Source organism: Enterobacter sp. CFEC122 (genome assembly GCF_052983755.1).
On record NZ_JBRIQR010000037.1, the window covers coordinates 1 to 45340 of the forward strand.

Annotated in this window: 46 protein-coding genes, 9 pseudogenes and 1 riboswitch; of the genes and pseudogenes, 23 read left to right on the forward strand and 32 right to left on the reverse strand. The window is 52.2% G+C overall.

The annotated features are described in order from the left end of the window. Positions 1-216 (forward strand): hypothetical protein (locus ACVCAM_RS20670; protein ID WP_447093656.1); only part of this gene is annotated, 216 nt, incomplete at its 5' end. A 10-nt stretch (positions 217-226) separates the two neighbouring features. Here ACVCAM_RS20670 and ACVCAM_RS20675 read toward each other — a convergent pair. The 21 genes and pseudogenes from ACVCAM_RS20675 to ACVCAM_RS20775 form a co-directional block, all read right to left on the reverse strand. Then, entirely contained in the window at positions 227-463 is a 237-nt protein-coding gene (locus ACVCAM_RS20675) for a hypothetical protein (RefSeq protein WP_016154458.1), read from the reverse strand. 11 nt (positions 464-474) lie between these two features. Continuing rightward, positions 475-1320, reverse strand: a pseudogene (locus ACVCAM_RS20680) (DUF4942 domain-containing protein). An 80-nt stretch (positions 1321-1400) separates the two neighbouring features. Further along, positions 1401-1604 (reverse strand): DUF957 domain-containing protein, encoded by a 204-nt coding sequence (locus ACVCAM_RS20685; RefSeq protein ID WP_009652505.1) that lies wholly within the window; start codon positions 1602-1604, stop codon positions 1401-1403. A 29-nt stretch (positions 1605-1633) separates the two neighbouring features. Then, positions 1634-2125, reverse strand: coding sequence for a DUF5983 family protein (locus ACVCAM_RS20690; protein WP_009652438.1), 492 nt, complete (start codon positions 2123-2125; stop codon positions 1634-1636). Continuing rightward, positions 2122-2499 carry a TA system toxin CbtA family protein gene (locus ACVCAM_RS20695; protein WP_016154457.1) on the reverse strand — a complete coding sequence of 126 codons (378 nt, stop codon included), beginning with the start codon at positions 2497-2499 and terminating at the stop codon, positions 2122-2124. Before ACVCAM_RS20695 ends, ACVCAM_RS20690 begins: the two co-directional genes overlap by 4 nt. A 49-nt stretch (positions 2500-2548) precedes the next feature. Further along, positions 2549-2908, reverse strand: a complete 360-nt coding sequence (locus ACVCAM_RS20700) for a type IV toxin-antitoxin system YeeU family antitoxin (protein ID WP_009652436.1) — start codon at positions 2906-2908, stop codon at positions 2549-2551. Between the two features lie 23 nt (positions 2909-2931). Continuing rightward, a complete protein-coding gene (locus ACVCAM_RS20705; RefSeq protein ID WP_009652392.1) occupies positions 2932-3153 on the reverse strand; it encodes a DUF987 domain-containing protein in 222 nt (73 codons plus the stop codon). A 13-nt stretch (positions 3154-3166) separates the two neighbouring features. After that, positions 3167-3649 carry a RadC family protein gene (gene radC, locus ACVCAM_RS20710; RefSeq protein ID WP_016154455.1) on the reverse strand — a complete coding sequence of 161 codons (483 nt, stop codon included), beginning with the start codon at positions 3647-3649 and terminating at the stop codon, positions 3167-3169. Between the two features lie 11 nt (positions 3650-3660). Next, complete coding sequence (locus ACVCAM_RS20715; RefSeq protein WP_009652503.1) at positions 3661-3879, reverse strand: hypothetical protein; 219 nt, start codon at positions 3877-3879, stop codon at positions 3661-3663. Between the two features lie 10 nt (positions 3880-3889). Next, positions 3890-4363, reverse strand: a complete 474-nt coding sequence (locus tag ACVCAM_RS20720; protein WP_009652453.1) for an antirestriction protein — start codon at positions 4361-4363, stop codon at positions 3890-3892. Positions 4364-4379: 16 nt separating this feature from the next. Beyond that, positions 4380-4634, reverse strand: a complete 255-nt coding sequence (locus tag ACVCAM_RS20725) for a hypothetical protein (protein WP_009652519.1) — start codon at positions 4632-4634, stop codon at positions 4380-4382. Then, on the reverse strand, positions 4634-5452 hold the full coding sequence (locus tag ACVCAM_RS20730) for a DUF932 domain-containing protein (protein ID WP_447093657.1): 819 nt from the start codon (positions 5450-5452) through the stop codon (positions 4634-4636). Before ACVCAM_RS20730 ends, ACVCAM_RS20725 begins: the two co-directional genes overlap by 1 nt. 103 nt (positions 5453-5555) lie before the next feature. Next, a complete protein-coding gene (locus tag ACVCAM_RS20735) occupies positions 5556-5789 on the reverse strand; it encodes a DUF905 domain-containing protein (RefSeq protein ID WP_009652474.1) in 234 nt (77 codons plus the stop codon). Positions 5790-5844: 55 nt separating this feature from the next. Further along, entirely contained in the window at positions 5845-6066 is a 222-nt protein-coding gene (locus ACVCAM_RS20740; RefSeq protein ID WP_032950095.1) for a hypothetical protein, read from the reverse strand. A gap of 81 nt (positions 6067-6147) precedes the next feature. Further along, entirely contained in the window at positions 6148-6660 is a 513-nt protein-coding gene (locus ACVCAM_RS20745; RefSeq protein WP_032950094.1) for a DUF4234 domain-containing protein, read from the reverse strand. A gap of 48 nt (positions 6661-6708) precedes the next feature. Continuing rightward, a complete protein-coding gene (locus ACVCAM_RS20750; protein WP_009652431.1) occupies positions 6709-7179 on the reverse strand; it encodes a hypothetical protein in 471 nt (156 codons plus the stop codon). Positions 7180-7225: 46 nt separating this feature from the next. Beyond that, complete coding sequence (locus ACVCAM_RS20755) at positions 7226-7537, reverse strand: hypothetical protein (protein ID WP_009652410.1); 312 nt, start codon at positions 7535-7537, stop codon at positions 7226-7228. A 12-nt stretch (positions 7538-7549) separates the two neighbouring features. Further along, positions 7550-7816, reverse strand: a complete 267-nt coding sequence (locus tag ACVCAM_RS20760; protein WP_032950091.1) for a hypothetical protein — start codon at positions 7814-7816, stop codon at positions 7550-7552. Then, positions 7813-8541, reverse strand: coding sequence for a helix-turn-helix transcriptional regulator (locus tag ACVCAM_RS20765; protein ID WP_009652433.1), 729 nt, complete (start codon positions 8539-8541; stop codon positions 7813-7815). Before ACVCAM_RS20765 ends, ACVCAM_RS20760 begins: the two co-directional genes overlap by 4 nt. Before the next feature lie 261 nt (positions 8542-8802). Next, positions 8803-9099 carry a membrane protein gene (locus tag ACVCAM_RS20770; protein ID WP_009652512.1) on the reverse strand — a complete coding sequence of 99 codons (297 nt, stop codon included), beginning with the start codon at positions 9097-9099 and terminating at the stop codon, positions 8803-8805. Positions 9100-9448: 349 nt separating this feature from the next. Then, positions 9449-10417 (reverse strand): hypothetical protein, encoded by a 969-nt coding sequence (locus ACVCAM_RS20775; RefSeq protein ID WP_032950089.1) that lies wholly within the window; start codon positions 10415-10417, stop codon positions 9449-9451. A gap of 2146 nt (positions 10418-12563) precedes the next feature. Between ACVCAM_RS20775 and ACVCAM_RS20780 the strand changes: the two genes are divergently transcribed. The 7 genes and pseudogenes from ACVCAM_RS20780 to tssB all read left to right on the forward strand — a co-directional run. Next, a complete protein-coding gene (locus ACVCAM_RS20780) occupies positions 12564-13133 on the forward strand; it encodes an inovirus Gp2 family protein (protein ID WP_016154452.1) in 570 nt (189 codons plus the stop codon). Between the two features lie 152 nt (positions 13134-13285). Further along, a complete protein-coding gene (locus ACVCAM_RS20785) occupies positions 13286-13525 on the forward strand; it encodes a helix-turn-helix transcriptional regulator (protein ID WP_009652493.1) in 240 nt (79 codons plus the stop codon). Between the two features lie 289 nt (positions 13526-13814). Continuing rightward, positions 13815-14234 (forward strand): putative zinc ribbon protein, encoded by a 420-nt coding sequence (locus ACVCAM_RS20790; protein WP_016154451.1) that lies wholly within the window; start codon positions 13815-13817, stop codon positions 14232-14234. Beyond that, complete coding sequence (locus ACVCAM_RS20795; protein WP_009652429.1) at positions 14222-14638, forward strand: putative zinc ribbon protein; 417 nt, start codon at positions 14222-14224, stop codon at positions 14636-14638. The genes ACVCAM_RS20790 and ACVCAM_RS20795 overlap by 13 nt, the downstream gene beginning before the upstream one ends. A 75-nt stretch (positions 14639-14713) precedes the next feature. Continuing rightward, complete coding sequence (locus ACVCAM_RS20800; protein WP_009652434.1) at positions 14714-15280, forward strand: YagK/YfjJ domain-containing protein; 567 nt, start codon at positions 14714-14716, stop codon at positions 15278-15280. Positions 15281-15356: 76 nt separating this feature from the next. Further along, complete coding sequence (locus ACVCAM_RS20805; RefSeq protein ID WP_023336638.1) at positions 15357-15962, forward strand: DUF2913 family protein; 606 nt, start codon at positions 15357-15359, stop codon at positions 15960-15962. 734 nt (positions 15963-16696) lie between these two features. After that, positions 16697-17001, forward strand: a pseudogene (gene tssB / locus ACVCAM_RS20810) (type VI secretion system contractile sheath small subunit); the annotation flags it as partial. Here tssB and ACVCAM_RS20815 read toward each other — a convergent pair. Then, positions 16999-17385 (reverse strand): annotated as a pseudogene (locus ACVCAM_RS20815) (transposase); the annotation flags it as partial. The pseudogenes tssB and ACVCAM_RS20815 sit on opposite strands and share 3 nt — an antisense overlap. A 272-nt stretch (positions 17386-17657) precedes the next feature. On the opposite strand from ACVCAM_RS20815, the pseudogene ACVCAM_RS20820 reads away from it, so the two are divergent. The 5 genes and pseudogenes from ACVCAM_RS20820 to ACVCAM_RS20840 form a co-directional block, all read left to right on the forward strand. After that, positions 17658-17783: pseudogene (locus ACVCAM_RS20820) on the forward strand (hypothetical protein); the annotation flags it as partial. Between the two features lie 546 nt (positions 17784-18329). Beyond that, positions 18330-19544, forward strand: coding sequence for an efflux RND transporter periplasmic adaptor subunit (locus ACVCAM_RS20825; RefSeq protein WP_009652401.1), 1215 nt, complete (start codon positions 18330-18332; stop codon positions 19542-19544). After that, positions 19544-22717, forward strand: a complete 3174-nt coding sequence (locus ACVCAM_RS20830) for an efflux RND transporter permease subunit (protein ID WP_009652455.1) — start codon at positions 19544-19546, stop codon at positions 22715-22717. Before ACVCAM_RS20825 ends, ACVCAM_RS20830 begins: the two co-directional genes overlap by 1 nt. Positions 22718-22734: 17 nt before the next feature. Further along, positions 22735-24204, forward strand: coding sequence for an efflux transporter outer membrane subunit (locus ACVCAM_RS20835; RefSeq protein ID WP_032950086.1), 1470 nt, complete (start codon positions 22735-22737; stop codon positions 24202-24204). 345 nt (positions 24205-24549) lie between these two features. Beyond that, the gene (locus ACVCAM_RS20840; RefSeq protein WP_016154448.1) at positions 24550-24741 is read left to right on the forward strand and encodes a heavy-metal-associated domain-containing protein; all 192 of its coding nucleotides are present in this window, start codon (positions 24550-24552) and stop codon (positions 24739-24741) included. A gap of 1619 nt (positions 24742-26360) precedes the next feature. Here ACVCAM_RS20840 and ACVCAM_RS20845 read toward each other — a convergent pair. Beyond that, entirely contained in the window at positions 26361-27146 is a 786-nt protein-coding gene (locus ACVCAM_RS20845) for a MipA/OmpV family protein (protein ID WP_016154445.1), read from the reverse strand. Positions 27147-27273: 127 nt separating this feature from the next. Between ACVCAM_RS20845 and ACVCAM_RS20850 the strand changes: the two genes are divergently transcribed. The 4 genes from ACVCAM_RS20850 to ACVCAM_RS20865 all read left to right on the forward strand — a co-directional run bounded on the left by ACVCAM_RS20850 (position 27274) and on the right by ACVCAM_RS20865 (position 33405). Further along, positions 27274-27969, forward strand: a complete 696-nt coding sequence (locus ACVCAM_RS20850) for a response regulator (protein WP_447093658.1) — start codon at positions 27274-27276, stop codon at positions 27967-27969. Then, complete coding sequence (locus tag ACVCAM_RS20855; RefSeq protein ID WP_009652412.1) at positions 27966-29132, forward strand: sensor histidine kinase; 1167 nt, start codon at positions 27966-27968, stop codon at positions 29130-29132. The genes ACVCAM_RS20850 and ACVCAM_RS20855 overlap by 4 nt, the downstream gene beginning before the upstream one ends. A 101-nt stretch (positions 29133-29233) precedes the next feature. After that, a complete protein-coding gene (locus tag ACVCAM_RS20860; protein ID WP_032950079.1) occupies positions 29234-30349 on the forward strand; it encodes an efflux RND transporter periplasmic adaptor subunit in 1116 nt (371 codons plus the stop codon). Continuing rightward, the gene (locus ACVCAM_RS20865; protein ID WP_080685893.1) at positions 30346-33405 is read left to right on the forward strand and encodes an efflux RND transporter permease subunit; all 3060 of its coding nucleotides are present in this window, start codon (positions 30346-30348) and stop codon (positions 33403-33405) included. The genes ACVCAM_RS20860 and ACVCAM_RS20865 overlap by 4 nt, the downstream gene beginning before the upstream one ends. Before the next feature lie 168 nt (positions 33406-33573). Here the strand turns inward: ACVCAM_RS20865 and ACVCAM_RS20870 are convergent, their stop codons facing one another. From ACVCAM_RS20870 to ACVCAM_RS20895, 6 genes are all read right to left on the reverse strand, one after another. Further along, positions 33574-33834: a cation-transporting P-type ATPase gene (locus ACVCAM_RS20870; protein WP_016154443.1), complete on the reverse strand. Its 261-nt coding sequence runs from the start codon at positions 33832-33834 to the stop codon at positions 33574-33576. Positions 33835-33943: 109 nt separating this feature from the next. Next, positions 33944-34318, reverse strand: a complete 375-nt coding sequence (crcB, locus tag ACVCAM_RS20875) for a fluoride efflux transporter CrcB (protein ID WP_016154442.1) — start codon at positions 34316-34318, stop codon at positions 33944-33946. Positions 34319-34352: 34 nt separating this feature from the next. Continuing rightward, a complete protein-coding gene (locus ACVCAM_RS20880; RefSeq protein ID WP_223175621.1) occupies positions 34353-34988 on the reverse strand; it encodes a 2,3-bisphosphoglycerate-dependent phosphoglycerate mutase in 636 nt (211 codons plus the stop codon). A 377-nt stretch (positions 34989-35365) separates the two neighbouring features. Next, positions 35366-36652, reverse strand: a complete 1287-nt coding sequence (gene eno, locus ACVCAM_RS20885; RefSeq protein WP_023336652.1) for a phosphopyruvate hydratase — start codon at positions 36650-36652, stop codon at positions 35366-35368. Between the two features lie 15 nt (positions 36653-36667). Beyond that, the gene (locus ACVCAM_RS20890) at positions 36668-37096 is read right to left on the reverse strand and encodes a universal stress protein (RefSeq protein ID WP_009652460.1); all 429 of its coding nucleotides are present in this window, start codon (positions 37094-37096) and stop codon (positions 36668-36670) included. A 3-nt stretch (positions 37097-37099) separates the two neighbouring features. Then, positions 37100-38062, reverse strand: a complete 963-nt coding sequence (locus ACVCAM_RS20895; RefSeq protein WP_009652407.1) for a DHHA2 domain-containing protein — start codon at positions 38060-38062, stop codon at positions 37100-37102. A gap of 42 nt (positions 38063-38104) precedes the next feature. Then, positions 38105-38179, reverse strand: a riboswitch (Fluoride riboswitch). Positions 38180-38295: 116 nt separating this feature from the next. Here ACVCAM_RS20895 and ACVCAM_RS20900 point away from each other — a divergent pair. Next, a pseudogene (locus ACVCAM_RS20900) lies at positions 38296-38439 on the forward strand (Tn3 family transposase); the annotation flags it as partial. 120 nt (positions 38440-38559) lie between these two features. On the opposite strand, the gene ACVCAM_RS20905 reads toward ACVCAM_RS20900, so the two are convergent. Further along, entirely contained in the window at positions 38560-38772 is a 213-nt protein-coding gene (locus ACVCAM_RS20905) for a YdgH/BhsA/McbA-like domain containing protein (protein WP_009652456.1), read from the reverse strand. A 290-nt stretch (positions 38773-39062) separates the two neighbouring features. On the opposite strand from ACVCAM_RS20905, the gene ACVCAM_RS20910 reads away from it, so the two are divergent. Further along, on the forward strand, positions 39063-39413 hold the full coding sequence (locus ACVCAM_RS20910) for a DUF3147 family protein (RefSeq protein WP_016154441.1): 351 nt from the start codon (positions 39063-39065) through the stop codon (positions 39411-39413). Between the two features lie 284 nt (positions 39414-39697). On the opposite strand, the pseudogene ACVCAM_RS20915 reads toward ACVCAM_RS20910, so the two are convergent. Beyond that, positions 39698-40336: pseudogene (locus tag ACVCAM_RS20915) on the reverse strand (ISNCY family transposase); the annotation flags it as partial. Positions 40337-40394: 58 nt separating this feature from the next. On the opposite strand from ACVCAM_RS20915, the pseudogene ACVCAM_RS20920 reads away from it, so the two are divergent. Beyond that, positions 40395-41725 (forward strand): annotated as a pseudogene (locus ACVCAM_RS20920) (IS3 family transposase). Positions 41726-42162: 437 nt separating this feature from the next. After that, positions 42163-42372 carry a YdgH/BhsA/McbA-like domain containing protein gene (locus tag ACVCAM_RS20925; protein ID WP_032443218.1) on the forward strand — a complete coding sequence of 70 codons (210 nt, stop codon included), beginning with the start codon at positions 42163-42165 and terminating at the stop codon, positions 42370-42372. A 240-nt stretch (positions 42373-42612) separates the two neighbouring features. On the opposite strand, the pseudogene ACVCAM_RS20930 reads toward ACVCAM_RS20925, so the two are convergent. Continuing rightward, positions 42613-43812: pseudogene (locus ACVCAM_RS20930) on the reverse strand (IS3 family transposase). A 489-nt stretch (positions 43813-44301) separates the two neighbouring features. Between ACVCAM_RS20930 and ACVCAM_RS20935 the strand changes: the two are divergent. Next, positions 44302-44619, forward strand: a pseudogene (locus ACVCAM_RS20935) (NIPSNAP family protein); the annotation flags it as partial. Positions 44620-44938: 319 nt separating this feature from the next. Further along, on the forward strand, positions 44939-45340 hold a 402-nt coding region (locus ACVCAM_RS20940; RefSeq protein WP_447093659.1), incomplete at its 3' end, for an IS110 family transposase.

Below are 45340 nucleotides of genomic sequence, written 5' to 3' on the forward strand. Positions count from 1 at the left end.
TTAGAAGAACCCCGTACCGAAAGGTGCGGGGTTTTTTGCTTTGTGCGTCAGAAATCATGCCGGATGGCGGCTTCGCCTTATCCGGCCTACAAAACCTGTAGGCCCGGTAAGCGCAGCGCCACCGGGCATGGCAGACCGCACGATCCCACGGTAAAAAGAAGCAAGAATACTAAAGAAGGGATTTATAAACGCAGAAAAGCAAAAACCCAGCCATAGGCTGGGTTCTTTAAATAGTGGTGCCCGGACTCGGAATGGATTTTGTTTTGTAATTGCATTGATTAGAATGGTTTTTATCTTGTTCCATAAACGTTGAGGCCCCCATTAAGGCCCCCTTCTGCAAAGGGTCAAAATTTGATGGTTGAACAGGAACTTTTACATCCATCTGAATACTATTTGATGGCAAGGTATAGTGATCTACTACGGAATCGCAGTGAGCACCATCCATGTTTGAAAATGATACCATAATTTGGTTCCTTACTGTTTAGTGGGCAACGCCCCTGGATAGTGTTTCGCGATAATGTCGTTCAGCTTATCGACCAGCTCCGATCGCCTGAACGTGATATGGACAGTTCCCTTCTGAAAATACTTAATCACAGACATCTCATCCTCATAACGGGTGCTATGCCTGTTCTCATGGATATGGTCGCTTAACCGGCGCGTGACGTCGGCGCGATTGTCGGGGATGGCCTTCCCATCCAGCAGCATCAGCATGCGCTCAAGGTCCGTTAACCGGTCACGCTGCCAGCCCCAGTTCAGACCAAATCCCCACCGGTCATATTTGACAAGCCCCGTCACGATGATTTTCCCGCCAAACCTACAGGGGCTGTTTGTCTTAAAATTCCAGCTCAGACCTTTAAACACGTTAATCACACCTCGTTCAAACACCTCACCTTTATTCAGATGCAGTTGTTCGAATGTGTTGAGAATATTCTCTTCACTGATAGCCGGAATATCGTCTTTCTCCAGGCTGTTGTACCACTCGTCGCGGACCTGTGCGTCCATGAGCGCCAGCATTCCCGAGCGTTGCATCAGATCCCGCCATATACCACGATCGATATTGCGAGTAATGGCTTTCATGGCCGTATCAGTATCCTCCATCAGCCAGCAGTCGTAGCTGTATTGCCGCATTCCCTATTCATTCGCTTTACCACCGCCGATGCTGCGGGTCAGCGTCGAGATATCGTCAAGTTGTTGTATCAGCGTTTCAATCTGTGCAATCGCGAAATTACGTCCGGTGATGATGCGCTCAATACTGGTAGAACAAATCACATCGGTATGGCCGGTTAACACTTCAGGTTCGGTGAGGGTAAGATCTGACATTTTAATTTCCTTTATATAAAGCAAAGCGCCAGCCGGTAAGGGCTGGGGCTTATAGGTGTGTGGTGAGTATGGTTCGGTGGCTAACAGGTTCTGGTCTGTTGCAGAAGCTGAAGATGGCGGAGATTACGAACATCGTTTCGCGCCTGCTCAATCCAGGGCAACAGCACTGCTGAATCCGTCTTGTCTTCGTCGTTGTCGAAAATAATGCCGGTGTTGCAACTGATGTTGTCCTGCAGCCAGCCAATCAGAATGTTGAGAGCCACTTCGGTGGTTAATTCCGGCATGTAAAAACCTTGTGGTGATTGAGGTGGGGTTACCAGTCAAAGGTTGTAAAACTTGGTAGCACTTCGCCAAAGGCATCCAGATGAACAATGCCAGCGGCGTAGCGACGCATAAGCGTCACTAATAACCGACGGCAGGCTTTTGACAGACCGAGGCGTTTGAGGCGTAAGACCGGAAACGACCACGCGCCCAGGTGGAGCAGATAACCCGAGCCGGTATAACTAATCCATTCAGACTCGCCAAAGTCTTCATGCTGGTGTGAAAGGGTAAACAGCAGAGCATTGTCTTCCGCCGTGATATGTGCAGTGCTGCACTGAATGCCGTTCAGGCGGGCAACGGGCGGAATTGGATCTTCAACAATCAATTTCCCCGGTTCGTCAGCAACGAGAAGCGAATAACCGTTCTGGTTCACCACATTGATCAGGTCGGTCAGTTCAATACCGTCAATGTCTACGACGATCCGGCCCATGTTGAGGGCCAGTACGTTGATGGCATCGGCTTCCACCGTCAGGGACAGCTTCATGGTTGCACCTCACGGTATTTGCCGGTGGTGATGTCGGTAACGGCCCTGTAGCTATGACGGGTCATCAGCCCGGTGGCTTTGCGGGCGCGGAGAATATCGATACTGGTGAGAAGCGGCGACTGAGTTTCCGCGTTAAAACCGCGACGATCAGTGCGTACCAGGTCGTATTTCTCCACGATGAAATTCACCGCGTCGCACAGTGAGATACCGGCATCGATATGCTCTTGGATCACACCATCTTTGCCAAATGGCGTGTCGTTGAGCGTCAGACCGTAGTGACGGTCCAGCAGGTGACTCAGGAGGCGCTGCCAGATCGCCACGGGTGACGGGCGTGGCGAAACCTCCCGTTTCGGAGGAACAGGTTGTGTTTGCATAATGGAAACCTTTACTGGTGAGTTAAACGAAGGAAAACTGCCGGGAGGTTTATTCTGTTGTTGCAGGTGTCGGGTAAATTGCGAGATAGACGTACCCGTGCGAGCCGAGGCTGTCGGCCTCGCATATCAGCCCTTTTGCATACAGCGTGACGCAGTGCTGATGACGGGGATTCAGCTCACCGGAAAGCAGCATCAGCTCCAGTTGCTTCAGCAGTAGCGGGAATGCCTGGTCGAGATGGCGTAAATCCGCGTCGCTGAAGGTGCCGGTGATGCTGGCGCGGTCGTTCAGGTAATGCAGCCGGTTGCCCTCCTGCACCAGACGTGCGCCAAAACAGGGGGTGATATCGCGTTTAAGCCCCCACCAAGGGGCGGCGATATCGTGGTTTACAGGCGGTATTGTATTCGACAATTTTAGCCTTCCTTAAACGTGAATTAATTCAGCGTAACGCTGCGTAATACGACGTACGGGCCGTTGCGGTCCTGACGGTGTTCTGCGAAGACGGCGAGCACGCCGCTGATATCCTGCACTTCCCGACCTGCGTAGTGGCAGATGCTGCCGGACCATGTGTATTTGCCGGCACAGAAGCGAAACAACCGGGACTGCGGATGCTGGCGGTATATCGCCATCGCCTGGCGTTTGCTGATGATTTTCATCGTTATTCTCTCCTTAAAGCCACCCTCTCTCAGCAAACGAGACGATCTCCATGCCGCCCACCACCAGGTGATCAAGCAGTCGGATATCAACCAGCTCCAGCGCCTGCTGAATACGCGTAGTGACCTGACGATCTGCATTGCTGGGTTCGGCAAGGCCTGACGGGTGGCAATGCGCCACAATGACAGCGGCACAGTTATGCTTCAGACCGGCCTTAACCACCTCGCGGGGATGGACCTGCGTATGATTGATGGTGCCGGTGAAGAGCGTTTCGTGGGCTATCAGACGATGCTGGTTATCGAGGAAGAGTACAGTGAATACTTCACGCTCCAGTGAGGCGAGTTGCAGACGCAGCCAGTCACGAACGGCGGTGGTGGAGGTAAAGGAGGCGCCGGGCTCGCGTAACTGGCGTTCCAGCAGGGTCAGCGCACGTCGGATAGTGCGCTGTGCGGCGGGAGATATTCCCCCGCTGTCGGGGGGGCAAGGGGTTATATTCATTGGCTTTTCCTTTATGTTGACCCGTCCGGGATTGATGTGTTGTACAGTTTCACGGCAACGACGAACTCGTCGTGCTGGGATTCAAACCATGACCAGATAGGGAAGAGAGAGGTGCCCGTCAGAAAATGCAGGAAGAGTTCGTCGGTCACAACGTCTCCGTCCTCATCCCTGACCGTTATTTTCCCCAGCGCATCCCACAGGGTATTCAGGTGAGACAGTTCATACGACATGGCGGGATGCTCAGTCGATGATGTGCATGATGGCGCTGCATTCCGGGTGACTGAGCGCGTAATCCCGCAGGCGGTAGTAGTGCTCCGTCATGGCATCGCATTCGGTGCGCATGGCATGGTGGCTGTAAGTCATCAGACAGACGGCAATCCCCGCAGCGTCGGCACTGAGTTCACCGCCGTTGCCGTTCATAGTGTTGAACAGCGACCACGGTTCATTGTTCTCCGCTTCCGGGGCCATAAACGCACCACCGTTGCTGAGCGTATAAAAATTCCAGATACCGCCGTTGTAGTCGGCGCAGAAACGGTCCATCCACGCGAAGACCGTCGGCTCAAGGATTATCCACTGCGGTATGCTGCCGAAGTACTGCGGCCAAAAGCCGATGCGCTGCTCGTCCTGTACGAGGGTGGCAGTCAGCGCTGGCGCAGAACCGGCAGGTTGTGGCGGTAACGGAAGGGTATCGTGAAGGTTAATAATGTCGGTCATGTTAGTTTTTCCTTGTTTATTTATCGGGTTGGGGATGCTGGTTCAGCAGGAGTGACGGGCAGGACTGCGCATAGCCATCTTCATCGCACCGTGAGGGCCAGATGCTGTCAGACACAGACAGTCGGCACAGGCTGAGCTCGCCGGGACGGTAGCAAAGATGTCTGCACCAGGCGCAGAGGTCATCGTCGGAGATGGAACGGCAGCCGGACTGGTTTTGCAGGGAAACGGGCCAGACAGCCGTCAGACGGGTATTTGCAGGAATGTGCTGCATCAGCTCAGTGCCTGCTGCAGTTCTTCGGCCATCACCCAGAGCGCGCGGTTGAGTTTGATATCCCCGTCGATACCGTTAACCGCACGAGTGTGGGTACGTTTACCCTGCGCGGTGCGTCCGCTCAGCCCGCCTTTCAGCAACGATTCCTGAATGCGGTTATAAACGGTCCACAGGTCGTCCTGATGGTCCTCATACCGTCGCGGTGTCAGTATCTGCGCTGCGGTCACCGGCTGATATTCTTCACCAAAGCGGTATGTCAGTGCGGCGTTCGCCAGGGCATGTTGCGCGGGTGCTGGTAGTCGAAGTGACTGCATGGCCTCGCGCTTTTCTTCCACCCGATCAAAGACACCGAGCACTTCATAAGCCCCCTCAATCACTTTCCCGGCCACATCGCCACGATGCGGTACACGAATTTCACCGAACGACTGTCCGCAGACGAACCCGTTGGTGCAGATGGCTCTGAACAGCCCCGGCAGCATCTGGTATGAGCTGCTACCATCGTGCGAGTTAAGCAAAATGATTTCGGGAACCTGCTGGCCGGTTATCTGACCGGTACGACGCAGGCGCAGCAGATGTTTGGTGTGCTCCCGGCGGTCAGGGTCGCGTACGCGTGACTGGCAGGCGAAGAAGGGTTCAAAGCCTTCGCGTTGAAGATTTTCGAGCAGAGTAATGGTGGGTATGTAAGCGTATTTTTCGCTCCTGGAACCGTGGCGATCTGCACTGAATACGCTGGGAACGACCTGCATCAGTTCTTCGCGGGTTAACGGACGATCGCGACGGATCTGGTTTGTCCGTCCAAAGCGGCTGGCTAGTCTCATGGTAAATTCCTTATTGTTGATTTAACGGCATAAACAAAAAAGCCATGCTCCTGTGGGAGCATGGCTTTTTTGTGTGGTCGCTATTGGGTTAAGCTGTGGTGTGTCAGTGTTTGGGGATCCCGTGGCTGAGCAGATAGCGGTTAAGCCATTCCCCGGCACTGGCTTCAAAATTCCAGGCCCGCCAGATTAACGTCCCCTCGCTGTCGCGAATAACCAGCCGAAAGTGCGTACCCTGGTCATCTTCTATAGTGACGTTGTGGTAAAGCGTGACCACGGCTTCAGCCTGTCGGCGGGTGAATTGCCCTGGCGGTAACGACGTATCGTCAGTGACTTGCATATTCAGTTCCTGATGAATGGCATAAAACAAAATGCCCCGCTCAGTGAGCAGGGCATCAGTGGGTTAAGTGTGTGGCAATAAGCTGCAGTATCTGTTCCATGAGCGCTGTGATTAAGGCACCTGCGAGCAGGGTTGCCGCCTGTCTGGCGATGTAAATACTGTCTTCGTCATAGCCTTCTTCGCGGAAGTGGTCTTCCACAAACTGCTGCGCCCGGCTGCTGGCGCACCACGTCAGCACCTGACGCAGGGTGTTGAGCACGATTTTCAGGAATGTCATTGGGTCAAATCTCAGAGGGGGGATCCGGATGAATCTGGGGCACAAGGAATGCCCCGGCCGGATAATAAGAGGAGAGCTGCGTTACTGCGGTGACGGAGACTCCGGCGGCACAGGGGCCTGACCATGAATAATGCGGTGCTTCGCCAGTGCCTGCGGCATATCGTTGATGCAGTATGTAATGTAGAAGACGTTGAGCACCACGGTATAAAACGCATTCATCTTCAGGTCAAACCGGAAGGTGTTCAGCGCATAGTGTCGCAGTGCTGCTCTGGCCTTAAAGGCCCAGACGATGTACATCACGCCGCAGGTGAGCGACAGAATGCCGCTTAAGGCCAACAGTGTATCGCTGCCCGTGTCGTAGCCCGCCAGGTCCGGTGAGGCCATCACGCCGAACTGTCGTCCGAGCCCAAAACAGACGGCGAGCCAGATGATAAACAGATTGCCGCAAACCGGATATCCGGTGGTGTCGCTGATAATCTGCTGTTTTCGGTACAGCCACAGTAACGGCCAGATGCCGCAGGTGGCGACGGTGAGTAGAACAAAATGCAGGGTTGGCGTCGTCAGTCGCTGGCTGAGTGTCGAAATGTCGGTCATATCGTATTGTCCTTGATTGATTTTGCTGTAAACCGGGGATGCGCCGGGTTACCCGGCGGTCAGTGTCGTGCATTCGGGCATATCAGCCAGAACCTTGTGAACGTTTCCAGCCGAAGGGGTAAAGTGCCCCACCTGTTTGTCGTTGACGTAAATCTCAAACGACGTTGCTTTTCTGATGGCATCAATGAACGACAGCCAGGCGTTGTCGCCGTTACGCCAGCCCAGAGAGGACGGCAGGGGGAACGTCTGGTCATCCGTGACGACGGTGATGGCGGTTTTCTCATCCTGTGAATCGGCACCGCTGCCGTCAGGCAGGGTGAGCATGACGTGATGCTGCAGGATATTCTGGTCGTCAGGGTTGCCGGTGCAGTTCAGGTTCATCATCACGTTTTCCGGGCTGGTGATGATGTACTCGGTGACGCCCATACCGAAGCCACTGCTCCACATATTGGGGACCGCCTGTGCCGTGATGGCAAAGGTCAGTAATCCTGCTGACAGGATGGCGTGCATGAATCGCATGGTATTTTTCCTTCTCAGTCAAAAATGTTGTTGGGGGGCAGCCGTGTTACATGAGTTGTTTACCCACGACGATAAGTCCGGCCAGCCAGCCGATATACTGTGGGCCCACAAGCCAGAACAGACGGGCCTTGAGTAATCCGGTCATTCCTTCGCGGGTGTATACCGCATCCGGCATCAGCCATTGTCGAAGAGCAGCACCGACCGTCATACCGGCTCCGGGCCCAAGCGTCATCCAGAACAGATATTCCATTCCCTGACCAAAACTGCGTATCTCGCCGGTACTCCCGAACACGTTAAACAGCACGACCACAAGCGCGATGGCGAAGGCAATCGCGAAATATTTAATGACAAGCGCCATGTTCAGATTTCCTTATTTTCTGCACTGCTGAGCAGCGCTCAGCATGTTGTCCATGAAGCGCGGGGGGACATAACCGTATTGCTGGTTCATTTTCTCCAGCTCCCCGTGCGTATATTTCGTTTTGAGGTCATCCCGGATACATCCGCAGACGGCGGTAGTACCGCCGCCTGATTTGCATCCCCGGATAAACTCGCGTTCATTTTTGTCGCCACAGCCGCTCAGGGTTACGGCAGACAACATCAGGGTGAAGAGCAGCAGAGGGCCTGCGACAGGTTTCACGATTTGACTCCTTTGGGTCTGGATGGATGTTCAGGGTGTTGTTCCCTGAAGGTGTGAATGACATCACTGATAAAGCGAAAGTGGGGCAGTGCGCTGATAAATCCCTCTTCAGTAATGAGCGAACTGATTTCGCTCCGGCGACGGAAGGTTTGCTCTGAGAGTGAGGCCGAGATAATGTCTTCCAGCCGGAACACCCGAAGGCTCCCCCGGCAACAGACGACCAGATACCAGTGCTGATGCCGGTAAATCAGGCGGTAAGGCTCCTGCTCATCGTGACGGACACCGCCGACCAGCAGACTGACCACCCGGTGATGACAAATGGCTTCGGCCAGACGATGAAAACTGTCAGCCTGTGTCCATGCTGGCGGTAAGTCGTGCCAGATAAAGCAGGGTGAGGTGCCCGTTTCATTCATCAGCAGGTGCATCAGTTGCCGGTTCTGCGACGGGATAATGCGTGCGATACCGGTACTGCGGGCAAAGGAAACGGCCCCCGGAGAGTGATCACGCGTGGCGCTCTCACTGAGCCGATACGTGCCGTTCTCCCCGATAATGTCGAGGTGGACCAGCCGTTGATGTAAGTCACGACGCAGGGTGCGTATCGATACACCAAACTCACCGGACAGTGTCTGAAGGGTCAGCGTTTCTCCGGCCATTAACCGGCTGATAATGACCGACAATCTGACGGCCAGCCGGTCGTAGCGGGCCTCTTCATCGGGTCGTTGCATGGACGCTCCGTGTGCGATAAATAGGTTGATATTTCATGCGGTTATTATGCGGGCGGGGAGGGACACGTTATGTCCATCCCCCGTAATGGCGGAAAAGAAAAAGTAAAATTCATCTTTCAGTAAACAGGAGAATTAACAAAGGGTTAGTGCCAGGTAGCTGAAATGACGACAGCATGCTGACACGCCCTGTCATCAGTCGTGCCGTAGCGAGTACGGTCAGCGGCTCAGGCTTTGTGCAGGATGGGCTGACCCTTATTAACGTTACGGTGCACTGAAGATATGCTCGCACTGCGTGCAGCCGTATTCATCAAAGACGGTACCGTCCAGTTGTTCTCCGGCCAGAGAGCCTGCCACCGCACCAGCACAGGCGCCGGACAGAAAACCAATGAGGCCTCCGGCTATCGTACCGACAACCGGAATGACTGAACCTATCAGCGCACCGGTGGAGGCTCCTTCAAGCCCGGCAATGCCTCCGGCTGTTGCGCCAATGACCCCACCCGTCTTTTTACCCACATGGCGCAGTCGTATGTTTTGCGAACCGCAATTCGGACAATGCATTTCTTTCTCCCTTATTACTGGCAATAAATAGCCGCCTTCATGAGCTGGCGGACCGTGTATCAGAGAGACCTGGGTACCGGAACAGAAAGCATAGCTGTGACTTAGCGCGAGAAGCATACGCACGGGTATTTTGTGGGACAGTTGACCCGGGAGAAGGAATAACGACGGTAACAGGGTATCGGGACCCCGTTTGTTCTTACTGGACACATTAACCTCCGTGAGTGAAATAACAAAACGGCAGCACTTCTGCTGCCGTTCTCACACCGGTAATATAGGTCTGAAATTATTTTGAATGTCATTTCTGGTCTGTATTACTGCCTCCGCTCACCTTGTTTTTAGCGCAAAGCCCTCACTCACCACCACAGGTTTTTCGGTAATGGTCATTAATCAGCATTTCCAGCATATCACTGATGCGAACTCCGCTACGTTCTGCCATAAAGTCCAGTCGAGTTTTTGTTTCGTTCTTCAGGTACGTATTGAGTGCTTTTTTATCGGTACGGGACTGACGTAATTTTTGCTGGTTCCAGGCTTTATTCAGGTTCAGAAGGAATAAACGCTTTGTATCCGGTGCATCGTCCCATAAGTCGATCGCCGTGCGCAGGGCTAAATTGCGTTCAGAATGACTCAGGGGGGTAAACCAGGTACTCATTCCTGGCGTTGAAATATTTAATGAGAGCCCGATAGTGGGCGCATTTCTTTCTTCCTGAAGCGATTTGAGGCTGTTCCATGCCCACAGTACCGCGTCTTCTTCATTAGGTAACCATTTCAGCGGAGCTGGTTTGCTGTAAATATTTTTCCACTGGTCTTTCAGCCTGTCCATGACCTGGCGCTTGAGATGATTTACCGGTGGGGTCGGAATAATAATGTTGTCGAAAAAAGAGATGATAATATTAATTCTTTCCTGGTGGCTTGTCGGAGATACACTCAGATTCATTCGCTGATACCAGTTCTTTCCGAACTCTGCATTTGCTGGTTTGTCAATACCAAGTTCGTAGTCTCCGGCCTTGCAAATATACGCCCATAACCAGAATGTTGCCCGTTCATCCTGTTCTAGCCAGTCAAAACTTTCCAGCGGAAGGATGTTTTCATCACGGGCTGTTTCCATATCAGAAAAAAGTCTTGCCCGCTGTTCTGCATTCGGTATGAACTGATTAATCAGTTTGTTGAGTGCCTGTCGACAACTTTCTGCATCCTGGTGAGGAATGTCACGGGTGTTAATTATTTTATTAATACCCAGCCACCCGGCATAAAAAGCACAGACTCTCAGGTCACGGGTTTTTATAAGATGTTGTCTGCCATTGTCGTAATGTACAACCATTGTGGATACCTGTAATCGTAAACTACATAGTAGTGGTTATGGTGGTGATTGTTGTAGCTACACAGTATCACGATGATGGTTTTATCGTCACTTAAAAACACATCTGGTAGTCATCGTGAGGTTTTATTGTTGATTTATACTGGTTTTGACAAGGTTTTACCATGGTTTTAAAGTTGTCATTTTCTTTGTTTATCTCTCAGATGCTTCTCTGTTTACTGGATGAGTATCGTCTCAATAGGTTATCTTGTTCTCCTGCATGCTTTCGTTTTCATCCCCATCATGGTGCCTGGTTCGCTTCAGGGGGCATTTCTGGTATCAGGTCGGGCTGCCATGAGGTATTTCCATTTTGTTGCTCATAATCAGGATTGAGGGCTTCTGCGGGCAGTGATGATACGGGGTTAATTTGATTGAGGTTATTTGATATGACGTGGTGTCTATTTTCATGTTATTGAAAAAAGATAATTCCAGAGTAACTGATGCAGGCGTTTGTTGTAGGTAAGTGCTGTATGGCGTGGTTATCTTCATAGCTATTGTTATGCCTGGCGTGTTGGATTGGTATTAATATATTAAAGAAGGGGTCTTATCATTTGTAACAGTAATCGATGATGTGTTATCAGTAAGTGGGTTATGCCTGGGAGGTATTATTATCTGAAGGTATTCACTAAGGGGATAGTACTATTGGATGGTATCCATTGAGCAATCATTGCCATCAGGTAAGAAATACACCATTCAATGTAGTCACAACCTGAATGTTTAGCACTCATTAAAAATCTATCATTAAGAAAACAGAATTGAATTGAGTCGATATTACCATTGACTAGTCCTCGTCAGGATAAAAGTGAAGATGATTAACATCAGTAATCTAATAATCATAACGACAGGGTGGTTACTGGTTAACAGTAACGTTTTGGGTGAATGGTCATGCCTGAAAATCAGCAGGTGAGTATCAATGGTTTATTACTGGTCTGCGTATTAGTGATGAGCGTTAAATGCTCAGTCAGTGAACTAACCTGTAGTAAGCCTGTCGGTATTGCTCTGTCTGCCTGATATTGACGCTTACAATACCTGTCAGTTACAGATACTACGGTGACCCGTTATCCCTGAAAGTTTTTTGATATGTGTAAACAAGGCCATTGGTAACGACTGTAAACGGGGCATTATCCGTGTTGGTGATAATAGTCATGATTGTATCGTAAACAGAATAACCCGATTGAGGTGACGTGGAATAGGGTGATTATCCTGGTAATCACCGCAAGCTATTTAATAAGTAATTGAGCGCTGTAGTGTCTTATACCGCCATAGCTTCCTGTGAGCCTGCATAAGCGCATTGAATAACACGATAGTGGAAATCTGTGGTTAGTATGAATATGGCGCTCCTGATGCGTTACAGGGCGTTTTAGCAGTAGTCCCGATAACGATTATTTATCGGGCTTATTGAACGGGGTAATAATATCATGACAGCAATGAGGGACTGGTACAGGGGCTCTTGCCCCGGGTATATACATCCCTCTGGGGTAATATTTGCTTTTCAGGGTAACCACAACCTATTTTGGGTCCAGGTCAATACAAGGGCATCGCAATCTTCAGCTGCTTCTGTAAGCCAGAATTGCAGCGACTTAACAGTTTCGATCTTCGCTACTGGCCTGACATTGCCGGGATCATTCGCTCACTGGGGATGGAAGAGGTGGAGGTAACATTCAGGGATGAAGCGACAGAGGCAATTATCAACGCCCGCAGACCTTCACAGACGGATTTCTTCAGAGCGTTATTCGATAACATCAGTAACCAAAAAACCGGGGATTACTACGCCTTGTCACGGAGTTTTAAACTCTCCGATACAGCACTGGCGACTATTTGTAATATCACCCGTGATTTGCCACCCGATGAACTCGTTGACGCCGCTTATGTCAAGCGTACCCGCCATCGTCTAACGGGAAGACTGTTTTTTCGCAGCCTTCGGGTCACCCGGCATTAGAACCGATTTCTGAGAGGCGATTACCCTTTACGCAATCATTCTGCCAGCCACGATATTTTACTGAAGCCAGCCGTCTCTGAGGGATCGACTGGCGGACTCGCTGAAGGCAATAAGTTTTTTTTAACAGCACCGGTAATGGTTATGAACGATAACCCACCGGAGTCCATTTTAATGAGTTACACATACGACCCTTACTGGCAGCAACGCATCGCTGATACCTTCAGTTGCGCTCTTAACGCTTACACCCGCTTACTGGCCCTGCGTGTTGACCTCCGTCTGCCGGATACGCCAGCGGCCACCGATGCTGCTGTTATCTCCCGCTTCACCGATTCCCTGAAAGCCCGGATTGATGCCCTTCAGACGCGTCAACGTCGCGAGGGCAAACGCGTCTGGCCGACCACGCTGCGTTTTATCTGGGCGCGGGAGTTTGGTGAAATCAAAGGGAAGAAGCATTACCACGCGGTGCTGTTGCTGAACCGCGATACGTGGTGCGGACCGGGAGATTACAAAGACCCGGATTCGCTTGCAGGTATGATTAAACAAGCGTGGTGCAGCGCCCTGAAGGTGGATGCACAGGCGCATGCCGTTCTGGCTCGTTTCCCGGCGAGTCCAGTCTCATGGTTGACACGTGGCGATGGTGCTCAACTGCAACAGGCCCTGTCGCAGGCGGCCTATTTAGCCAAGCTGGAGACCAAAATCACCGGTGACGGTGAGCGTAACTTCGGTTGCAGCCGTGGCTGAGCCAGACATATCTCGATTCATCAGGCCTGATTGTGCGGGCCGGGTAATTTTTTACAACGTTCCCCTATCCTCTGAGGCGAACCGGTAACCCCATGATTCAACCACCACCGGACGTCTCCCGATAGCCATATCCTCAGAGGGAGAAAAATACCATGACCACGTTGAATACGAATATTAATGCCAGCCCTGACACACTGCTTTCAGCTCAGGACCCGCTTATCGACATGACCTTTATCACCACGTTTACCGGGATGACCGACAAATGGTTTTACAAACTGATTGGCGACGGGTTGTTTCCGAAACCCATCAAGCTGGGGCGCAGCTCCCGCTGGCGCAGAAGCGAGGTGGAAGCCTGGATGCAGCAGCGTATTGCTGATTCCCGTGGCGTCTGAGCAGGGAGGATATCTGAATGGAAAAACGACGCCGCACTCAGCCACAGGCCATCCCGGTTCGCTGGACGTGTCCCCGTTGCCGGCGACAGTACTGTGGCGCCAGACCCTGTCCCGTTTGTTTCAGACCCACCGACGCACCTGCGCAACCGTAACCTTTCTGTATTCCGGTGCCGACCACCAACCGTACCGACCCGCTAACGCATAACTGAACCGCCATTCACCCTGCCACGCTGCCCGTACCGGGACGGCTGACGCCTGCGTGTCGTCTGGCGGTAAGGAGAGTACCACTATGTATGCAAAATCGTTTATGGCTCTGGACGGCAACGGCCGTCTCACGGGAGCCATAACCGCGCAGACCGCGCCGTATGACCGCTACAGCTGCCATCTGTGTGCCAGTGCCCTGCAGTACCATCCTGAATACGACACCGAACGTCCGTGGTTTGAACATCATGCAGCAAAGCTTTCGGAGAACGGTCGACAGCACTGCCCGTATGTAAAGCCCGGGGTGAGGGAGACCCGCCATATCCGGCAACTGCAGTCTTATGTACCGGAAGCCCGTCCCCTGGTTTTCTACGCAGACTGGCACTGTCACGGCTGCGGCAGTGATTACCACGGTGAGCGCTACTGCCTCACCTGCCGGACGGGCGAGCACAGTGATGTGCGTGCTGATACCAACCGGATAGAGGAAGTGACGGCATGCGCATGCTGAAATGTTATCTGGCCAATGACCGCGAAGGCCACTTCGCGACAGCCGGGGAGGCCGTGAGTGCGCCGGGGCAGATATGGAGCTGCGCGTCCTGCGGCTGTCGACTGGTGCTCCATGCGGGGACATACGGGGAGCCGCCGTGGTTTGAACATGACCAGCAGAGCGTGGCCCGGCATGTGCTGATGGCCTGCGCCCACCTTGACCCGGAAGTGAAAACCGAAGCCCGGCACCGAAAGCTGCGCAGTCTCATCAACGGGCTGGAAGCGACGGTAATGGTGCTCTCCTGGTACTGCGTGTGGTGCGGCGACCATTACCAGGGCGTGAAGCACTGTCCCCGGTGTCTGACTGGTATCTACAGCATCGAAGAAGCGCACTGGCAGAGAAACTACTGCTGCAGTACCAGATAGTTCCCCGTCTTTATGAACCAGATACCGCCGTAGAGGCGGTGTCCTCCCTGATTTAACCTAAAGAGAGTCTGCATTATGAATCATTCTTACATACGGGCGTCTGATGCTGTCAGCGCGGATGCCGTCAGCACGCGTGCATTTCTGCAACAGGCCGTTGACCATTACCCGCGACTGGCGGCATTCAGCTTTACGCTGGCGCTACCGTATCGTGAAGCCATGAGCGAATACCGGTCATTGATTCTGCGTTTTCACTCTGAAGTCTGGCAGCGCACCGGCGAATATTCGCGCCAGCGTCAGCAGGCACGACATCGTTCACTCCCGACGCTGTTACGCTGGATATGGGAGACGGCCAGCGCACCGGAGTGCAAAATGGTGCTGCTGCTCAATCTCGATACGCTGGGTACAGGGCGAAACCTGCAACTGACCGACAGTGCGCCTCCGGGGCTTAACGCCATCATCGCCGACGCATGGCAAAAGGTGACCGGTACCGCCTGCACTGACGGCGTAACGAGTATGACGCAGATCATTATTAACCGCGTCGCTCAGGGAGTCTTCGCAACACCCTTTAACCAGCTTACCGTGCATGTTAAGGCCATGTCAGAGCCAATAGCAACGGCCAGAACGGGGATGATTTGTCCGTGAAAGTAATAGCTTCTCTAATTAATGGGGGAGTTATCCAGGTCTTCCCCGGTGTCTGCAGCGCCGATATAATCCCTGAATGAAAAAAGCTCACGATACCTTACCCCCGGAACAAACCGTCACAGCACTTGCGCATTTCGCCTGGTGCGCCCTTGTCGCCTTACGTACCGCTCAGCAGGATGGTCAGGCATTGTCGCCACTCAGCACGCATGCATTTATACTGCGCTGGTTAACGGTGGCGTATAAGCAAAAACGGTTTCCACGTGCAATCGCATCTGATATTGAGGGATTGCTGACGCTGGGGCGTAACAAAGGCCTTGCCGCCAGCTTATTCAGTCGTCTGGAATATCTGTGGTCTTCGTGCACCGGACCGGTGTCAGCGCAGTCGGATTTGTATCGGCTGACGTACGCAATTGAACAGCTTAAATCGCGGGGCTGGGTCAATGCAGCGGTGAGTGACAGGGACTGGGACAATGAAACGCTTCTGGTCCTGGAATACAGCGATGCGAATGCACTGCTGGTAAGGAAGTCGGCACTGACCTGCGGATTTTCGGATGGAGGGAAACTCGTTGCGCCGGTTGAGTTTCTTGTGAATGGCGACTTGTCAGCCTGTATGGCTGTTTTTGCGGCTCATACACTGTCGGCTGTCATGCTGGAGTCGAATCGGATCGTGTTACAACCTTGAGCAGTAAAACAACCGTTCTCAACCCGCAGCAAAGCTCATCACTGTCCACGTCTGTCTTTCTGTAAACCGAACGGGTGTTGTTCCTGGTCGCGCTAATGCACCGGCGGCTGAGATATTCATATCGCTGGTACAGGTATGAGATATGCGTAAAGTCCGGGCGTTGCAATTCCTTTAATCTGAAAAAAATAAATAAGCCCGGTTTACGTGAATAATAAGAAATGATGGAAACCTGAAACTGTCGCCAGTTTTTCACATGCTCAGTCACGTCCAGCTTCTCAATTTCTGATAAAAGTACAAAATCAGATATTTCACGTGACTGGTGATATTTTGTACAAATATACACCCTAAGCCAAATTGATCATTTTCTGTGCATCCTTATCCCGCGGGGCCTGAAGGGTTATGGTGTAAAATTCTTATAAATCAGAAAGATGATATTTTTTTGTTAAAAGCCAGGAATGTAAATCTTTGTTACATTTTTTCATTTTCGATCTGGCAGGGAACGTTCCCAAACTCCAGCCATTGGGCCTTATCCGAAATTTTTCATTTCAGACAAATACCCAGAAAATACAGTGTCGACATGCTGGTGGATGGAATGCGCCCGCTTTTTTTGGTTCCGGGATTTTTATTTACGTCGGATGACGCGAACCGGAAAGTTGTTCTGGCTGGGTAATTTTTTCTTATTTATTTTTCACTGGCATTGACCGTTTCTATCACTCCATAGAACAGGGACAGCCATGTCTAATTCTTCCTTTCAGTCCGAAATCCCTAAAGCGCGTATTAATTTAAAACTTGATTTGCATACCGGTGGTGCGAGCAAGAAAACGGAGCTCCCCCTGAAATTGCTCGTGGCGGGCGACTTCAGTAATGGTCAGGAGTCTGCCCCTTGTCTGAGCGCAAAAAAGTTGATTTGAATAAAAATAATTGTGATTCTGTCATTTCTGAATATTCCCCAAAAGTCAATCTTACCGTTAAAAACACGCTTGCTGATGATGGCAGTGAAGACAACATCAGTCTGACCTTCCGGAGCATGAAGGACTACCAGCGTCGGTGAGACATCCGCGTCATACAACTCTTTGAACGCAGCCACTATCTCACGGGTGGTCATCCCTTTGGCGTACAGTGACAGGATTTGGTTATCCATCCCGGTGATCCGGGTCTGGTTTTTCTTCACCAGTTGGGGCTCGAAGGAGCCGTCACGATCGCACGGCGTACGCAGTTCCAGCGGGCCATCGCCGGTGGTAACGGTTTTTGTGAAATAGCCGTTGCGGGAGTTGGCACCCGGTTTAGACTGATGTTTACCGTAGCCGAGGTGATGGAGCATTTCGGCGTTGAGGCGGCGCTCAACGCTGATTTTTTTCAGCAGGCGATCGAACTGGTTGAGATCGTCAGGGGTTTTGAGATTTTTGGTCAGTTCGTTAGCCAGAGCCTACAACTGTTTTTCGTCCATAAAGTAACCTGCTTTTGATGTTGAATTGAACATATCAAAATCAGGCAATTACACAAACTTGTGTACAGGCTCCATACAGCTAACCCGGCCCGTCACATCGTAATGTCAACCCGTAATGCATAACATCATGCAGCGTTCCATTAATGAGTCGGGAATCATATTCAACCTTCTTGAATCGCCACGGGTAATCTAGACACTTCCGAGCCGTTGATGGACTGACCCCACCCCGGTAGACGATCCTGCCCTATAGTAACGAGCGCATGGCAGACATGTCCCCGTTCTGGATGCTAAATGTTCTGAACAGCGCCGAACTGGTACTGGGGCAGTATCAGCGCCTGCAGCACAGCCCGCCAAGTACTGTGGTTCCGACCTTAATGGGGGCCGCCAGCTGTCAGTAAAGGTCAGTGTCTGACCCCGGAGACACGCGGACAGCCAAGCACCTACCAATCATCTGCTGGTCCCGCGCTAGCAAATCAGCCAGTTGCGTAAAGAAATGCGGCATGTTGTGCCGCTGGTTCTGAATGGTCAGGTTGGCAGCGCGATGACGAATGACATGCTGCCGCAGGCGGCTATCCCGGGAGAAGGGGGAAGGTCTGGCGTGAGTCTTCAGCGGTGAGCTCAATTGCTGCATGGGTCACTACCTTCGCCATATCTTGAGCATACTACCGGAGTAGTCCAGCAACAAAGTGGCCGAACTACTTCCATGGAACGTGGTTCTTCCCGATAAATAATCGTCAATACGGCGCTCGTTTAACGCTTACACATTAAATATTAATTAAGCCTGATTGGATGTTTTTCATTTTTTTTAATTGGTGTGCTTGACCTTCCAGTAACATCAACCTTTAGCCTTGTAAGAAATTGCTACAGCGCCGTTTTCGGATGGGCCGGGGCTGCCTGTGGCGTATGCAAGGATCACTGTTATGAAAATGAAAATTGGGGTTCTGATTGTGTCGGCCGCAATCATCGCCACTGCCGGGATTGCGTTTGCCCGGGATAGTGGCGGCAACGATGAGCCGGCCGCAGCGGCCGCACCTATGGCTCCCCAGGTTCCCGTAGCCGAAGTGCTCTCGCGTCAGATAGTCCCTTCGGCAGAGTTTACCGGTTCATTGGCGGCCCCAAAAACCGTAGAGCTACGCCCACGCGTTGGCGGTACCATCGACGCTGTCAGCGTACCTGAAGGCAGCATGGTGCGTCAGGGGCAGCTGCTGTTCCAAATTGATCCTCGTCCATTCCAGGTGGCTCTTGACAGCGCGCAAGCACGACTCAAGCAGGCAGAAGCGCTGGCTATCCAGGCCAATCGCGATTTTGAACGAGTTGGTCGGCTGGTGAACAATGGCGCGGTATCCCGGAAAGATTACGATGACGCCGCTTCTACACGTCATGCTCGTCAGGCTGAGGTGCAGGCTGCAAAGGCCGAGGTTGCGGCGGCGAAACTGGACTTGTCTTATTCGCGCGTGGTGGCACCGATTACCGGCCGCGTGGATCGCATGCTGGTGACTGAGGGAAATCTGGTCAGCGGCGGTGGTACGGGATCTGCGACGCTATTGACAACGATTGTTTCCGTCAATCCGCTATACGCTTACTTTGATATTGACGAAGCGACGTTCCTTAATTCAGTCAGCAAGGCACGTCCTGACGCAGTTAACAAGGTGGAAGAGCGTTTACCCGTGCATGTTGGGCTGGCGACAGAAAAAGGTTTCCCGCATCAGGGAACGCTCGATTTTGTCGGGAATCAGATCGATCGTAGTACCGGTACTGTCAGGGTACGTGCCGTAATCCCTAACGACGATGGGAAACTGACGCCAGGTGCCTTTGCCCGCGTGCAGCTGGCCACCGGTGCGGCACATCAGGCGATTCTGATTGACGATCAGGCGATAGGGAGCGATCAGGGACGCAACTATGTCCTGGTGGTGGGTGCGGATAATAAGGCGCAGTATCGCCCGATTGAGCTGGGCGCGGTGGTTGATGGTTTGCGCGTGGTCAAGAGTGGCCTGAAAGCCGGTGAGAACATTATTATCAAGGGGCTGGTGCGTCCCGGTATGGCGGTGACGCCGCGTTTGACCCCGATGCAGGCTTCTGGCGCGTCGGTTAGCGAGGGGGAAAAAGCCGGCTCCGTTGAAGGGGGAGGCCAATAATGAAATTCCCACACTTCTTCATCCAGCGGCCTATTTTCGCGATTGTGTTATCGGTGTTTATGCTGATAGCTGGCGCTCTGGCTTTCTTTCAGCTTCCGCTGAGTGAATACCCATCGGTAACACCGCCTACCGTGCAGGTTTCGGCAAGCTACCCTGGTGCTAACCCTAAGGTGATTGCTGACACCGTTGCTGCTCCACTGGAACAGGCAATCAACGGGGTGGAAGGCATGTTGTACATGAGTTCCCAGATGTCTGCCGACGGTCGAATGGTCTTGACGATTTCATTCCGGCAGGGAACCGACCCCGATATTGCGCAGATTCAGGTGCAGAACCGGGTTTCTCGGGCCTTGCCGCGCTTGCCGACTGAGGTGCAGCAGATCGGTGTCGTGACGGAGAAAACGTCACCGGATATCCTCATGGTTGTGCATATATTTGCACAGGGCGATCGCTACGATCCGCTTTATGTTTCCAACTATGCCATGTTGAACGTGCGTGATGAGCTATCACGCTTGCCAGGTATTGCCAGCGTCACGCTTGGGGGCGAGGGTGAATACGCGATGCGCGTCTGGCTGGATCCGACCAAAGTCGCTTCCCGCGGTTTGACGGCCAGTGATGTGACCGCAGCAATTCGTGAGCAGAATGTCCAGGTCGCGGCCGGTTCTGTCGGTCAACAGCCGAACAGCTCCTCTGCCTTCGAAGTCAGTATCAATGCCCAGGGGCGTCTGACCACCGTTGAGCAGTTTGGCGATATCGTGATCAAAGCTGGCGCTGACGGGCAGGTTACCCGCCTGCGCGATGTTGCGCGTCTGGAATTGGGATCGGACAACTATTCCCTGCGCAGCCTGCTGGACGATAAAAATGCCGTGGGTATGCACATCGTTATGACGCCAGGCGCCAATGCGCTGGACGTCTCTGCCTCGGTTCGGGCGACGATGGCGAGGCTGCAGGCCAACTTCCCGGAAGGTATCGAATACCGTATCGCTTATGACCCGACAGTGTTTGTCAGCGCCTCGTTGAAATCAGTGGCAATGACGTTGCTGGAGGCGACGGTGTTGGTGGTACTGGTGGTGATGCTGTTCCTGCAAACCTGGCGGGCTTCGATCATCCCTCTGGTCGCGGTACCTATTTCGTTGGTCGGTACTTTCGCCCTCATGTATTTGTTCGGCTTTTCGCTCAACACGCTGTCGTTGTTTGGTCTGGTGTTATCGATAGGTATCGTTGTCGATGATGCCATTGTGGTGGTTGAAAACGTCGAACGGCATATTGCACAGGGCCGTTCTCCGAAAGAAGCGGCAAGAAGGGCCATGGACGAGGTGACTGGCCCTATTTTAGCCATTACTTCCGTTTTGGCTGCTGTGTTTATTCCTTCTGCGTTCCTGTCAGGATTGCAGGGGGAGTTCTATCGCCAGTTCGCGCTGACCATCGCCATTTCGACGATCTTGTCTGCGATCAACTCGTTGACGTTGTCGCCGGCGCTGGCATCGGTTCTGCTTAGACCCCATCAGGATATGGCGCAGGCCGACAGGTTGACGCGCATCATGGATCGCGTATTCGGTGGTTTCTTCCGTCGCTTTAACGCTTTCTTCGATAGATTGTCGAACAACTACGTTGGCGCAGTCCGCCGGGCCGTACGCGGCAGTATCATCGTGCTGGTGCTGTATGCCGGTTTCCTGGGCCTGACACTGTTGGGGTTCCAGCAGGTTCCTAACGGTTTTGTGCCCGCTCAGGACAAATACTATCTGGTTGGGATTGCTCAATTGCCTTCCGGCGCCTCGTTGGATCGCACGGAAGCCGTAGTGAAAGAGATGTCCCGAATTGCGCTGGCGGAACCTGGAGTGGAAAGCGTCGTGGCGTTTCCTGGGTTGTCGGTAAACGGCCCTAACATGCCTAACTCCGCATTGATGTTTACCATGCTGAAACCCTTCAGTGAACGTAAGGATCCTTCGCTGTCTGCCGAGGCTATTGCCGGTAGCCTGATGGGGAAATTTAGCCAGATACCTGACGGTTTTGTCGGGATCTTCCCGCCACCACCGGTACCGGGGCTGGGCAGCATGGGAGGATTTAAACTCCAGATCGAAGACCGGGCAGGGCTTGGCTTTGAAGAGCTGACCCGTGTTCAAGGGATGGTTATGGCGAAGGCCATGCAGGCTCCTGAACTGGCAGGGATGATGGCCAGTTTCCAGACCAACGCACCTCAGTTGCAGGTTGATATCGACCGCGTCAAAGCCAAGTCTCAGGGCGTCGCACTGACCGATATCTTTGATACGTTGCAGGTGAATCTGGGGTCGCTGTATGTAAATGACTTTAACCGCTTCGGTCGTACGTATCGGGTGATCACTCAGGCGGATGCGCAATTCCGTATGCAGCCTGAAGATATCGGGTTGCTTAAAGTGCGTAATGCCGCGGGTGACATGATCCCACTGGGAACGCTGGTGAACATTACCCGTACCTCTGGACCAGACCGTGTTATGCGTTACAACGGTTATCCGTCGGCGGATATTACCGGTGGCGCAGCGCCTGGCTACTCCTCCGGACAGGCAACGGCAGCTATTGAGAAGATCGTTAGTGAAACGCTGCCTGAGGGAATGACATACGAATGGACCGATCTGACTTACCAGGAGAAGCAGACTGGCAACTCGGCGCTGTATATCTTCCCGTTGGCGGTGTTCCTGGCGTTCCTGATCCTGGCCGCACAATACAACAGCTGGTCGCTGCCGTTTGCGGTGCTGTTAATTGCCCCAATGGCATTACTTTCCGCGATCGCCGGGGTTTGGCTATCGAATGGAGATAACAACATCTTCACGCAGATTGGTTTTGTGGTGCTGGTGGGACTGGCGGCGAAAAACGCAATCCTGATCGTCGAGTTCGCTCGCGCCAGAGAGAGTGAAGGCGTCGATCCTCTGGCTGCCGTGCTGGAGGCCGCTCGCCTGCGTCTGCGCCCGATACTGATGACCTCGTTGGCATTTATTGCGGGGGTTGTGCCTTTGGTGATCGCGAGCGGTGCCGGTGCGGAAATGCGTCATGCCATGGGGATTGCCGTGTTTGCCGGGATGCTGGGGGTGACGCTGTTCGGACTCTTGTTGACGCCAGTGTTCTATGTCGTGGTCCGTAAGCTGGTTATTCGCCGGGAAATCAAGCAGGCACAGCGGGCAATCAGTGATTCACGGCCATGACGGGCGGAGAGAGAATAATGAAAGCAGAGTATGAAATGAACCATCGTATTAATAAACTCTCGGTGCTGGCGATGGCGCTGGTATTGGCCGGTTGTACTATGGCGCCGGACTACGAACGGCCTTCTGCACCAACGAGCTCAAGCTATCCTTCGGGAGCGGCTTATGCTCAGGGAACAGTTTCAGCGGCTCAGACTGCCGTGGCTGATATCGGTTGGCGCGATTTCTATCGTGATCCGTTGTTGCAACAATTACTTGAGGTCGCGTTGGCAAACAACCGCGATCTGCGCAAGTCGGTGCTGGATGTTGAGGCCGCGCGGGCTCAGTACCGGATCCGTCGTGCCGATATGTTGCCAACACTGAATGTGGATGCGGGCGCTACCGTGCAGCGTCTGCCCGCAGATGTCAGCCCGAGTGGTACAACGCAGATAACGCGGAGTTATGAGGTTAATGGTGCGGTGTCAGCCTGGGAGCTGGATTTGTGGGGACGGGTTCGTAGCCTCAGCGATCGGGCGCTGGCAACGTACCTGGCGTTGGATGAAACACGGATTGCGGCAAGGCTGAGCCTGCTCGCTGAGGTGACAAACGCTTATCTGACGTTGCGTGCGGATCAGGAGTTGCTGCAACTGGCTCACGATACGCTGAGCACGCAAAAGAGGACTTACGCATTGACCCAGGCGCTGTTTGATGCGGGTAATGCAACGCAAATTGATTTGCGGCGCGCAGAGATTGCGTTGCGTACTGCGGAAGTCAGTCAGGCTGCTTATACGAGGGTGGCGGCGCAGGATCGCAATGCACTGGTTTTGCTTTTAGGGCAGCCATTGACGGCCGAACTCTCGGCCAGCCTGGATAAGGCGAATACCTTGCCCGATGACATCATCCCTTCCGCGTTGCCGGCGGGCTTGCCGGCAGAATTGCTGGTGCGTCGTCCGGATGTCCGTGCGGCAGAGCAGCAACTGCGTGCGGCCAATGCCAATATCGGGGCCGCTCGCGCGGCATTTTTCCCGGCAATCAGTTTGACAGGATCGGCTGGTACGGCCAGTTCGAGTCTGGACGGGTTGTTCGAGCCGGGGTCAGCGGCCTGGAGTTTTGTTCCGCAAATCTCGTTGCCTATTTTCCGGGGAGGCGCTCTGCGCGCCAATCTGGACCTAGCCCAGGTACAAAAGCGCATCGAAATTGCGAATTACGAGAAGGCGATTCAGGTTGCCTTCCGCGAAGTGGCTGATGGCCTGGCGGGCAGACAAACCCTGGACGATCAATTCCGTTCAGAACAATTGTTGGTGCAGGCCAGCCAGGCTAACTATGAATTGGCCTCACAGCGCTTCCGGGCCGGTATTGACGATAATCTGGCGGAGCTTGACGCGCAACGAGCGCTGTTCAGTGCACAGCAAACTCTGGTTCAGACCCGACTGGCGCGAATGAGCAATTTGGTCAATTTGTATAAAGCGCTGGGGGGCGGATGGACAGAAAGCTCTCCGGCTAAGCCATAACTCTCCGGGCAGGTTAACGCCACTGTCTGGCGATAAGGTCGGCAATACGTGGGTGGAGGGATAAAACCGCCCGCGTATTGCATTGTCGTAGGGATAAGGGGTTACGGCGCGGCAACCACTTCTTTTACTGCGAGGACTGCTACGTCTTCGTCTTGTTGCCCGACAGCCGGCAGAAAGCACAACTGAACGGTTTACTTGAAATACTTTGGGGCAGTATATATCCCCACCTCAGGTGAAACGCTTAGTCAGAGAATATAAGCACGAAAATTTTTGGCGATAGGGCTTGACCTTACAACGGTGGCAAGTTCTATCATTGAAGTTACTACAACTAAATAGGATATATATATGCAATTACATCTAGAAAATATGACATGCGGCGGATGTGCCCGGACAGTGACTAAAGTGATTCAAAATATTGATCCTGAGGCAAGTATCATAACTGATCCACCGACTCGTAAGATCGAAGTGAAAACTTCTTTATCTACTGAACAAGTTGCTAATGCTTTACGTGAGGCAGGTTTTCCTCCGAGAGAGTAGTTAACTAAAAATGGTTACCTCCCCGCTGTGGTAACCATTTTTTATCATGTATCCTTACGGTTAGAAGTATTTCTGTTATTATTATGCACCATGGTGGGGTGTTTAGATGTCTTGAGTTGTAGTTTTGATTTAATATGTCTATTACTTAACTCACTAATTTTTTCTCTATGTTAAATGTATTGTGTTCAATATTTATGTGTGATTTACTAAATCATCGGTTTTTTCTTTTAAGGCCTCATTAATGTATCATGTGACGTCAAGTATTTGTGGAGGGAGTATTTGGTTTTTTTTAAATATATTAAGAACAGGGTGGTATGCCAAATTTATCATCATAAAAAGTAAGAAGAGCGAAGTATACGTAAACCAAACGCTGTAAGTTTAAGCATGCCATTTTTGTTCCATGCACTTCTTGATAGCTCCGGGTTTTCAGTCATCAGCCGATACCTCTTCCTGTATCAGGTTATTCAGAGATTCATGAGGCCGCTCGTTATTGTATTACCTCAGCCAGCATAATGTAATTCTCCCGTACCTCATTCTGAGTTCTAAATAGATTAAAATCCAGTATTTATGTCCGATAGCGGCGGTTAAACAGTTCTGCTTTGCATTAGTAACCCGCGTCCCCGGTAGGCGTTGATACGATATGCTTCCCGCAGAGAATGCACCGACTGGTATTTCTGTGCCGGCCTTAGAACTTTTGCTTCAGCATCTCCTGAAGCATCTCCTTGTCCACACTCAGGCCAGCCACCTGTTTCTTCAGTAGCTGATTTTCATCCTCCTGCTACCGCATGTGATTCAGTTCTGAATGAGAAATATCGCCTTATTCCTTACGGTATGTAATGGGATTGTCAGGGCATCGTACAATAGCGTGTTCGACAGCGTGATGAACTACTATCCAGAAGAGCTTGACCGTACGCTCGAGATAATTCTCGATAGCGTGGAGGCTCATATAAAGGTCTATGTGTCGGTCAAGAATCTTGATGCCAGTATGGCGGTAGAAGTACTCAATGAAGTAATATCAGCAAATATTATTGCTATCTAAAAATCAAAGAGACTGATATGTTAGTCTTAAAATAATAGTCAGTTAGAGACTCAACGGACGGAACAAACTAGCTGGCAGTTCGTACTATGCCCATACTATTATGGAATGACGATATTCAATTTATGTCAAATTTTTCAAGTATTCATTCGTCAATTCTGGTTAAGCTGGGATTCGGCCCATCTGACATGTGATGTCGTAGTTTTCCTGATATTTTCGTGGTCATTGTTTATGGGGGGGAGAAGAACCTCGGCGCAAAAGACTGTCGGTGCGGTCTTATTTAAGGTGCTAGGGTTTTCTTTCGCTATACATGATTTTATACTAGCGAGAATATAGATAAAGGATTTGGGAGTGTAATGAATTTTAATGCTGTCCTCATATGCTATTATCCTGCGCTTATAATCCACTCCACTGAAAGTGTAATAGTACATGCTCCTGCTCGTAATCTTCCGGTGATATATCACTCAGGGCTTGAAGCCATTTCCAAGCCAGTAGATGACTCGCAAAACATCATCTGATATCAACATTCAAATATATGTTTCTGATAGTCCACTTTTCGGAGACTCTGCCAGTTCCTGGCGTGTCAGAATGTCCAGTTGATACCAGCAAAACCGCTGATATTGTCTCGCGCTGACACAACAGGACTGTCACTGGTTTTATCCGCAAGCCAGGCATATGAAGCGCCCAGTAGGGTGCCCCAGTGTTCATTAAACTGATGCTGCCAGCTCAGGGTAGTCTGCGTAGCATAAAATCCTGCGCTACGGTTGTATTCCCGGAAACCGGTTGTGCGGCTCTGGGCAGCATTAACGCCGTACCAGGTGTTAATGTACCGGGCGTCACCAAAAAGTGCCGCGCCCTGCAGGGCAACCGTATCTGTGTCGTTCTGCCAGGGCACGAGCGTCAGCGAGGCCTGGTACTGTACCCCCTGTGAATCCGTCAGCGGCAGAGTTGCACGGATTTCCGGGGTAAACCAGCTGTTCACCTGCCAGCCAACAGCAACCTGCGTGTTCAGTGCACCACGGATGTTTCCCATTCCTTTCAGTTTGTCAGAACCATCGCGCCACGATGAATTTTGATCGGCACGGCCAAAACTGTATCCGAACGCATTTTCAAAATAGAGGCCATTATCCGTCTGCAGGTCATAACCGATACCTTTTGTTGAGTCGAAGAAAAACGCGCCTTTACGGACCTGCAGGGAAGGCATCACTGTCCAGTGCTGCTTATCCGCGCCACTGTAGCGGGGGGCGTTTTCTCCCATTATCCCCACCGTCACTCCATCCTGATTGCCGCTGTCGGCAATAGCGGACCCGCAGGTCGCTGCCAGCAGGATCACTGTACACCCTGTTACAGACGAATACGTTGCCATCATATATCCCTCGTTTTATGTTTATGCATTACGGTAAGCTGTGACCCGCCCGGCCACCCGCAGTGGATTATGACGATGCTTTATCAAGACTCAGCGTGGAAACCATCAAGAAACCATCAAGGCAGAATGAATGAACACAAAACGTATTCTGATTATCGAGGACGACCGGGATGCGGCGAATGTGCTCGAAGCCTATCTTCGTCGTGAAAACTTCGGGGTCATACTGGCCCATGATGGAAAAGCAGGACTTGAAGCCGCCCTTACCCAGCATCCTGCACTTATTCTGCTTGATATCATGCTGCCGGGTATGACCGGAACAGAAATACTCAGCCGGCTGCGCCGCGAATCCGATGTTCCCGTGATAATGGTCACCGCAATGGGCGAGGTCCCGGACCGTATCGGGGCCTTACGCTTCGGTGCGGATGATTATGTCGTCAAACCTTATCATCCGGGTGAGGTCGTGGCCCGGGTGCAGGCGGTGTTACGGCGTGGGGCGGCAGCGCATGCTAGCGCTGAAAATTATCGCCGGGTGGGGGCCGTTGAACTCAACCGGGACACCATGTCAGTCGCTGTTATTCACGATGAAAACCGGGTGCACCTTGAGCTGACCCCCACCGAGTTTTCACTGCTGGACATGATGATGACCCGCCCCCGGAGCGTCTGTTCCCGTCAGACGCTGCTTGAACACTGCCTGCCGGAAAGTGATGCGCTGGAGAGGGTGGTTGATACACACATCTATAACCTACGCCGCAAACTGGAAAAAGCGGGGGTCAGCGGTGTGCTGACCAGCGTGAGAGGGATCGGTTACCGGTATCTGCAGCCATGAAAAAAAGAGAGTCCCGTTCATTATGGCGCTGGATTTGCGTCAGGGTGTTGTCGCTGGCGGCCGGCAGTGTCGTGCTTATCGCCCTGTGCATGTGGCTGCGTTTTGCCCTGCTGGATGCCTGGGTACAGCATCGGATGCCGGAGGCGGTACGACAGGAATTTCTGCATCTGCGGGAAAATCCCGATCTTAATCGCATCCGTTACCATGAAATTATTGATGACTGGTACGGACTGCAGTTCTCAGATCCGTCCATTGCGTCAACAGACTGGCTGACGCTGGGAGGGCTGGTCCTGTTTGTGACACCGCTGATAATTATGCTCGGTTTGCTGGCCGCCCGGCCTCTCGCCCGGCAGTTCGGTCTGCTGACGCGAGCCTCCGCAGCGATAGCGCAGGGGCGTTTTACCACTCGCTCAAAAATGGATGCAAGTGCGCCCTCTGAATTGATGTTGTTTACGCAGAACTTCAATACCATGGCCGAAAGACTTGAACGTTATGACCGGGAATTACGGGCATCTCATGTTGCAGCCGCGCATGAACTGCGCTCTCCACTGACGGCCGCGGTGGGCCGTCTACAGGGAATGATGGACGGCGTATTCCCGGCTGATAAAGCGCAGATGAATATGGTGATGAACCAGCTCCTGAGCCTCAGCCGTCTGATTGATGATTTGCACCTGCTCTCACTGGCTGATGCAGGGCAGCTTACGCTGAATAAACAACGCTTCTCACCCGCCGGATTACTGCAGGAAAAGATTGCCTGGCTACGGCCACAGGCTACCGCCGGGCATTTCGGTTACGACACGGATATCCCTCCGGGAGAATGTTGTGCGGACCCGCTGCGAATCGGACAGGTCTTTACCATTTTAATGGAGAACGCACTGCGTTACGCGACGGAAGGCGGGAAGCAAACGATACAGGGTTCCGTTCAGTCAGGCTACTGGACGTTCTCCTTCCGGGATTACGGCGCGGGCGTCGAACCGGATTTTCTGCCGGTGATGTTTGACCGGTTTACCCGTTCTGATGTTTCCCGTTCCCGTCATTCAGGAGGCAGTGGACTGGGTCTGTCGATTGCCAGAGCCATTTGTGAGTCTCACGGCGGAACGCTGACCGCCAGTATCCCGCAAGAGGGGAACGGACTCCTGTTTCGGGTGAAACTGCCCGTATGAGTTTTCTTTTTCACTTTTCTTGACCAAATCTTGATGGTTCGTCGAACGTATCTGGACACACCTGCGGTTTACTCATGGCAGCATTTTTTCCGGAGGCTGCCATGCCATCATATTCATTCATCCCCCTGATAGCGTCTTTGCTTTTCTGGCGACGGGGCTCAGCCCTGGTTTTCGCCCTCGCCCTGCAACTGACCGGCTGTGATAATGAGCCGGTATCCCGCCATGTCCCACCAAGACCGGTGATGACCACGGAGGTATCTGCCGGCAATCATGGTGGGCAGACGCTGATGACCGGTGAAATATTGCCCCATGAAGAGACGATTATCGGCTTCCGTACCGATGGCCGGATGGTGAAACGACTCACGGATGTGGGGCAGTCAGTGGTTGCCGGGCAGGTACTGGCTGAACTGGATGATACCGATTTGTGTAATCAGTACCGCAGTGCTCAGGCGGTAGTACAGGAAGCCGGGGCAAGCGTCAGGCTTGCTGAGATAAACCTGCGACGCATGACGCTGCTTGCCCCGCAGGGTGCGGTTGCCCGGGTTCAGCTTGACGAGGCCCGCACAAACCGCGACACGGCAACAGCAAAACTGCAGAGCGCTCAGGCCGACCTGAGCAGTGCAGCGGACCGTCTGGGGTATGCGCGACTGCTCTCACCGGTTACCGGGGTGGTCACCACCGTCAGCGCCGGTCCGGGACAGGTAGTGACCACCGGACAGGAAATCCTGCGGGTGGCGCAGTCAGGGGCCCGTGATGCGGTCTTCAGCGTACCGGGGGCTCTGGCTGACACCCTGAAACAGCAGCAGACACTCACCCTGCGTATGGCGGATAACCCGTCGGTGTCGGTAACCGGAACGCTGCGTGACATCAGCCCGCAGGCCGACACACAGACCCGGACCTGGCGGGTACGCTATGACCTTGAGAATGCACCCGCGGTAATGGCTATGGGGGCGACGGTCACCGGGTCATTACCCCTGGGCGGCAGTGAAGTGTTTCAGGTACCGGCATCTGCCCTGACGAGGAAAGAACAGAAACCGGCAGTGTTCGTGGTGGACACCGGCAAAAATCGCCTGCGCCTGACACCCGTTGACATTGCGGCCTATATGACCGATTCGGTGCTCATCCGCAAAGGGCTGACAGCCGGTGAACAGGTGGTCACTGCCGGGGTCAGTCAGTTACGTGACGGGGAAAACGTGCTGACGGAGAACCAAAAATGAAAAATGTTATGCACGCTTCCGGCGGTTTTAATCTTTCTGCCTGGGCACTGGCCCACCGACAACTGGTGGCTTTTCTGATGCTGATGGTCACGGTGACAGGCGTCATGAGCTTTCTGAATCTGCCGCGCAGCGAAGATCCGGCGTTTACCATTAAGACCACCGTGGTGTCGGCACAGTGGCCGGGCGCAACGGTAAAAGATACCGTCAGTTTCGTCACCGACACGCTGGAGAAGAAGCTCCAGGAAATCCCACATCTGGATTATATCGAGAGTTACACGCGTCCGGGCTCGTCGGTGATTTTTGTGAACCTGCGTGATGACACACCGCCGTCAGAGGTTGCGGGTATCTGGTATAGCGTGCGGAAAAAGATGGACGACATCCGGGCATCCCTGCCGGACGGCACCACCACCCCGGCCGTGGATGATGAATTCGATGATACATACGGCACAATTTATGGCTTCACGTCGGACGGCTTCACTCCCCGGCAGTTACGCGATACCGTCGATGATATCCGGACATCTCTGCTGGCTGTTCCGGGAACAGGGAAAGTTACGCTGCTGGGTGACAGCGAACAACAGGTGGTGATTGCTTTTGATCCACTGAAACTGTCGGGAATGGGACTCGATCTTCAGCAGGTGACGGCGGCTCTGCAGGCACAGAATGCCGTCACGCCCGCCGGACGTATCCGGACATCACAGGAAAATATGTCGGTGGAAGTCAGTGGCGCCTTCACATCCGTGGACAGCCTGCGGCAAATTGTGCTGCATACCGGAAACCGTTTTATCCCCCTCACCGATTTGGCCACGGTCACACTGCAGCAGGCAGATCCGCCCTCACCGGAGTTTAGGGTTAACGGTAAACCAGCACTCGGGCTGGCGATTTCGATGGCTCGCGGTGGAAATATTGTTGATTTTGGTCGGGCGCTGAACGCGACGATGGACAGGATCCGCACGCATCTTCCTTACGGGATCAGTGTGGAGAAGGTGGCAGACCAGTCGGCCGTAGTCAGTGACGCGGTGGGAGGATTCGTCCAGGTGCTGGTTGAGGCCGTTATTATTGTGCTGGCCGTTTCTTTTGTTTCGCTGGGCAGCCGGGCAGGTCTGGTGGTCGCCGTGGCCATTCCGCTGGTGCTGGCCATGACATTTACCGGGATGGAACTGGCCGGAATAGGGCTACAGCGAATCTCCCTCGGTGCCCTGATCATTGCACTGGGACTGCTGGTTGATGATGCCATGATCACCGTAGAAGCCATGGTGTCGCGGCTTGAGGCTGGCGATGCCCTGAGTGTGGCCGCCACGCAGGTATTTCGTACCACCGCGTTCCCGATGCTGACGGGGACACTGGTGATGATTGCCGGATTTATACCGGTGGGATTTGCGGCATCGAGCGCAGGAGAATACTGCTACTCCCTGTTTGTGGTGGTACTGACAGCGCTGCTGAGCTCATGGCTGGTTGCGGTTCTTTTCTCGCCGCTTACCGGCGTCTGGTTACTGCCGGAACAGCATTCACATCAGTCACATAAGCACAGTTTCTTTCACCGTCATTATACCCGCCTGCTCGACCGGGTGATGCAGCACCGGCGCAAGACACTCGGTTGTGCCCTGGCGATACTGATATTGTCCGGGGGCGGAGCCCTGCTGATGCAGGGTGAGTTTTTCCCAGCGTCCGATCGCCCGGAGCTGCTGGTGAGCCTGACTCTGCCGCAGAATGTCAGCCAGGCACAGACGCACCGCGACGTCCTGAAGTTTGAAGCGAAGTTGCGCGATAATCCTGATATTGACCATTACTCAAGCTACATCGGTTCCGGCGCTGTGCGTTTTTATCTGCCGATGGATGTTCTGCTGCAGAAAGAGAACATTGCCCAGCTGGTCGTAGTGGCGAAAAATGAAGCGGCGAGAAACCGGCTGCAGAAACAGCTTGAGCAGATCCTGTCGAAAGATTTCAGTACGCTCACAACCCGGGTATCCACACTGGAGCTGGGCCCTCCGGTGGGCTGGCCGGTCAGATACCGGGTATCCGGGCCGGATAATACCCGTGTACGTGAACTGGCCACGCAACTGGCAGGGATGATTGCCCGCAATCCCGATACCCGGGGTGTCAATCTGACGTCCGGTGAACCGGAGCGGGTCATCCGTCTGCGGGTGGATCAGACGCAGGCGCGTGCCACCGGCATGACGTCTCAGTCACTGGCAGGAACGCTTGCCACGCTGTTTTCCGGAACCACCGTGACCACCCTGCGCGACCGTAACCGCCAGATTGATGTGGTGCTGCGGGGAAATGAAGCCTCACGACAAAACCCGGCGTTACTGAATGCTCTGATGCTGACATCATCGACCGGGAATAAAGTTCCCCTGGGACAGGTCGCCACGCCAGAATGGACGCTGGATGATCCGGTTATCTGGCGTCGGCAGCGGTTGCCGTTTATCACGGTTCAGTCGGATACCGCGCCCGGCGTTCGTGCAGAGACCGTGTCATCGGCACTCTCTCCGGTGGTTGCCGGTTTCCGGGAGAGTCTCCCGCCGGGTTACAGTGTGGAGGAAGGTGGAGTGGTTGTGGAATCGGAGAAAGGAAACAGCTCAGTGTATGCGGTATTGCCTGTCACGCTGATGGTGATGCTGTTACTGCTGATGATTCAGTTACAACGCTTTTCGTCGATGCTGCTGGCCCTGCTGATGGCACCGTTTGGTTTGCCTGGGATAGTTGTGGCTATGCTGCCTTTTGGCATACCGATGGGGTTTGTGGCGCTGCTGGGGATCATTGCACTGGCCGGGATGATCATCCGTAATGCCGTCATTCTTATTAGCGAAGTGGATGTGGGGATGAAAAATGGTTTCACTGCGGATGAGGCGATCAAAGTCGCCGCGCTGCACCGTTCACGCCCTATCATGCTGACCGCTTCGGCGGCCATTCTCGGGATGCTGCCGATTGCCCGGGATGTTTTCTGGGAACCGATGGCATTTGCCATTATTGGTGGGCTGCTTTCAGCCACACTGGCAACGCTGACACTACTGCCGGCAGCAATAAGTCTAATCTTTCACTGGAAACCGTATCCCTGACGAGTCCTGCCGTATCATCGCCTAGTGCTTCGACTAATGATTGCAACCCGCGGATATGGGGATGACCGTCGCTGCCGGTTGCGACTGCTAGGATCATGGCGCCGGACGCCGCCATGACCTGCTGGATCGTGGTGAACTCAGGAGGGGATTCGGCGTGTGAGACAGCGACTATCTGTGACCTCCGAATGAGGTGAATGGATGGTTCGTCGTTGTCTGAGCGCGCACTGGTTCAGTCGTCTTTCCCAGAACCACTTCAAGTACCAGCGCAATTTCGAGCATCCAGGGGATGGGACCCAGCAGACGTTTGAGGATAGCACGCACCTGGTCCGGAGGCTGTTCACGCACTTCGTTATAGCCACATTGACCCAGCCGGGTCTGCACCTCGGCTTCGGAAAGTCCCTTCACGATATTCTCAGGGAGCATCTCCATACACCCTTCTCCGGAAATACCTGACCCGGCAGGTCAGGTATGTTGTTATGGCGATAAAATGAAAATCTGCCGGAGACATGGCGCGGTTAAGTGTATGGCGCATATGCTTTTACAGCAGTGTCATCACAAAGAAACCAGTGGCAGTCATCAGAAGCGAGCCAGTTACGTGCGTCAGTACGGAAATGACAGCCCATGCATAATTGCCATTCTGAAGTAACACCACCACCTCAGCAGAAAAGGTGGAAAAGGTTGTCATACCGCCACATATGCCGGTGGTAATAAAAAACTTCCAGGCGGGATCAAGGTGAGGCTGCCGGACAAAAAAGGCCAGTGCCATACCGATGATAAATCCGCCAACCAGATTAACCACCAGGGTACCAGGTGGAAGATTGGGGAAAAGTGCATTGAGACGCATGGACAGTATCCAGCGGATCACACAGCCGATCGATCCGCCTATCACCACCGCGAATAATGATTTGTACATACCACCTCGCTGAAATCAGGGCACCATCAGACCGTCATTCAAGGGAATAACGTGCGGTGATGGCCCGTTTTTCATTCATTTCATACAGTACGGGGATTCCCGTCAGGACATGCAGATCGGGAACCTTATTTTCATCAATCTGCTCAATAAACATGGTCAGCGCACGCAGTGTATTAGCATGACTGACCAGCAACATGGTTTCGCCACTGGCGACGCGCAGGACAATGACGTGGTGCCAGTAAGGCAACAACCTTCGTTGCGTCATTTCCAGACTTTCTCCCCCCGGCAAATCCGTCAGGGACACATGACGATAACGTGCCTCACGATGAAGTGAAGCAGGTGCATCCGGCAACGGAGGGGAGATACCACGATAGCTCCTCCGCCAGTGATAAACGATTTTCTGGCCAATCTGTTGAGTGGCTTCATCTTTGTTCATTCCCTGAAGCGCACCGTAATGACGTTCATTTAACCGCCATGATTTGTCCACCGGTAACCACAATTGATTCAGCGCTTCCATTATCAGCCAGAGCGAATGAATTGCCCGGTTCAGAACGGATGTGCAGGCTCCATCTATGATTGTAGTGGCACACTGATTCCGGACCGTTTTATCAGGTTTGCTGCGCGCCGGGTTTCCTCCACTCCTTTCAGCATCAGCGGGACATTTTCCCATCCGGTAAAACGATTTTGCGATTCAACTAACTTTCGCCATGGCGGAGTAAAATAATTTTCCCCATAACAACTACCTGTCTGTCACCCACAACTGAACCGGAAGGACCTGAACCCGTTGAGTTGTTTGTACTGATTACCCGGATTTACCTGGACTCCGGTCAAGGAGGTGACGCATCAGAAGATGGGCACCGCTCCCGATGAACAGCGCGATTACAACGGCACTGGTATCATCCGGCAGTATATTAAAAAAGGCATCAGCGATCAGGAAAACCAGACAGTTTGCCTGGATCCCCGTTGCTGTTACAGTATGAGTATTTTTCCGTTCACAGAACCACCCTACCCCTTCCCGTATCTGAGCATACGGGAAGGGTGACGGAATCAGCGTTTTTTGAAGGCGGCTTTACCGGCGAAGATGGCGGCATCACCTAATTCATCTTCAATACGCATCAGTTGATTGTATTTCTCAATGCGCTCCCCACGGCTGGGTGCACCGGTTTTCAGGTGACCAGCCCGCAGGCCGACGGTCATATCTGCAATGAAGCTGTCCACGGTTTCCCCGCTCCGGTGCGAAATAAAGGTTCCCCAGTTGTTATCCTGACACAACTGGACGGCTTCGATGGTTTCACTCAGGGTGCCTATCTGGTTCAGTTTGATCAATGCGGCATTGGCCAGGTTTTCATCGATACCTCGCTGGATATATTTCACATTGGTCACAAAGATATCATCGCCAACCAGCTCAACTTTATCGCCGAGCGCGCGGTGCAGGAGCTGCCAGCCGGCCCAGTCGTCTTCCGCAAGGCCATCTTCAATCAGGACTATCGGGAAATCCTTCACCAGTTGCTCATAGTAGCGGGTCATTTCGTCGGCGCTGAGCCGGGTATTTTCGGTACGCAGGGTATATTTCCCATCGACGTAGAATTCACTGGAGGCCGGATCCATGCAAATAACGATATCTTCGCCTGGGCGGTATCCCGCCTTGCTAATTGCCTCCACGATAAGCTCCAGCGGCTGACGGTTTGAGGAAACGGCCGGTGCAAAACCGCCTTCATCGCCCACGCCGGCGGATAAACCTTTTTCCAGCAGGACCTGACGCAGGGCCTGGTAGACCTCACTGCCCCAGCGAATAGCTTCGCGTACGGAAGAGGCTCCCCATGGTGCAATCATAAACTCCTGAAAATCAGCGCCCTGCCAGCGGGCATGAACTCCGCCGTTAATGATATTCATACAGGGAACCGGCAGCAGATTCGCGCCGACGCCACCCAGATAGCGGTAGAGCGGGGTAGAGGATAGTTGTGCCGCCAGGCGGGATACTGCCAGCGATACGCCAAGGATCGCATTAGCACCCAGCCGGCCTTTGTTTTCTGTGCCATCAAGGGCAATCAGACAGTTGTCGATTTCTTTCTGGCGGCGTACATCGTAGCCCTGCAGGGCATCGTTAATTTCGGTATTGACGCACCGGACCGCATCCTGAACACCTTTACCGCCAAAACGTGTCTTGTCATCATCGCGATGCTCGATGGCTTCACGGGAGCCGGTGCTGGCACCGGAAGGAACGGAGGCACGGGCCATACTGCCCCCTACAGAAGTCACTTCAACCTCTACGGTCGGGTTACCGCGGGAATCCAGAATTTCTCTTGCGATGATACATTCAATTTCAAAGCTCATAAGTTTGACCTTCTTTTAAGGGGCTGGAATATGTTTAATCAGAACATCAACAGAAAGGTGATTGATGAATTCGAAAGAAAAGGAGGAAAAAACCCCGAACAGGCGGTTTTCATGCCCCAGCATGACCAGATCGATATCTTCATGCTGAACAACGGCCTCAACGTCCCGGAAACGATGGATGCTGACGATGGACCTGACGTTGATATCAATACTGCTGGACTCCACCAGACGGCTAAGCATTGCCTTTGCATCAATAACTTCGCGGGACTGACGGTCTTTGGTTAATGAGTCACTGGTATAATCCAGTTCCCTATAGTCAGCACTGAGATGCCCGACAGTAATACGGGTGCCCATCTCTTTTGCCAGACGTTCTGCCTGCTCAAGCAACAGCAGACCATCGGTTTCATTCTGTACAAGTAACAAGGCATGCCGGTAAATTTGCATAAATCACCTCTTATAAGAAGCGAAGCGGTTGGTCAGCCAGGGGAGGATTTCTTTTTTCCGGCTTGTCATGCCGGGCAGCGATACCTGGCGGGAGCCTGTCAGGCTGCTGTCTGAAAAAAGCAAAACGGAGTTCCGGCTGGTAATGTCTGTCACCATCAGGATCACCATGTCCAGCACGCTGTCCTTGCAGGTTTTATCCATTTCCTGCAGTAGCTCAGGCAACAGGGGAGTAATATCAGCCATGTCGCGGACCTCAATTTGTGACAACAACAGCGGCACATCATGGATCCGGTAATTTTTGGCGTCACGATTGAGTAAAACCGACGCGGATTGCCCGGTTATATCTGTTTTGGCTCGCAGCAGCCCTGTCACAAACTGGTCATAATCGATACCGGCGATTTCCCGCAAAACAGCCACGGATTCCTGATCCTGAGTGGTGGTGGTGGGACCCGTCAGCGCAACGGTATCACTGAGGATCGCCCCCATCAGCAACACAGCCTGAGCGGCAGTCAGCGGCATCGGAATGTCATGCATGAGAATTGAGAGAATTACTGTTCCGCAGCATCCTACCGCCCGCACCCAGACATCCGGTGGATTGCGGGTAACAAGGGTACCAATACGATGATGGTCAATGATGCCGATGACGTTGCTGTCCATCAGCGAAGACGGTCCCTGCTCTGCATCCGTAAAATCAACCAGCCATACGGTTTTATCTGTCAGATCGACGGTGAGTAAATCGGGTTGTGAAACACCCGCAGCGTTGAGGATATAACGGGTTTCCGGGGTGATATCCCCCAGGCGCCAGGGCGTTGCGGGACGACCGGTGTAATTAAGCCAGTCAGCCACAACCAGCGCGCTGCAAATAGCATCGCTGTCAGGATTTCGATGACCGAAGACATAAATCGGATTATCTCTTTGAAAAGAGAGAGATTCTGCGGTAAGCGGTAATGTGGTTTTATTTTGCATAGCTATACCTGACATACATGCCTATAAGAGGACAACTTCATCTGTATATCAGGCGCCATCATCCGGTGTTGAAAAACCGGCGGTTGGGAAAGGTGGAGCACCATCACCTTGTAAATCAATCTTATATGGGCCTTTGCATTAAATCAATATTTATTGTTGGCCCTCGGTTTCGTACACACAAGTACATCCTGTCCCGCCAAAAACGTTTACAATAGTGCGCCGAATGAAGCAATTTATACCTTCTTAATTATATTTATGATGAGTATTATCGCCGACGTATCCTGACTCAGCTTAACCGGAGAGAAGGTCGTAATGCAGTGGCTAGGGCAATCTGTTATGGCCAGCGTGGTGAGATCAGAAAACGTTACAGTGAGGGATTGCGTGTGAGGTCGCCAGCGGAACCAGATGCATCCCACTGGGGGACAGCCAGTCCGGCTATTTGCTCTGCGACCATCTCTTGCGTTAACTGGTCAGGTTCAGGGTAGTACAGTCCCGGGTTACTTATCTAGGACTGCAGTCATGCGGGCAAAGTTGTTCTGGTCTGCACTGGTGATGCGGTAGGACGAAGCACCGGATTCCTTGGCGATAGCGGCAATTTTCGCTTCCGCGTTGCTGAGTGTGTCAGCAGTAACACTGACTGACTGGGCGAAGCCAGAGAATGAGACTACGGAGAGCATACTGGCAGCAACAAGCAGTTTGATATTTTTCATGGTCATATTCCTTGGGTTATCTGGTCATCTGGTGATACCGGCATCATCGCCGTCTCACCTGTTGATGTGCATTAAAAACCCTGTAGTAAATACAGGGTCAATAAGTTATTTTGTAAATTATTGTTGGCTGTGTTTTTTCGTTTTCATACAACCCAGCTCTTGAAAGAGCCTCACCGTGGCTGACGAGGCATGAGAAAATACGGCCGTAACAGACACCGCGAAACCGGGATTGCGCTGGGGAGATAGGTCGGTGCAGGGCCGTTAACTTACAGGATTAGTGAGGGTTTATGATGTTATGGCTACTGATTAAGTACGCGATCACCGCCGGAATGGTTGTTTTTATCTCTGAAGTTGCCAAGCGTAGTGATCGGCTTGGTGGTCTTGTCGCCGCGCTTCCCCTGGTTACTGTGCTTGTGCTCGTGTGGATGAAGCTGGAAGGACAGAGTCAGCAAAAAATAGCCAATCATGCGTGGTATACATTCTGGTATGTAGTGCCGACACTACCTATGTTTTTACTATTCCCTGTTTTCTGTCAGCGATTTGGCTTTTGGATCACGCTGGGTAGCTGCTGTGTCGTAACCGTCCTTATTTTCTTTTTGTGGGCCAGTGCGTTACGCCGTTTTGGCATAAATCTGATGTGATAATGTACGCTGTTGTGAAGCCAACTGCACTATTGCCGGAGGAAACACCGACTAACTCCGAACCATATCAGGCTTTTTAACAGGATAAGAGAGTTTTCAAGGGGGCCGGCTTCCTGCCGGAAGCGCGGTTCTTTCTGTCAAAGACAAATTCAGATGTTCTGGGGAGGTGCGGATATTACAACTATTATACTCGCTGTCTTTCCTTATTGATAATGTCACCCTGATTTCCCGGTTTTAAATGTCACTTTCTGCTGATTTCTGATGAAGAAAAAAGGGCAGTGAGCTCATTTTTTCAGGCTTGATTTGAAAAGAGAGGGTTCAGCCAGAACCGGATTGATGGCTCTGAGCTGAGCCTGAATCTGTGCCCGCCTTTTAGGCATACTCTGGCTGCGCCTTTCTTTTTCCTGCGGCTTCAAGCTCATCCTGTTTTTCCTTCGCCAGCTTCAGCACCGCGTCAAGCCTTTTGTTATCAACGATGCGCCCCTGACTGATGCAGTCCAGCTTATCGAACATCTGATATTTCAGTGTTCTGTTTCCATGGCGGAATTTGAGCGTACCGTCCGTATAATCAAAAGCGAGGATTTCTTCTCCGACTATGCGTGAGTTTTCGTCAGTGGGATCAACCAGATAAAGGATTTTTTCATACTGAAAAGTCAGTGCTTTTGAGAGCGTCCGAAGCGTCTGCCAGGCGAAAATGTCGTCCAGTTCCAGGTGGCTCTCTAGACCGTGCGGTGAAGGTTTTTCGGGTATTTTGCCAGTCTGGCAAAGCGGTGGTTGAAGTCGCTGATGAACGTTTCGATCCAGGCGTTGGCGGCATCAATGCAGGTGATATTCTCCAGGCACATCTCCTTAACCAGCCGCTCCTGCAGCGTCAGGTTGGCGCGCTTAACGCGGCCCTTGGCCTGAGAGCTGTTGGCACAGATACCCGCCAATAGTGGACACGCGACTAAGTGAGTAAACTCTCAACCAGAGGTAGCTCACATGACTAAATCAGTAACCGTCAGTAAAAAGCCGCGTAAACAGCACACTCCCGAATTCCGCCAGGAAGCTCTGAAGCTTGCTGAACGCATTGGCGTCGCTGCCGCTGCCCGCGAACTCAGTTTGTATGAATCGCAACTCTATGGCTGGCGAAAAAAACAACAGCAACAACTGACATCATCTGCACGCGAAAGCGAACTGGATGCTGAAAATGCCCGGCTTAAACGCCAGCTTGCGGAGCAGGCAGAGGAGCTGGCTATTCTCCAAAAGGCCGCGACATACTTCGCGAAGCTCCTGAAATGAAGTATGTTTTTATCGAAAAATATCAGGCTGAGTTCACCATCAAAGCCATGTGCCGGGTGCTGCGCGTGGCCCGTAGCGGCTGGTATGCCTGGTGCTCCCGGCGTCATCAGATAAACACGCGGCAGCAGTTCCGTCTGGCCTGTGATGCCGCGGTTCTCAGAGCATTCACTGATGCAAAACAACGGTATGGTGCGCCACGGCTTGCGGATGAGCTCCCGGCCTACAACATCAAAACGATAGCTGGCAGCCTGCGTCGCCAGGGGCTTCGGGCAAAGGCAGCCCGCAAGTTCAGCCCGGTCAGTTATCGTGAGCATGGCTTGCCTGTGTCTGAGAACCTGCTGAAGCAGGACTTTTACGCCAGCGGCCCGAATCAGAAGTGGTCGGGAGACATCACCTACTTACGCACCGATGAAGGCTGGCTGTATCTGGCAGTGGTGATTGACCTGTGGTCGCGAGCTGTCATCGGCTGGTCAATGGCACCGCGAATGACGGCACAACTGACCTGCGATGCGTTGCAGATGGCGCTGTGGCGGCGTAAACGCCCGAAAAAAGTCATTGTTCATACTGACCGTGGCAGCCAGTACTGTTCAGCGGACTATCAGGCGTTGCTGAAGCGGCATAATCTGCGCGGGAGCATGAGCGCGAAAGGCTGCTGTTACGACAATGCGTGTGTGGAAAGCTTCTTCCACTCGCTGAAAGTGGAATGCATCCACGGTGAACGCTTTATCAGCCGGGAAATGATGAGAACAACTGTATTTAATTATATTGAGTGCGATTACAATCGCTGGCGTCGCCACAGTGCCTGTGGTGGGCTCAGTCCTGAACAATTTGAAAACCAGAACCTTGCTTAGGGCCGTGTCCACATTACGTGGGTAGGATCAGTTCACACCAGGAAAACGATTAATGACTGGCGGCAGGATTATAACGAGTGCCGTCCACATTCATCGCTGGATTACCAGACTCCAGCTGAATTTCCAGCAGGCTGGCGAAACGGGAAATATGAAGAAAAACCAACCGACATTACTAATTGAAGGTTATATCTAATCCTGGGGTCAGTCCAGTTTATTTAGACAGTTTTGGCATTTCATGTCACGTGATTTAATGTCTGGGTATTTATTCTTTTGATCAGAGTAAAGCTAGAGTTGTTTGAAGGGAAGGGGATAGGAATGCGTGAGTTCCAGCCTCCAATTACCTGCAAAGACATATTTTGAAACCTATATAAATGGGGTAAGAAAAAATATCTTCAGTGTAAAACGATATAAAAATTGCCATATCTTATTGATTATGCGTGAATTTTATTGTTTAAGAAAAATTTCTCGATAAGTGGATGTTCAAGACAGTCAGCGCTATATAAAAAATACAATAAAAAGTATTGACCCTATAGTAGTTGCAGGGTTTTTAATGCTCATCAACAGGAAACGAGCAGTATGCTCTTATGATGAACATTAACTTTACTAGGGTTATCACTATGAAAAATATCAAACTTCTCGCAGCAGCTGGTTTTCTCTCTGTTGTCTCATTCTCTGGTATGGCGCAGACGGTCAGCGTAACTGCTTCCACTCTTGACAGTGCAGAAGCAAAAATTGCTGCTAAAGCAAAAGAAGCACAAACGTCATACAAAATTCTCTCTGCGTATACTGGTAATCGAGTGCATATGACCGCTAAATTAGGGGATTAATAGATAATCATTTTAGGGTATCTATAGGAATATATACCTTGATAAAATCTGCCACTATATACTAATTTTTAATGCTTGATATGCCACATGTTTTTTCCTTGAATAGACTTTAGCGGACTGCTGATAAAGAGTCCGTATTTTTTTAATGTAATACTAATAGTTAAGTATGGTTTTTTATCCGTGCAAATATTTTAGCTCCACGTCCTCTTTGTGGAGTTGCCCCCGCTAAAACGGACACGGTTAATTTATAGCTAGCAGCGAACTTCTGTATTCCCTTGGTGACTGCATTTTCAGCCTTTTATGGGGATGCCAGTTATTATAGTCTTCCATCCATTCCGTCAGTTTTCACATCACTGTCATGGCATCCGGCAGGTCATTAACATACACGTAGTCACGCTTGAACGTTTTAACGAACGATTCAGCCATCCCATTGCTCTCCGGACTGCGCACTGGCGTCGTACACACGATGAACCTGAGTGAGGTGGCGAACGTTCTTATTGAGTCCGCTATGTAGCAACAGCCATTATCGGTCAGCCACTCAACGGCATGTGGCAGGTAAAGCGTATTGCCAAAGCGCTTTTCCACACTCTCTGTTGTCAGCAGATCCTGCACCATAACGCTGTTTATTCCACCTGTTGTCGCCGACCAGCAGATGGCTTCGCGATCACAGCAGTCAAGGCTGAACACTACCCGCACGACTTCCCGATTCAAGCAGCGGATTTCAACACCAGTGCGTATCCGGCTTGAGTGTCACGACGTTGCCGGTATGACTGTGCTCTGGCTTTCTATGGCCAGATTTTGCCAGCAACAGGTTATTCGCCTGCATGATCCGGTAAATGCGTTTGTGGTTAACCCGCCAGTTTTGTTCCTTCAGCGCACGATTGAGGTGTGCCGTCACGCGACGGTAGCCGTTTGTCGCCCGCTCGCTGCATATCTGGCGGATAAGCGGTAACAGTCGGGCGTCATCATCTTTGCTATAGCGGGCTGGCCGCTGCTGGCGCTTCTTTAGCAGCCGTTCATAAAGATTCGAACGCGATACGCAGAGCACTTCTGCTATTCGGATGAGGAGGTATCGTCCGGTGGCAGCAATGGCATGCGCGATATCAACTTTTTTGCCTAGGCTATCTCAAGCGCGTTCCTATGGATTTCGGCTTCCATCGTCTTGCGGCCCAGCATTTGTTCAAGCTGTTTGACTTTTTTCTCCAGCGCTTGGACCTCGGAGACACTGACGACCTCGTCGCCAGCGACGATCGCAGACTTTCCACCCTCGTTCATGAGCCGTTTCCACTTAAAAAGAAGACTGGGTGTGATGTCATATTGCCGGGCAACGAGTGAGACGGTGTAGCCGGGCTGCATGGCGAGCGCAACAAAACGGGCTTTCTCTTCAGGAGTATAACGACGGCGTTTTTGCTCGCCAGTGATCACTTCGATTCTTTGCACAGGACACTCCTTAAACATAGCTCTATGACTATGTCTTACTGGTGAGGTGTCCGGTTCAAACGGAGGCTATTACCCTTTGATATTTTCACTTTTTTGATTCATTCTCAATGCCGATGCTTGGTTAAATCAGAGAAGCGTTCATCATCAGCTATCAACCGGTGCTTTTACGATTTAAGGGGTTAAGACACCGCTCACTATTCTATTCCGTTAGCCTGACTCTGTGATTTCCCGAACATAGTTCAGTGTTCTGAACAGATAAAACCAGCATATTTCTGTCCGGAGCGTCAGACAAGATTGTCTGATAAAGGGGGAGCTGCTCCTTGCAGATTAGAGCATCTCGATGTTAGCAACGTCCGCTCCTGGCACGCATGAGACATTCAGAGCCATAACTGCTGGGGACAGCCTGGCAGTCCAGTTCTTCTGTTCGGTTTCACGACTACACGTCGCCATAATTCGCTATGATGAGAAAAACAGAATAGGATATCGAAGATGAAAACTGTCGAATTTTTGCTGTACACCCTCAAACCCGGTACTGGAAAAGACTTTCATAGAATAATGAAAGAAGTGAGTGTTCCACTTCACCGTTCAGTGGGAATGGATGTTATTTCTTATGGTATATCAGCACATGACGACGATGCTTACTATCTGATCAGGGCTTATAACAGCCTCTCTCACCTGAAAACTGCCCAGGACACCTTTTATGATAGCGAAGCATGGCGTCATGGTCCCCGGCAGGCCATTATCGATAGAATAAGCATCAGCGTTAAATCGGTACTGACTCTCACTGAGAGTGCCGTTGAGCATTTAGACCCTATCGCTATACGTCATGGTAAAGCCGGGATAGACACACCAGCAAGACGTTACTGTTATTCAGTACATCAGAGATGAGGCTACCGCCTCACATGCTGAATGCGGGATGTTTGACCGGCATCTATGAGCGAAGAGCGGAAGTTCGCTTTCGGAAAACCTAATCCATGTGCCAGAGGGTCTCTGAAAGAGAATGGGGCGTTTAAGTGGGGTACTTACAAAAAATCAGCCTTAACGAATGGAAGGGACTTCCCCTGGATATGCGCCTGATTAACTCTTGTGCAATCATGGGGTAAACATAGCCCCGGAGGGATTCGTTATGACCATCACGACTGTCGGTATCGATCTTGCTAAAAATGTGTTCGCTGTTCACTGCGTTGACCAACACGGTAAAACTGTTCTGGTTAAACCCAAAGTATCGCGTGCTGCCCTTCCTGAGCTGATTGCCAGTTTACCTCCCTGTGTTATCGGGATGGAGGCATGCTCCGGGGCTCACTACTGGGCAAGGTTGTTTCGGCAATATGGTCATGAACCACGGCTGATGGCTGCTAAATTTGTATCTCCTTACCGCATGGCCGGTAAATCAGGCAAAAATGATGCAGCTGATGCTCAGGCTATCTGTGAAGCAGTTCGTCGCCCGCATATGCGGTTTGTACCAGTGAAGGATGAGAGCCAGCAGGCGATGCAATGCCTACACCGTATCAGACAGGGTTTTATCGAA

Bases quoted from the DNA above. Each gene is read 5' to 3' on its own strand.
- ACVCAM_RS20890 (WP_009652460.1), bottom strand. From the start codon at position 37,096: ATGCAAATTTACCGGCATGCCTTGTTACTTGTACAGAATGAAACCGAT.
- ACVCAM_RS20780 (WP_016154452.1), top strand. From the start codon at position 12,564: ATGAGTTACACATACGACCCTTACTGGCAGCAACGCATCGCTGATACC.
- crcB (WP_016154442.1), bottom strand. From the start codon at position 34,318: ATGTACAAATCATTATTCGCGGTGGTGATAGGCGGATCGATCGGCTGT.
- ACVCAM_RS20835 (WP_032950086.1), top strand. From the start codon at position 22,735: ATGAAAGCAGAGTATGAAATGAACCATCGTATTAATAAACTCTCGGTG.
- ACVCAM_RS20855 (WP_009652412.1), top strand. From the start codon at position 27,966: ATGAAAAAAAGAGAGTCCCGTTCATTATGGCGCTGGATTTGCGTCAGG.
- ACVCAM_RS20795 (WP_009652429.1), top strand. From the start codon at position 14,222: ATGCGCATGCTGAAATGTTATCTGGCCAATGACCGCGAAGGCCACTTC.
- ACVCAM_RS20720 (WP_009652453.1), bottom strand. From the start codon at position 4,363: ATGACCGACATTATTAACCTTCACGATACCCTTCCGTTACCGCCACAA.
- ACVCAM_RS20800 (WP_009652434.1), top strand. From the start codon at position 14,714: ATGAATCATTCTTACATACGGGCGTCTGATGCTGTCAGCGCGGATGCC.
- ACVCAM_RS20675 (WP_016154458.1), bottom strand. From the start codon at position 463: ATGGTATCATTTTCAAACATGGATGGTGCTCACTGCGATTCCGTAGTA.
- ACVCAM_RS20745 (WP_032950094.1), bottom strand. From the start codon at position 6,660: ATGACCGACATTTCGACACTCAGCCAGCGACTGACGACGCCAACCCTG.
- ACVCAM_RS20840 (WP_016154448.1), top strand. From the start codon at position 24,550: ATGCAATTACATCTAGAAAATATGACATGCGGCGGATGTGCCCGGACA.
- ACVCAM_RS20725 (WP_009652519.1), bottom strand. From the start codon at position 4,634: ATGCAGCACATTCCTGCAAATACCCGTCTGACGGCTGTCTGGCCCGTT.
- ACVCAM_RS20730 (WP_447093657.1), bottom strand. From the start codon at position 5,452: ATGAGACTAGCCAGCCGCTTTGGACGGACAAACCAGATCCGTCGCGAT.
- ACVCAM_RS20690 (WP_009652438.1), bottom strand. From the start codon at position 2,125: ATGAAGCTGTCCCTGACGGTGGAAGCCGATGCCATCAACGTACTGGCC.
- ACVCAM_RS20740 (WP_032950095.1), bottom strand. From the start codon at position 6,066: ATGACATTCCTGAAAATCGTGCTCAACACCCTGCGTCAGGTGCTGACG.
- ACVCAM_RS20695 (WP_016154457.1), bottom strand. From the start codon at position 2,499: ATGCAAACACAACCTGTTCCTCCGAAACGGGAGGTTTCGCCACGCCCG.
- ACVCAM_RS20685 (WP_009652505.1), bottom strand. From the start codon at position 1,604: ATGCCGGAATTAACCACCGAAGTGGCTCTCAACATTCTGATTGGCTGG.
- ACVCAM_RS20765 (WP_009652433.1), bottom strand. From the start codon at position 8,541: ATGCAACGACCCGATGAAGAGGCCCGCTACGACCGGCTGGCCGTCAGA.
- ACVCAM_RS20805 (WP_023336638.1), top strand. From the start codon at position 15,357: ATGAAAAAAGCTCACGATACCTTACCCCCGGAACAAACCGTCACAGCA.
- ACVCAM_RS20860 (WP_032950079.1), top strand. From the start codon at position 29,234: ATGCCATCATATTCATTCATCCCCCTGATAGCGTCTTTGCTTTTCTGG.
- ACVCAM_RS20785 (WP_009652493.1), top strand. From the start codon at position 13,286: ATGACCACGTTGAATACGAATATTAATGCCAGCCCTGACACACTGCTT.
- ACVCAM_RS20770 (WP_009652512.1), bottom strand. From the start codon at position 9,099: ATGCATTGTCCGAATTGCGGTTCGCAAAACATACGACTGCGCCATGTG.
- ACVCAM_RS20925 (WP_032443218.1), top strand. From the start codon at position 42,163: ATGAAAAATATCAAACTTCTCGCAGCAGCTGGTTTTCTCTCTGTTGTC.
- ACVCAM_RS20830 (WP_009652455.1), top strand. From the start codon at position 19,544: ATGAAATTCCCACACTTCTTCATCCAGCGGCCTATTTTCGCGATTGTG.
- ACVCAM_RS20755 (WP_009652410.1), bottom strand. From the start codon at position 7,537: ATGGCGCTTGTCATTAAATATTTCGCGATTGCCTTCGCCATCGCGCTT.
- ACVCAM_RS20910 (WP_016154441.1), top strand. From the start codon at position 39,063: ATGTTATGGCTACTGATTAAGTACGCGATCACCGCCGGAATGGTTGTT.
- ACVCAM_RS20735 (WP_009652474.1), bottom strand. From the start codon at position 5,789: ATGCAAGTCACTGACGATACGTCGTTACCGCCAGGGCAATTCACCCGC.
- eno (WP_023336652.1), bottom strand. From the start codon at position 36,652: ATGAGCTTTGAAATTGAATGTATCATCGCAAGAGAAATTCTGGATTCC.
- ACVCAM_RS20870 (WP_016154443.1), bottom strand. From the start codon at position 33,834: ATGGAGATGCTCCCTGAGAATATCGTGAAGGGACTTTCCGAAGCCGAG.
- ACVCAM_RS20705 (WP_009652392.1), bottom strand. From the start codon at position 3,153: ATGAAAATCATCAGCAAACGCCAGGCGATGGCGATATACCGCCAGCAT.
- ACVCAM_RS20715 (WP_009652503.1), bottom strand. From the start codon at position 3,879: ATGTCGTATGAACTGTCTCACCTGAATACCCTGTGGGATGCGCTGGGG.
- ACVCAM_RS20905 (WP_009652456.1), bottom strand. From the start codon at position 38,772: ATGAAAAATATCAAACTGCTTGTTGCTGCCAGTATGCTCTCCGTAGTC.
- ACVCAM_RS20790 (WP_016154451.1), top strand. From the start codon at position 13,815: ATGTATGCAAAATCGTTTATGGCTCTGGACGGCAACGGCCGTCTCACG.
- radC (WP_016154455.1), bottom strand. From the start codon at position 3,649: ATGAATATAACCCCTTGCCCCCCCGACAGCGGGGGAATATCTCCCGCC.
- ACVCAM_RS20775 (WP_032950089.1), bottom strand. From the start codon at position 10,417: ATGGTTGTACATTACGACAATGGCAGACAACATCTTATAAAAACCCGT.
- ACVCAM_RS20880 (WP_223175621.1), bottom strand. From the start codon at position 34,988: ATGGGAAAATGTCCCGCTGATGCTGAAAGGAGTGGAGGAAACCCGGCG.
- ACVCAM_RS20850 (WP_447093658.1), top strand. From the start codon at position 27,274: ATGAACACAAAACGTATTCTGATTATCGAGGACGACCGGGATGCGGCG.
- ACVCAM_RS20895 (WP_009652407.1), bottom strand. From the start codon at position 38,062: ATGCAAAATAAAACCACATTACCGCTTACCGCAGAATCTCTCTCTTTT.
- ACVCAM_RS20865 (WP_080685893.1), top strand. From the start codon at position 30,346: ATGAAAAATGTTATGCACGCTTCCGGCGGTTTTAATCTTTCTGCCTGG.
- ACVCAM_RS20845 (WP_016154445.1), bottom strand. From the start codon at position 27,146: ATGATGGCAACGTATTCGTCTGTAACAGGGTGTACAGTGATCCTGCTG.
- ACVCAM_RS20750 (WP_009652431.1), bottom strand. From the start codon at position 7,179: ATGCGATTCATGCACGCCATCCTGTCAGCAGGATTACTGACCTTTGCC.
- ACVCAM_RS20825 (WP_009652401.1), top strand. From the start codon at position 18,330: ATGAAAATGAAAATTGGGGTTCTGATTGTGTCGGCCGCAATCATCGCC.